Origin of the sequence: Listeria costaricensis (assembly GCF_900183385.1) — a bacterium.
GTDB lineage: Bacteria > Bacillota > Bacilli > Lactobacillales > Listeriaceae > Listeria > Listeria costaricensis.
Window position 1 is genome coordinate 1 of the sequence record NZ_FXUT01000024.1, and the last position, 57,671, is coordinate 57,671.

Here is a 57,671-nt window from a genome sequence, read left to right on the forward strand (position 1 = left end):
GCAGATGCAGTTGTTGTTCCAACCAGCCCGACAGTTGATAATGTGACTGGGAATAGCGCGGATGGCTATACGGTGGTAGGAACAGGAACGGCAGGCGATACAATTCTGATCAAAGATGCGGATGGTAATACGATTGGAACAGGCACAGTAGATGGAAATGGAAATTATACGGTAACCCTTCCAGCGGGTAGTGCGGTAGCGGAGGAAGCATTGAAAGCAATAGCNNGAAAATAGAAATGGTGATCAAAGTGCCCCAACGCCATTTGAGACTCCGGCCGACAGTGTGGTTCTTCCAACTAGTCCGACGGTCGATAGTGTGACTGGGAACAGTACAGATGGCTATGCCGTGACGGGAACAGGAGCGACAGGCGATACAATTTTGATTCAAAATGCTGATGGTTTAACAATTGGAACGGGAACGGTAGATGGAAACGGAAATTATACGGTGACGCTTCCAGCTGGCAGTGCGGTAGCGGAGGAAAACTTGAATGCGATTGCGGAAAATAGCAATGGTGATCAAAGCGTGCCGACTCCATTCACAACTCCGGCAGATCCTATCATTGAGCCAACTAAGCCGGATGCACCAACTGTTACGAGTGTCATGGGAAATAGCGCGGATGGCTATATGGTGAGAGGTGCATCAACATTTGGTAACACTGTTATTATCATGGATACCGACGAGAACACACTTGGAACTGCAACAGTTGAAGAGGACGGCAGTTACACAGTGACTCTTGACCCTGGCAGCGCTACTGCAGAAGAGACGCTGAATGCCATTGCTGAAAATGGGGAAGGTGTTCAAAGTGATCCAACGGCCTTTGTCACACCGCAAGATCCTACAGTCGAGCCGGAACAGCCAATAGCTCCAACAGTGGACTCTGTTACAGGAAATAGTATGAATGGTTATGTCGTATCAGGAACGGCGACACCAGACGATACGATTCTAATTCAAGATGCGGATGGGAATACGATCGGGATGGGAACAGCTGATGCAGATGGCAATTACACGGTAACTTTACCAGCTGGCAGTGCGGGAGCGCAAGAACCATTAGTGGCGATTGCAGAAAATAGCGATGGTGTCCAAAGCGCGCCAACGCCATTTACAACTCCGGCAGACCCGGTAACAACACCTACTCCATCGGGAACGGACAATAATGGCGGTAGCAATCCGACGACCACAACGCCAGTGGGGATGTCCAACGTAACCAGTTCTTCAACTTTGAATCAAGCTGGTTACAGTCAGTCATCAACATTGCCGAAAACAGGAGACACTGATTCTGATGCAATCCTTCTGAGTGGACTGTTGTTGAGTCTTATTGGAGGAGGCTGGCTAGCATTTAGACGAAAAGTGGCTAAGTGAATTTGAAATTAGATTAGAGAAACCGGTTTGTCTTTCGGATGTGAGTGCGCCTCTAAAGTTAGATTTTTTGGTCTAACTTTAGGGGCGCACTATATGTTTTAGACCCGCCGTTTTTTATACAATACTTTTACTTCTCTATTATGCTCCTTTCGTTATTTATTTTGGTGGCCATTTATTTGAACTGTATCAGCTGAATTTTGCGGAAAATGTATTTTTGCTGGCATGGGGAGTAACAGCCGTTCATCTGATTTTTAAATTTCATACATTTTATATGCATAATTATAGAGGTGGCAGATAAATTTATCCGCGGCCTCTTATTTACAAAGCTGAATTTTTCTTATATAATTAAGAAGGTTTATTAAGTGAATGAAATAATGAAGGGTCGGAGGCGAACAAAAATGACCAGTGACAGCAACCTGATTCGCGAAAGCAATCTAGGCAAACTAAAAATGTGGCTCTTTCAGAAAGGCGCTGCGTTAAAAGCGGAGATGGCAGAAGGCACGTCAATCAGTGTTGTGACGATTAATGCGCTTGTGAAGGAATTGGTGGCAGACCGGACGATTCTGGAGGCTGGGCAGGTTCAGCAAAAATTAGGCCGACCAGCGATCGAGTACCAATTTAATTATGATAAACAGCACTTTTGCTTGCTTTCCATGCAGGAAGAGGCCAATCAGTTAGTTATTGAGGCAAAAATGGTTAATTTGCAGCAAGAAGTAAAATTTGCGGAGAAATATGATTTTTCGATGCCAACTATGGGAAATTTTCAAGGCATTATCAAAGAACTGCTGGCACAACCGCTTGCTTTTGATAAAATTGGCCTGTCTTTCCCGGGGAAAATTCACCAGGATGTCGTGACTTCTAGCTGGTATGGCAAATTTGACGGGTGGAATTTTCGCGAATTGATGCAGGAAGTGACTGAAAAACCGCTAATTGTTCAAAATGATGCCCATTTGATGACGATTGGGTACTGCTTGAATCACCATGTCGGGCGGCAGGAGACGATTGTGGGAATTTTTTATCCGAAAAAAAGCATGCCAGGGATTACGATTTTTGCAGGAGGACACTTGGTGGAAGGGCATCTCGGACTTGCAGGAGAAGCCAAGTTTTTGCCGATGATGACGGGCCCCAATCAACCGGTCCAAAATGATGCGGCATTAGCCGGAAATCTGGCAGATATTGTGGCGCTCTATAATGTGATCATTGCGCCGCATGCCTTTGTTCTATCTTCTGAAAGTGTGGATCGACAGGTGATCGAGCAGGCAATCCAAGCAGATACTTATTTGAAGCAGCATCCGAACAAGCCGGCCTTTTATTTCGATCAAAGTTTTCAGGAGAGCGTGCAAAGTGGCTTGTTTTGGCTGGTGACGCAGAAGACGATTTTTGATCCGACTAATTTTTAAGAAAACAGGAGGCAACAACATGATTAAATTAGTGATTACAGATATGGATGGGACATTTTTAAATAGCAAAAGTGAGTTTAACCGTCCGCTTTATCAGAAAGTCAAGCAGTTGATGAAAGAAAAAGGTGTTCAGTTTGCCCCGTGCACTGGGAAACAATGTGAACGTGTAGAAGCGATTTTCGGCGAAGAGGATACGAAGGATTTATGGATTTTGGGCGATAGTGCAACAAGAATCAAACGAAATGGCGAATATGTGTATGAATCACTGCTTCCGAATGAATTGGGACAGAGAATTATTGCGAAATTAGAGGAAATTGCGAATGATTATACGATTATTGCCTGCACGCCGACAGCGGCTATTGTAAAAAATAGTACGCCGGACGAAATTGTGAACAAAGTGGTGCGTGGCTCGTATCAAAATGTGGGCTTTGTGGATGAGTATAAAGAAATCAAGGAAGATTTTGTGAAAATTACGATTTTTGATCTTCAAAAAAGATGTTTTGCAACGCGTGAAAAGCTGGCTGAATTTTTCGATGAGGCCTATATTGTGGCTTCGGAAGCGCAATGGATCGACATTTCTAATCATGGCGTGCATAAAGGGACGACGGTTCAGGAACTGCAAAAAATGCTGGGCGTCACGAAAGCAGAAACGATGGTATTCGGTGACGGCTTTAATGACATTGAACTGATGGAGCAGGGCGATTATAGTTTTGCGATGCGAAACGGTTTCGATGCATTAAAAGAAAAAGCACGTTATATTACGCGTTCCAATGATGAAGATGGTGTTTTGACAACGATTGAACAATTTTTAAGATAAACAGGAAAAAGGCTCGGATGACTCACTAGAAAAGTGAGCAGCCGAGCCTTTTTTAATTGTCTTCATCAGGTACATATTCCAGAATATCACCGGGTTGGCAGTCTAGCGCTTTGCAAATCGCCGCCAGTGTAGAAAAACGAATGGCTTTAGCTTTTCCATTTTTTAAGATGGACAAATTGGCCATGGTAATTCCCACTTTTTCAGTTAGCTCTGTTACACTCATTTTCCGTTTGGCAAGCATGACATCAATATGAATAATAATTTCCATTTTTTCTCACCTCAAACTGTTAAGTCGTTCTCAGATTTTATTTTGACGGCGCTGATAAAGAGCTTTTGAAGAACGGTCGTGAATACGGAAATGACCAGGCAAGCGAAAAATAGGACTAGTCCGATTGCTAAAAATCCGGGTGAATCGTCTTTATCAGCAAAAATATAAAAGAATGGCAGGATGGCTAGATAAATAATGGTATCAATCAGCGCGCAGTTTTTAATGATTTTAAGTGCGCGGATCGAAAGTGTAGAAAAAGCTTCATTACGATCGATGTAGCTTAACAGTTTCAAACCCTGATAGAGCGCTGTAAAAAACGGAATCGCTGACAGTGTGAGACCAGTTAAAATTGCCGTGGTGATTTTTCCGAATAATCCGCCCGCTTGATAAACAGCTCGATAGCCGACAGCCGGGAATCCTAATCCGATAATGGTCAAGATGAAAAGTCCGATTAGAATAATGACGATCTTTAGGAATAGCGTTTCTTTTTTCATAGGGAACACCTCGTTTAATTTGTTGTTAGGAATAGTATAAAACAAAATTTATCGTTTTGCAATAAAAATATATTGAAAAACATTTTGGCGATTGCTACGCATGACATAATAAGTTTGAGAAAAATTCACTAAATTGTCACATTAAAATGGAAAAAGGTACGCAAAAGTACTTGATTAAGGAATATAATAAATATTGCTCTAATATAGAAAGGAGTAATATTTATTGAAAAATACATCTAAGAAGTTGGGTATACCACTTATTGCGATATTAAAGGTTTTAAGTCCGCTGACTCCGTTGGCTGATACAACAGAAACGGTTTCGGAAAATAACGCTACTGAGACAAGCGGCTCTGGCCAAGGTGAGCAGACCGTTCAAAACCAAACAGAAGGCCAATCGACAGAAGGAAATTTGAAAGCGATCACCAAGACCTTCAATGACTGGTTTCCTGATGATAACTTGGCAAAAGCCGTTGCGAATGAGCTTAATAGGCAGCCATCTGATTCGGTTAGTCTGGATGAACTTGGGCAAATGGAAGAATTAGACTGCAGTGGCATGGGAATCAAAGATATGAGCGGTTTAGAGTACCTCTCGGGTCTTGTTTTTCTTAGCTGCTATAATAATGAGTTAACGACATTAGATGCAAGCAAAAATCAGAATTTGGAATTTATTGGTTGTGATAATAACCAGCTGACCGAATTAGATATTTCTCAAAATAAGAATATAAACACATTTTCCTGTGAAAATAACCAACTGACTGAACTAGATGTCAGTCAGAATCTGGAATTGGTTAATTTGTATTGCGGTGGGAATCAATTGACGACTATTCATTTCAATTCTGGACTAGGCGTTTTATACTGCGAAAATAATCAATTAACGGAATTAGATTTGAGTGCAATTGATAGTTTAGATGCTTTGGAATGTGGAGGCAATCAGTTAACGGAGTTAGATGTTAGCAAACATACACAGCTTGGTTACTTAGGTTGTGCAGGCAATCAATTGACTGATTTAGACTTGAGTCAAAATCTAAAGTTGGATACGCTGGATTGTTCGAATAATCAATTGACAGAACTAGATTTAAGCCAAAATCCAAGTCTATCTTCTCTTTTGGGTGGAGGCAATCAGTTAACTACCTTAGATTTAAGTCAAAACTCTAAAGTGGTGGAGTTGGACCTTCCATCCAATCAATTGACTACGTTGGATCTGAGTAATATTCAAAACTTGTCATGGCTAAACTTAGATAACAATAAGGTGCAAGATTTCTCCTTTATTCCAAGCAATGTAATAGTAGTTACGGCGATTGATCAAAAATTTACATTAGACCTGCAAAAAGGAACGGGCGGGAAGTTAACTGTGCCTGTTAGTACGGAGCTGAAAGATGAAGTGGGTGCTGCAATGATGATTACGCCAAGTGATAATGGCGTGTATGATCCGGCAACCAATACGATTACGTGGGAAAATTTGCCAGCTTCTGGCGAGGTCAGCTACAGTTTCATTTCAACTAGTGGTTTTTGCGGAGGCACGTTCACCATTCCTTATCAAGTGACGCAACCTATTTCGCTGACGGCTGATGATGAGATTACGTATAATCAAACGGACACGGTTTCTGAGGCGCAATTTTTACAAGATGTGCACGCGCAAACGGAGGCGGGCAATCAGTTGTCTAGTGATTTTGAAACGATTGTGGATTTCTCGACACCGGGGGATTATGAAGTGACCATTACAGCTTCTAATGGGACGGAAACGGTGGAAAAGAAAGTGGTCGTGCATGTTGCAGTGACTGAAGAGCAGCCCGTTACACCTGGAAATGATTCGACAGATGGAGAAACTAGTACGGATCAGGATGTTCAAAAAAATGCCAACACTTCTGCGGATCAAAATGTCGCTGTCAAAGTCAATCCAAGCAATGATGTGACACAAAAAATGGCTTTGCCTAAAACTGGCGATCAGGGGGCAAGTGGCTGGATGGTTTTTGGTAGTGCAGTGGCGGTTCTGGGCGTTTATTTGTTAAGAAGGAAGAAATAATTTGTCAAAAAATGTCGATTTAGTGTTTGCTGTTGATTTTTAATTTGTATAGTTAACGACTGTTAATTACAACCTGTTTGTGTATTTATATAATGGAGCGTACACAAAAAATTGATAAAAGGAGATTAACAAGTTGAACTATTTTACATTTGTAGATGTATGGAAAAACAAGTTGATTTTAACAGCTTTATTAATAATTGCGGTATTGGGCATTTTCTTCCCAACTTCCACCAGTGCTATGTGGGAGGGCGAGGCAGATCCTTCGTTTCATTTTGATGAAAATGGGGTGTTAATTTCTGCACCGATTAACGCCATTTTCCCAGATAAAGAAGTGGCGATGACCATAGCGGCCGCAGTCGGTGATGAAGTAGAGGATGTCATTTTACTTGATGAGCTTAAACGCATTAAATTCTTAAATCTAGAAGATCGCAATATCAAAAGTTTAGAGGGTATTCAGCATTTAACAGAGCTAGAAATATTAGTCTGCGGATCTAATAAGTTGACCAGTTTAGATGTTTCGCAGAATAAAAAGCTTGTGGAACTGCATTGTGATCGGAATGAAATCAGCAGCCTGCAATTGGATAATCCAAAATTAAAAGTTCTTTATGCCGACAGTAATCGCTTAAGTTATCTAGATACAGCTGGATTGCCGAAATTAATGGAGCTTAATGTTGGGATTAATGATTTAGTGAGTCTCGATCTGACAAAGAACCCAGAATTGGAAACCCTAAGCGGCTACATGAATAATGATCTTGAAGTGGTAGATCTGTCCCCTCTTGCAGAAGAAAAAGGAATTTCGCTCAATTTTTTCACGAAAACCTATCAAATGATCGATAATATGTTGATTTTTAGATAAAAAGAAGCGATAGGATGGCTTATTGCGCCGTTCTCTAAAAAACTACTTAACAAAAAAGAATCTGGCAATCCAACCGAGATGTTGGCCGCCAGATTCTTTTTTATTAGAGTAAATGGTGCTTATTTTCCTGAGCTGATCAGACCGTTCGAGAGAGGCGACCATTTCCAGTTTTCGACTTCTGGGATGTCTACGCCGTTTTCGCGAATATAGTCGTGATGATAGGCGACCGTGTCACACATTTTTTGGCTGAAATCAGCAGCTTTGTCACCATAAACGGCATTTGCGGCATCCTGTGCCAGGTGGAATCGGTCCATTTCACTCAGAACGCGCATGTCGAACGGTGTTGTGATGTCGCCGTTTTCGCGGTAGCCATGAATGAACAGATGGTGATTGTGACGGTTGAAGAAAATATCGCGAATCATGCCTTCATAACCGTGGAATGCGAAAATGACGGGCTTATCTGCTGTGAAATAAGCATCAAATTCTTCATCACTAAGGCCGCGCGGATCTACATCTGGATGGCGCAGTTTCAAAATGTCGACCACATTGATGAAGCGGATCTTCATTTCTGGGAACGCCTTGTTTAAGATGGTGACAGCTGCCAAGGCTTCCATATTCGGCTCCGTACCAGCTGCGGCGATAACAAGGTCGGGCTCTTCATTGCCGCATGTTGAGGCCCAATCGATGACTTTCAGCCCGTCACGAACAAGGATTTCTGCTTCTTCTGTGGAGAAGAATTGTGGACGCGGGTGCTTGGATGAAACGATCAGGTTGATGCGTTCTTCAGAGCGGAGTGCGTCATCCATAACCGCTAACAGGCTGTTGGTGTCTGCTGGCAGGTATTCGCGGATGAATTCCGGTTTCTTCTCTGCAAGGTGCGTCAAGATGCCGGGATCCTGATGGGTGTAACCGTTGTGATCTTGTTGGAAAACGGTGGACGTAGCAATCACATTCAGCGACGGATACTGCTTGCGCCAAGTTTGTTCTTTTGCTTTACGCAGCCATTTGAAGTGCTGGGTCAGCATGGAGTCCACGACGCGTAGGAACGATTCATAGCTGGCAAAGAAGCCGTGACGTCCGGTTAATACATAGCCCTCAAGGAAGCCTTCTGCCTGATGCTCTGAAAGTTGTCCATCGATGACGCGGCCGGCAGGCGATAACCATTCATCGCGAGGGAATTCGGCTGGTGCCAACCACTGACGGTCAGTCGCTTCAAAAACTTTTCCCATACGGTTTGATTTGGTTTCGTCAGGGCCGAAGATGCGGAAGTTTTCAGGATTGGCTTTGACGATATCCCGTGCAAAATTACCAAATTCAATCATATCCTGTGTGGTGAGCTGTTTTGTCGCTGTATCGACGGCATAATTTTTCCAATCGGGCAAATTGATCGGCTGCGGGTCGATGCCACCATTTGTGATCGGGTTCATCGCCATCCGTTTGTCGCCTTTTGGTGCCATTTCTTTGATTTCTGGTTTCAGCTTGCCGTCTTCTGTGAACAGTTCGGCGGGACGATAAGACTCAAGCCAATCAACAAGGGCATCCATATGTTCCAGGTGATGCTGGTCGACTGGGATTGGTACTTGGTGCGCCCGGAAACTGCCTTCGATTGGTTCGCCGTTCCATTCTTTTGGCCCCGTCCAGCCTTTTGGTGTGCGGAAAATGATCACCGGCCATGCTGGCATTACGGCTTCAGTGGCTGCTTTTTTGCGTGCATCATTTTGAATGTTCCGGATTTTCTCGATTGCTTCATCCAATTTAGCGGCCATGACCGGGTGCACCTTGGCAGGGTCTTCACCTTCAACAAAAATCGGATCCCAGCCGAGCCCGCGGAAGAATAGAGACAGCTCTTCGTCGGATTTGCGTGAAAGGATGGTCGGGTTGGAAATTTTAGCCCCATTCAGGTAAAGAATCGGCAACACGGCGCCATCGTTTACTGGGTTGATAAAGACGTTGGAGAACCAGCCGGCTGCTAGTGGACCGGTTTCAGCTTCACCGTCTCCGATAACCGTTGCTGCAATCACGTCCGGGTTGTCGAGAATGGCCCCTGTCGCGTGCGAAAGGGCATAGCCTAGTTCGCCGCCTTCGTGAATGGATCCGGGAGTTTCAGGTGCTGCGTGTGAAGCAATGCCGCCTGGGAAGGAAAATTGTTTGTAGAGCTTTTGCAGACCAGCTTCGTCCTCAGTGATGTCGGGATAGATTTCCGTGTAGCTTCCGTCCAGATAGGAATTGGAAACCATCACTTGACCGCCGTGTCCGGGCCCTTCAATGTAAAACATGTTGAGGTCGTATTTATTGATCGCACGGTTCAGGTGCGCGTAAATGAAGTTTTGACCGGAGATGGTGCCCCAGTGGCCGATCGGATGCACTTTGACGTCATCTTTTTCAAGCGGGCGGCGAAGCAGTGGATTTCCTTTCAGATAAAGCTGGCCGACAGAGATAAAATCAGCCGCGCGCCACCAAGCGTCTACTTTTTCAAGATACTCTGGAGATGAATAATCAGTCATACAAATCAGTCCTTTTACAAGTTTTTAGGAAAAACAGCCGTCCACTTTCGTTTGTGATATTTTGAGCATTTCGGCTGATAATTCCTTTGTTAATTTAATGATAAGCCACGCTGTGTAAAAAGAGTATCCTTTTTGAACGCCATTTTTTGTCAGATGAATGTTAAGCACGGGACTGTGGTGATTGAAAATTCTTGTAATTTCTGAGCCATTCATCTGGCTATTTCGGCTGATTGAGCACGATGGAAAGCTATTTAAATGGTTGAACGGCTAGTAACGTGTATTTTTGTGGTCATTTCTCATATGGATGGGAGAAGCTTTCTAAACCAACTAATAAACTTAATTCTTATGCTGTTTCAAAAGCACACGTTCGATTCCAATTAAAGGAATCGAACGTGTTTTTTTATAAACGAAATAGGGTCGTGCAAGTAAAGGCACTATGAATAATCAATAAAATCCCTTTTTCAGCAAAGGTTTTTTCATCTAGTATGCAGGCCCTCGATTTCGCTAGGTGTTTTAATAGAGTGCTTGACCATGTTTGTACGCGAAATCAATTTGTCACGGTAGCTTCTACGAGATCTTTTCTTCGATAAACGTTCAGAATAAGGCCCAGCAATGCAGAGTAAACTAGTAATAAGCTTCCTCCATAACTAATAAATGGCAGAGGGACAGGCATGATTGGGAGTATTCCAAGACCCATTAGAATGTTCCAACAAGTGGGGACAATAAATAATACAGCGCCTCCGATTACTAATATTCTGCCGAATAAATCCTTGGTTTTAAAGGCATTTAATGAAATTCGCAAAATAAATATAAAGAGGAGAAGACAGAGGATGATTCCGAATACCCAGCCAAGAGAATAGACGAGAAATGGGAATACAAAGTCTGTATGCGCTTCTGGAAGCTTTAAATCATTGTGGAGTCCATTGCCAAACCAACCGGCCTCTGAAAGAATATCTTTCAATGGTAGGAGCGTATCAGAGAGATAGCGATTAGGGAAATGAAGGATCATCGTGCTAATGAAAATAATACCTATAAGCAAGTTCCCCAAGGCCACTTTAATAGCAAATTGTTTATGAACATTAGAAAAAACATACATCACTAATACGCAAAAGAAGTATATAATACTGAACATAAATTGGGAGACCATCATGTAGAGAAGAACTGGAATCCAAAATAGAAGTAAGAGTAGTCCTTGTTTTTTCCACCCTTTAAACGCATTGGCTTTGGCCAAAATACCAGCCCATGCTAAGAAAAACAAAAATAGAGATATGGCCGGGCCATCAATTGTAATCCCCCCGAGAGAAAGCCATCTTTTTACTCCATCAAGCTCGATACCGACTGAAAAAGTTAGACCGAATAGGATTAAGCCGCCTCCATAAAAATACATCCACAAATTTTTCAGCTTTCTATAATCAAAGAATAGAAAACCTATAAGTGCAAGAATAGCAAGGACGATCCAGACTGCCTGTTGTTTTATAAAAGAAATACTGGGTGCTGAAAAACCACCAATCAGTGGAAGAAAACTCATACCGGCAAGAATGACAAATAAAGCAATAAGGAGCCAATCCATTCTTGGTTTATGAAGATGATTCATATTTTCCCCAACGACAGAAGGGTCGCCCATTTCCTGCATGGCCTTTTTATCCGCATCCTCTACAGATAACCCGCTCGCTTGAAAGGCTTGACTTAGCTCTTCCATGTGATCACTCAGTTCCTTTTTAATCATACCGCGCGCTTCCTTGGATTTTATTTTAGAGAGGACCTTGTTTAAATATTCCTCAAATTTAAAAGAACTCATAAGGAGACCTCCTCAATGAAATATTTCAGTGATGCGCGTTGTTTCGGGCCACTATGCTTCCACTCAGCGGCATATTTCTTCCCTTTTGCAGTTAGGGAATAGTATTTCCTGCCTTCCATCCATTTGGACGTAATGATTTTCTTGTTTTCAAGTAGATGTAAAAGGATATAAAGCTGACCTTCTTTGTTTTTAAAATCAAGCTCGTTTTTTCGAAGTAATTGGGTGGAAATATCATACCCATGCTTTGCTCCACCTTGCAGTGAATCTAATATATTTTCAAGGGTTTCTGCTTTCCAATAGTGAAGTTCTAGTTGAGATTGTTTCCTGCGAATGGTTTCTTTCACCTCATTTTTTTTCTCCTCGGAAAAAGAAAGAGCTGCAAAATCTTTTTTGATCGAATTTTTCAAGTCATAGAATGGATTGTCCATGGTTAAACCTCCTTTTTCATCTGTATCTTTAATAGTTCCCTTGCGTGCTTTAATCTGGTTTTCAATGTATTGCTATTTATCCCAGTTATTTTGCTGATATTTGCTAAGGAAAGCTCCTCGTAGTAATGCAAAAACACAACTTCTCTATATTTTTCTGGTAAATCCATAACGGCGCTCGTTAAACTACTTGCTATATTTTTTGAGATGAGTTCTTCTTCAATATGTTTTGATTTGGACGGGAGATAGTCCCCCACTTTATCGCTAAATTTGATTTTACGATAATGCCAGCTGCGCAAGTAATCCTTACAATGATTAATGGCGATTCGATATAGCCACGTTTTTATGGATGATTTATTATGAAACTGATCTAGCTTTTCATAGCACTTAATAAATATCTCTTGTGTTAAATCCTCAGCTATCGTTCGATTTTTTACATAGGAGAAAACAAGATGCAATATATCATCACCGTAATGATCCATTAATTGACCGATAATTTCCTCGTTGTTTTCTATACTATGAACATTTATTGCTATTTCTTCATTAGCCATCTAAGTTTCACCTCTTTCTCTATTTTAGACGAAGCAAGCGGTATTTTGGTTTGGAAAAGTATGAGAAATCTTTTTTTATTGGGATTGAATTTTAAAGATGTTTTTTTGTACGAATAAAAGGAGGAAGTCTTACAGTAGCTGAGGAGAGGACAACCTCATTTATTGTCTATTGAGAAGAAAAGCTTTGCCCAGTTTAATAGGACGAAACCAAGGTTTAGTCTTGAATGAATATAAGATTAGATGCACCGTTGTCTTAATTATAAAGCATTGTGAAGCATTTAACGTTTAATTAAAGCGAAATCAAAAATTTGAGATGGAATCTTTTTTACAATGCATAAAAAGGTGAATAATGCTTTGAGTTATGATCGCCTTAGATATATTTTAAAAAATGGGCAAAAAAGAATGAAAAAATGACGATTTGTGGCTTGATTTTATCGTTCGCAACAAGAATCGAGCATTTCATTATATTTTTGGATAGGTCGGTTTTTGCGTTTATGGCGAAAATTATGGTACTTAGATGAATAAAGTTTTAGGATGAACACGGTCCATAGCCTAAAAGCAGGAATATATGATCGGTTAAAATTACAAAATGCGAAATTCGCTTTAAAAAAAGGACGGCAACATATGACAATTGATAAGGAGCTTCAATACAAGGGAGAATATAATGAGCTTAAGCTTCATCAATACAATTAAAAAGGGAGATGACAAAATGAAAATGTTTAAAATGCTGCTATGTTTTGCGATAGGAGTGCTTGTAATCGCGATGCCATTAATGGTTCATGCGGCGGGTAAAAAGGGAGCTGAAGAAAAAAGGGTCTTTCAACAATGGTTTCCTGATGAATGTCTGGCAAAAGCAGTCGCTGATGAAATGGGTAAAAACTTAACAGATCAGGTCAGTCGTGAAGAATTAAGTCGTGTAACAAAGTTAGATTGTTTTGATTTAGGCATTCAAGATATGAGTGGGCTAAAATACTTGCGAGGCTTAGAGCATCTGAATATTACATTTAATTCTGTGTCTGACATGGATTTAACCCAATGTAAAAAATTAAAACGACTTGAGTGTGCTGAAAATAAGTTGACAAGATTGGATCTGAATCAATGTAAGAAATTAGAAGAAGTTTTTTGTAATAATAATCAACTGGCAAAACTGAATATAAAACAATGTAAAGAATTAAAAGAACTCCATTGCTACCGAAATAATTTGGCTAAGTTAAAGTTAAATAATTACAAGAAATTGAAATGCCTCAATTGTAACGATAATGAATTAGAGAAATTGGAGCTAAGTGGTTGCAGGAAGCTAGATCATCTTAGGTGTAACTCAAACAAATTGACTAAACTAGTTTTGAATAAATGTCATGATCTGACAAGTGTGAGTTGTTTTGGTAATAAATTGATAAAGTTAGATGTGAGTGATAGTGATGATTTATTTGAACTTGACTGTCATGCCAATCAACTGACCACGGTGAATTTGCCTAAAAATCCTAACAGAATTGATCATCTAGATGTATCTCATAATGCCATTCAAGATTTTTCATTTATTCCAGAAGAAGTCATTGATTTTAAGGGAGGTAAGCAGGATATCACGGTAGATCTGGGTAAGCGGGTCAACCAAGCAGGAGAACTGACCATTTCAGTAAGCCCGAACTTGAAAGATGTATTTGGGAATTCTGGGACGATGAAAATTTTACCGGATGACGGAGGAATATATGATGCTTCCACGAATACTATTGCATGGACAAATTTAGGTGACAAAGGAAACGTAAGCTATTCTTTCAGGGGCATTAGCAGTGATGGTGACTTTATACTCCCAGAGGAAGACGATACAGATGACATCTTGCTTGGGCATGATTACTGGAAGCACTTTGCAGATCCTAATGAGGTACGTGATTATAGTATAATTAGAAGTGGCGGCAAGATTACACTTCATTATCAGAAATAGGGTAAAAAATCGATTGATCATCAAATCTTGCGAGAGCCAAATAGTAACTCAACAGATATAGGCGCAAAAAGAAGGATTCCATTCACCAGGGGAGCAAAAAATCTGTTCGTTAAAACTAAAAATGACAGGGCTTTATAATAGTTATTCTAAGGTCTGTGCTTACGCTAGAATAGCTACTGTGCTCATACAGTAAATAACTTAGAGTGCTAGCTTTTGGCTTGGTTGTACTATACAAATAAATAAAAATGATAAGTCGATCTATTCTCTTTGAATAGGTCGATTTTTCAGCTTGAATAGATCTCTTTAATCTCGATGGCAGACAGATTTTTTAACTGCTGCTCAAAATTACAGTGAAAAACCCCATTCTACTGGCACTAGAATGGGGTGGGCTGGGAAACACGATGGCCTCCCGTTTTTTCCTCAAACCAAACGAAGCGTTAAGATCTCATAAGGCGAGAGGGCAATGCTTTCGGCTGGTGCAAGTTCTTGTTCGATTTCTTCCAGCAAATTGCAGCTGTACAACTGTCTGCATGGCGTCGTTAGGCGGATCGACGTGTGGGAGCCTGCGAATTCGTGAAGCCGGAGGATCGTTCCGCTGCCATCTTCTGCCTGCTTGACTGCATCGATCATGACGTTTTCGCCGGATAGCTGGATGGCGGATTCAAATGCAGCGGTTCCTTTTTGGACGAGTAGCGGGTCGTTGAGATGCCAGGCTGCTTTGGCTGTGCCGCCGTCAATGAAGTCGCCGGTATGTGGATAAAGGGAGTACGTGAAGCTGTGCAAGCCGCGATCGGCATCGGGATCGGGATAACCGGCCGCTTTTAGAAGGGAAAGTCGCATCACGCTGTCCTTTACATCGGAGCCATATTTGGAATCGTTTAGAAGACTGACGCCATATCCTTTTTCGCTTAAATCGATCCACTGGTGGCAAACTGTCTCGAAACGCGCATGGTCCCAGCTGGTGTTCCAGTGTGTCGGCCGCTTTACATTGCCGTATTGAATGTCATAGGTGGCTTCGCGGGCATGAACATCGATTGGGAAGGCGACCTTGAGCAATTTGTTGCGGTCCTGCCAATCCACCGTCGTTTCAAAGCGGATTTCTGCACTTTGATGATAAAAATGGGTTTTCTGACGAATCGTTGAGAAGCGGGTCTGCCATTCGGTGGCCAGTGTAAAGCGCAGTGGGCCATTATGAAGCACCTCAAAACGAGTTAAATCTGTCACTTCTGCCATTTTTTCCTGATAGAATAAATCAATATCCCAAGCGTCGTGCCAAAGTGGCTTGTCCTCAAATAATTGGAAAACATTGCCGCGTTGACCGGTTTTCAACACGGAACGCTGATTTTGCTTGTCGAATAGTTCGCTGATTTGACCGGCCTCGTTCCAAGCGACGCGATAAAACGGTGTTTCTAGTTGCCGCGCCTGAAAATGAAACGGTGTCGCTGCCTTGACTGCTGGCCGATCGGGCGCCTCCGCGACGCTGATGGATGTGGCAGCTAACGGCGCAACATCCGGCAAGTAGACCAGCCAGGAATCAGCATCCAATTGCTCGGCTGGAAGCGCCTCCCCGTCCGCGTTTTCAAATGCCAGTCTTTCTCCAAGACAAGAAATTTCCACATATCGAGCGCCCCCAAATGATGAACTATTCCAAACCGTCCACCGGTCGCGATCTGGCCGCAGGGAGCGTTCATAAAAGCTAGCCTCAAGAGCCCCCAGCTTCTGCTCAGCCTCCTGATATTCCAGCCGAGCGTCCATGTAGACCTCTTTGATCGACGAGCCCGGAATGATGTCATGGAACTGATTGCGCAGGACGATCTCCCAAATGGCAGCCAGTTCGGCATGCGGATAACGGTCGCCATGTTGCAGGGCGCGGCTTTGAAGCAGCCATTCGAGCCGCCGGAGCCGCAGTTCCAGCTTGCGATTGGCCTTTTTGACAGCCGCTTGACTCGTATAGGTGCCGCGATGGTATTCAAAATACAGTTCGCCGTCCCAAGTGTGCACATATTGATCCGTCTCGTCGACCGTCTGATGCAACTTTTTAAAGTAGGAGCTGGCGTGTTCCGCTTTGACAGTCGGCATGCCCGGCATCTCGTCGAAGCGGCGCCGCATTTCGAGCATTTCCCGGTTCACACCGCCGCCGCCATCCCCGTAACCGTAAGCCAGAAGAAGCGGGGACTCCAGCTGCTTGTCCTGATAGCGGTCCCACAGCCCGGTGAGCTCGCTGGCCGTCATTTTACCATTGTAAGTCGAAATGTGGCTGTTTTGATCGGGCGCCGTGATGAAGTGCGTCAAGATTTCCGTCCCGTCAATTCCGCGCCACATGAACGTATCGTGCGGCATGCGGTTATACTGATTCCAGCTGATTTTGGTCGTCATAAACGTATCCAACCCGACTTTTTTCATGATCTGCGGCAGGGCAAAACTGTAGCCAAAAACATCCGGCAGCCACAAGTAGGTCGACGGTTTGCCAAACTCCTCGCGCAGGAATTTTTGCCCGTAGAGGAACTGGCGCACAAGCGATTCGCCGCTCGGAATATTGCAGTCCGCTTCCAGCCACATGCCGCCCTCCGCTTCCCATTCGCCGCTTTCGATTCGCGCCTTGATCCGTTCGTAGATTTCCGGATAATCCCGCTTGATATAGGCATAAAGCTGCGGTTGCGTCTGCAAAAACTGATATTCCGGATAGTCTTCCATCAAGTGCAAGACGGTTGAAAAGGAGCGAGCGGCCTTTTCGCGAGTGTGCGCTAACCGCCACAGCCAGGCGACATCGATATGTGTGTGGCCGACAGCCGATACTTCAAACGTCTTGTTCGGCGGCAGTTTCGCGAGCTCCGTTTTTAAAAATTGACCGGCCGTCTCGATAGATGCGATACAAGCCGCATCTCCCGGCAGACTCCAGTCGATCATCTTGAAACTGCGGTTGGTCGCCTGCAAAAGCCGTTCGGCATCCAGACTGCCCTTTGCCAGCACCTGATGCGTCGTTAGTGCCGCTTTGGCCGTGAAATAGAGGTCGTCCACGCCGAGCAGCAAGTAGCCGATAAATGCCCGTTTGATTTCATGTGTCTGCTCGCGAGGCTGGCCGCCGCCTTCAAGACCCGACCACAGCCGGAATGTCAGCGTGACCGTTCTGCCGGCAAAATCGTCGGGAAACAGGACCTCCTTATGGTTCTGGTCGACACCTTGGTAGGGCGTGCCGTTAACGAACAGCAGGGACTCAAAGCCAAAATTATTGCCGTCGCCAGTCGTGCCGAAGTCGAAATAGCCGACTAGACGGGCGTTTTCTTTGATAGACGGGAAGGTGACGACGGTTTGCAGCCATAGGTAGCGGTCGCGGCCCGTCCAGCGCTCGCCTAGATGGATGTCGTTGTTTGAAAATGTGATGTCATGCGGATAAAGGCCGTTTTGTCCGTCGTCCTCGGCCGTTTGGAACCGCTCGATTGTATGTGCAGGCTGATGGCGGTATAGGTCGACCTCGTCCAGCCGCCGCCGTAATTTTTCTTCTGTTAAAAACATCTACCCAAAACTCCTTTCGTGAACGCTTTCAATATAGCACATCTTCCGCGCAAGTCAATTTGACGGGGAACGGGCATTGGGAGCGGCCCGGCTCGGCAAATGCGCCTTCTGGACGGGGTTTTCGCACTTGATATTGGACAAATTGCATAAAAATGGATTATTCATAGGAGTTTTGCGGACAGCGTTGAAATTGATGGAATCCCTTACTATACTTGATTTGAAAGCGAATACAGACGGGGGTTTGGAAATGGAGAAAAAACGGAGAACAGCGCATATCGTATCGCACTCACACTGGGATCGCGAATGGTATTTGCCGCTTGAAAGTTTGCGGTTTCGACTTGTAACGCTGATGGATGAGCTGGAGGACCTTTTTGAAAAAGACGCGGGTTTTCAGTATTTTCATATGGATGGACAAATGATCATGTTGGAAGATTATCTGGCGGTACGACCGGAGAAACGGGAGAAAGTGGTCGAGCTGGTCAAGGCGGGGAAACTACGGATTGGACCGTGGTACATGCTGCAAGATGCCTTTTTGACGAGCGGTGAGGCCAATGTCCGCAATCTGCAATACGGGTTGCAACTGGCGAGCCATTACGGAGAGCCGGAAAAAATCGGCTATTTCCCCGATACGTTCGGCTTATACGGCCAGGTGCCGCAGCTCATGAAGCAAGCGGGCTTTGAGACGATCTTTTTCGGACGGGGCGTTAATCCGACCGGCTTCAATAATCAGGTTTTCGACAGTGCCTTTTCGTCGCGGTTTTCGGAGCTGTATTGGCAGAGTCCAGATGGCTCAAGGCTGCCGGCGGTTCTATTCGCCAATTGGTATTCAAACGGCAATGAGATTCCGGTGGACAGCGAGGCGGCCCGCGTGTTTTGGGATAAGAAGTTGGCGGACAGCGAGCGGTTTGCGGCAACGGAACACCTGCTGTTTATGAACGGCTGCGACCACCAGCCCGTGCAGACGGATGTGGCGGCTGCACTTGAGACGGCTCGCGCACTCTATCCGGATATTGAATTTGTTCACAGCAATTTGACGGATTATGCGGAGGCTGTGCGGGATGCTGCTTCCGGCTTGGAGCTTCAGACGGTTCACGGTGAACTCACGAGTCAGAATTCGGACGGCTGGTCAACACTGGCCAATACGGCGTCGTCACGGATGTATTTGAAGCAGGCGAATCACCGCTTGCAGTGGCTTTTGACGCACATGGCCGAACCGCTTTCTGTGCTGGCGGCTGAACGGACGGGCGCGGCCTATCCGCACGACTATCTGGCGTACACGTGGAAGCTGCTCATGGAAAATGGCATTCATGACAGCATCACGGGTTGCAGTCTCGACAGTGTGCACAGTGAGATGGAGACGCGGTTCGTCAAAGTGGAGCAGGCGGCTTCTGCCATCATTGAACGGGCGGCAGGCAAGCTGACAGAACGCATTCAGCCGGAGCAGGACGGCATTCCGCTGACTGTTTTTGCGGCAAGCGGGACAAGTGGCGGTTCGCGGCTGGTGGAGACGGTCATCGAGACGGACCACATTTATTTTGATCAGATGGACTTTCGGGAGATTCCTGACGAGCTGGCGACGCGGCCGGAGCAGACTTTCAGATTGCGGCATGCGGACGGGGAAGAGGTACCTGTTCGTGTGGAGTCGCTGGGGATTCAGTTTGGCTATGATCTGCCGGACCGGAAATTCCGTCATTCCTACTTTGCGCGAAAATATCGCCTGACGTTTGTGGTCGAGAATCTGCCGCAGGTCGGGTATGCCACCTATTATGCGGAGCCGGCGCGTGTGGCGGAAACGCCGGATCAGATGGAGGCAGGGGCTCCTTTCACCCTTGAAAATGAATGGCTCCGGGTGACGGTTGCTGCGGACGGGCGCTATACGATTCTTGACAAGCGAACGGGCGAGCAAGTGGCGGAGCTTGGCGGCTACGAGGATGCGGGCGACATCGGGAATGAATACATGTTTAAGGAAACGGGTGACGAGAAGCGCATAAAAACGGCGGGGCTTCCGGCCGAAATCCGCTTCACGGTAAAAGATGCGGTCAGCCAGTCGATCGAGATTCGGCATCGTATCCGCGTTCCGCTTAGTGCTGACACGGCTTCCCTTGATGAGGAGAAACGCCGCCTTGTCTGGCATCCTGAGCGCGTATCCGGCAGAAGCGGTCTCCTAGTCGAGCAGGAGCTCATCACGACACTCACCCTGTCCGGTGGCCAAAAAGTGCTGAAAGTCGAGACGCATTTGGAGAATCAGGCGGAAGACCACCGGCTGCGAGTGCTGTTCCCAACTGGCGGCCCGACAGATGCCCATTCGGCAGACAGCGTGTTTGAAATCGTCCGGCGGCCCAATCAACCGAGCGACAGTTGGCAAAATCCGTCGAGTGACCAGCGGATGCAGAATTTCGTCCACTGCGGCCAGGTGGCAGTCATCGCGGAGGGCTTGCCGGAATACGAGGTGGCACGTGACGGTTCGGTGATCGAATTGACGCTGTTCCGGGCGGTTTCCGAGATTGGCGACTGGGGGGATTTCCCGGCGCCGGAAGCCCAAACAAAACGGGCGCTCACGTTCACATATTACGTCATGCTGGCGGATGCACCACCTGTCGAGGCGGCCCAGCAAATCCTCGCACCCGTCTACTTGATGCAGCACAGGCGGCCAAAGATTGCCTTGGAACTGCCGGGTCGATTGGAACGGGCTGACTGGGCGACAAGCGGGTCTCTGGTTTTCTCCAGCTTGAAGAAAAACCAGCAGAACGAAACAGTCGTGCGGTTCTACCAGCCAACTGACGAGACGGCGATGATCGAATTTGCCGCGCCGCATGCGAAATCAACTATTTTGGAACGGGAAAAAGGTGAGCGGAACACGGCATTTACGATTCGGCCGTTTGAAATTGTCACATTTATAAAGGAGCAAAATGATGGAAATTCCTACTAGTTTTGAAAAAATCTTTGCGCTGGTGCGGGAGAAGTTCCCCGATCAGCCGAAGCTTCAACGGATGTTTGAAAAATGCTTTGTCAACACCTACACGACGACGCTGCAAAAAACGGCAGACGGGTTGCCATTTGTCATCACAGGTGACATTCCGGCCATGTGGCTGCGGGATTCGAGCAGCCAGATTCGCCCCTATCTGATGGTGGCGGAAAATGATCCCGAGATGGCGGGCGTGATTGCCGGACTTGTCGAGCTACAAACGAAGTGCATCCTGCATGACCCTTATGCGAATGCGTTCAATAAGGAAGCAAGCGGCGCCGGTTTCAGCACGGATAAAACGGAGATGAGCCCACTCGTTTGGGAACGAAAATATGAGATCGATTCGCTGTGCTATCCGGTTCAGCTGGCCTATCTGCTTTGGAAATCAAGCGGGCACACGGATCAGTTCACGCCGGAATTCCAGCAGGCGCTGCACCAGATCCTCGACGTTTGGCATACGGAGCAGCGGCATGAAAATAGCCCGTATTCCTTTGAACGGGAAGGCGTTCGCCAATCGGACACGCTGAATCGGGACGGCAAGGGGACAGAGGTTGCATATACCGGCATGACGTGGAGCGGCTTTCGACCAAGTGATGACGCGTGTATTTACGGCTATCTAGTGCCTGCCAATATGTTTGCCGCGGTCGTGACAGACTATATGACAGAAATCGGTCAGAATTTCTATCCGGAAGATGAGGCGCTTCGACAAAAGGCGATTCGTTTGGGAAGTGAGATTAGGACGGGGATCGAGCTGTTCGGTAAAAGTAATCACCCATACCATGGTGAAATTTATGCCTACGAGGCGGATGGAACCGGGCGGCAGCTGTTCATGGATGATGCCAATGTGCCGAGTCTTCTTGCCGCGCCATATCTAGGCTTCTGCCCGCCAGATGATGCCACTTACCTCGCGACCCGTGAATTTCTTCTAAGCCGCTACAATCCGTACTTTGTGGAAGGAAGCATCCTTCGCGGCATCGGCAGCCCGCATACACCAGATCATTTTGTCTGGCCGATCGCCCTGTCGATTCAAGGACTCACAGCCACGTCGGCAAAAGAAAAACAACGCATCCTTGAAATGCTGCTTGCTTCAGATGGCGACACGGATTACATGCATGAAGGTGTGAATGCGAGCGATCCGACTGACTTCACAAGGGACTGGTTTGCATGGAGCAACGCCATGTTCAGCGAATTTATTTTAAGCATGTGCGGGAAGCGCGTCAAAGGCAGCCCGCTCGAATAAAACTGTTGGCGTTTGGCCGGTTTTTGACATGAAACTGGTCAAGCGCTCTATCCATTTTTTAGAAAGAAGGGAAAATCATGCAATGGGTCGATAAATTTTCAATCATCAGCGACTGGATCATTCGGATCGTCTGGACAAATATCATTTGGGTCGTGCTCACACTGATGGGGGGGATCGTTCTGGGCTTCATGCCGGCAACAGTCGCGCTGTTCACGGTGACGCGAAAATGGGCACGCGGCGATCTGGACGCACCCATCTGGCGGCTGGCGTTCCAAACTTACAAGCAGGTCTTCTGGTCGGCGAATCTGGCCGGGTTGATCTTCCTAGGCCTGACCGCCTTTTTGTATATGGATTTGCGGATCGTTTTCAGCTTGATGAACGGTATTCTCTCTACCATGCTCTATTTCTTCCTGATGTTTCTGCTTTTTGTGACGCTACTCTCCTGGCTGCAATATTTCGCCGTGTTTACGCATTTCAAAATGAAAGGGGCGCTTCAATATGTGGTGCAAGCCTTTCTATTTGTTTTTACCAGCCTGAAAACCACACTGCTTGTGCTTGTCGGACTGCTTTTGATCGGCTGGCTTTTCAGTAAGGTGCCCGCATTCATTCTGTTTGCATCTGGGACTTTTCCGGCCTATTGGATCATGAAGGTCGACCTGCCGCGCTTCAAAAAAATCGAACAGCAAATTTCCTCTTAATATTACCTACTGTTCTATGCGATAATCAAAGCAGGAAAAGGGGGAACAGGAGATGAAAAAAGGAAAGTCTCGAAAGCGCATCTTTAAGAAGATGATGCTCATTTTTTCGCTGACAAGTTTGTTTACGGTTTGCCTGTTACTGTTTTTTATTTATCGCTATTACAACAGTATCGAGCTGGAAAGCGAGATGCGCGACACGGCCAACATATCGAACGAACAATTGAAGGCGCTTTCTTCCAAAGAACAATCTTTGCTGAATCTGACACATGACATATACAAAAACAGCGATCTGATGCAGGACGTTCAAATCGCGATGACTAATGACTACAGCAGCTACATTGCGCAGAATATCGACAACTATTTTGAAAGTAAAGGGTTTTACACGGTGGACATGCAGACCTATTTCCAGTCGTATTTTTCGTATGATGAACACGTGATCGCACTGCAGATGATCTCGCAAGACGGCAAGTACAGCTATGCATTCCCGACGAATCACGGAAAATGGACGAAACTGACCGCTGATTATAAGAAAAATGAGCTGGAAGCCGTGGCGGCCAAGACGAAGGATTTCGGCCGAATTGGCGATACAATCTTAGTGCGTCAGAATGTCAACGATCCCGCGACGCTGGAACCGATTGGCTTTCTAGTGCTGTATGTGGACGCTAGTTTTTTGGATGATTTTATTAAGAAGGACTATCAGGATGGCATTTTTACAGTTGAAAATCGAAGCGGCACAACGCTGTACAGCAACCAGGCGATTGCCAAAACGGAGGATAATAGCAAAACGAGCGGTCCAGTTCGGATCGATCATAAGAAATACTATTTGTCACATAATGTCGACACGGTGACAGGGCTAAAGAGTACCGCCTATCTGAGCGCCCGTCACGAAGGGGAGGTTCCCTACGTCGAAATGATGCTTTTCGGCATTGGTTTTCTGCTGGTTGTGTTTTCGATTGGGATCAACTATGTGATTTCCAACCGCTATTCAAAACGCATTAACGCGATTATCGGCGGAATGGACCGCGTTGAAAAGGGGGAACTTGATGCCAAGCTGGAACTTGACCGCTACAATGATGAGCTGACAGAAATCAGCGAGCGGTTCAATCATATGACGGAAAATCTGGATGAATACATCAAGAAAGTATATGCGCTTGAGATTGAGGAGCAGAAGGCACAGCTGAAGGCACTCCAAGTACAGGTGCAGCCGCATTTTCTTTATAACTCACTTGAAGCCATCCGCATGAATGCCCGGATTGAAAATGCCAAAATTACAAGTAAAATGATTTACCAGCTGGCGACCCTGCTACGCTATACGGCGAATCATCGAGAGATTACGACACTTTCCGCCGAGCTTAATTACGTGGAACAGTATTTGCGATTTATGGAACTGCGCTATGAACAAACCATTGATTTTTCCGTGAAAGTCGAGAAAAAATGGCTCAACACGGCTTTTCCAAAATTTGGACTGCAGCCGCTGATCGAAAATTTCTTTAAATACGGGCGCTCGGAAACCCGGCAGCCAGAGATTGACGTGCAGATTGCAGAAGTAGGGGACGATTTGGAAGTCATCGTGCGGGACAACGGGCGAGGCATGTCGACTGGGAAGTTGCAGGAAGTCCGGCGAGCGGTTTTGGAGCATGCAGAAAATGGTCATATCGGACTGGCAAATTTGAATAAGCGATTGGAACTTTTATACGGCAGCTCGTACGGCATCACGATCGACAGTCAGGAACACCAGGGAACGGAAGTCCGCTTTAGAATACCGAAGAAGACGAGAGGGGAAGAAGAACATGCTTAAAATATTGCTTGTAGATGATGAACCATTGATTTTAAAAGGACTTGAACACATTATTCCGGATCTGCTTCCCACAGCCCAAATTATTGGCAAAGCCCCGAATGGCCGTTTTGCATTGGAAAATTATGCCGATATGCAGGTGGACGTACTGATCACCGATATCAAGATGCCAGAAATGGATGGACTCGAACTGATCGCCGAATGGCAGAAAGTCCAGCCGCAAACCAAAATGATCGTCCTTTCCGGCTTTGAAGAATTTCAATTTATCAAGCAGGGTCTGGCACTTGGCATTGAAAATTACCTACTGAAGCCGCTCAACGAAGAGGAATTAAAAGAAACGCTGACACAGATCGGCGAGAAGATCGAGAAGCAGCATGCCGGTTTTGAAGAAGAGGCCTATTTCATCCTGCGTGACAATACCGTGTGGCGCTGGCTGGAAGGGCGAATCGACGAAACGGAATGGCTGGAACGAATGGAGCTCTATCAGATGGCCTTTTTGGAGGAGACCGAAAGCGTACTGGCGCTCATAGAACGGACTGCCAACTTGTCGAGCGACAAATGGAAGAACCTGGAACGAAAGCTTCGGCAAAAGTATCCACTAATGCTGGTCAATCCGGAAGGCCAGATGCTTGTAGGTGTCCGCCGCAACACGCACCTGCCGACCGAACTTTTGGCCCTGTATGAGCAAATTGGCGAGACGCTCGACCATTCGGACTTTTACCTGTTCCTCAGCGAGCCGGTCACAAACGAAAAACATTTCCCAGCAGCCCTGCGACAAATTCAGCGCCTGCTACCTGAACGCCTAATCCAAAAGCCGGGCAGCCTGATCTCCCTGCAAAAAAGAACCAAACAAACCTGGCGGCCAAAGCGCAAACAGCACCAGATTGCCAAGCTGCTCTTGCTTGAAGACGACTCCGAAATGAAGGAGTGGATCCATGCCTTCTTTGCCGAGTGGCGCGACCATCTGCCGGAAAGTGACCCACATCAAATCCTGCACATCCTAAACGAGCTGGTCCTGATGATGGCCGAAAGCGACCCCAAGGAACTGGCCGAATCGATGCGCCTCCTAGCCGAACAAAAAACGATTCACGGCCTTGAGCAGGCGGTCCTGACGATCACCCTGCGCTACAACCAGCGGAAAAAGGAAGAAACCAGCGGGAGCAGTCCGATCATTCAGAAGGTCGTTTCTTATGTAGCGGAACATTTTGCCGAAGGAATGTCTCTGAAGACACTGGGAAACGACTTTCACATCAATGCGGTGTATTTGGGGCAGCTTTTCCAGAAAGAAAAAGGCGAGCACTTCACGGATTATCTGAATCGCTACCGGATTAATTTTGCCAAGGAGCAGCTGGTTCAGACGGAGGCTCCTCTCAAAGTTATTGCCGAACATTCCGGCTACACGGATATGGCCTATTTCTATCGGCAATTTAAAAAATATACGGGCAAAACGCCGAATCAATTTCGCAAGGCTTGGCAGAATTCACATACTTTCTAATATTTGTCTATAAATCTAAACATCCGCAACTATTCGAGCGCGGCCAAACACAGTAAACTTAAAGTGTTGAAAGTGCTTACAAAAAAGGGGTGGATGGATTGAAGAAGTTTTTACAAAAAGTAAATCGCAATAAGATCTGGCTATTCATGGCGCTTCCGGGGGTGATCTGGTTTCTGCTCTTTTCGTACCTTCCGATGTTCGGGATGGTTATCGCGTTTAAAGATTATCGAATCGACGGAAATGGTTTCTTTTCCAGCATTATGAATAGTGAATGGGTGGGGCTTGAGAATTTCAAATTCCTGTTCCAGACAGATGATGCGTTTATTATCACGCGGAACACCGTACTGTATAACCTCGTGTTTATCATTGTCGGTTTACTGCTTGGTGTGGCGCTTGCAATTGTTTTCAACAACATTTTGAACAAAAAAATGGCGAAATTTTATCAGACGGGCATGCTTTTCCCGTACTTCCTTTCGTGGGTTGTGGTCAGCTACTTCCTGTACAGCTTCCTGAGCGAGGATCACGGCCTGGTCAACAATCTACTAGTTTCATTCGGGCATGATCCAATCTCCTGGTATACAGACCCGCAGTACTGGCCGTACATCCTAATCGGCATGAACATTTGGAAAGGGCTGGGCTACGGCAGTATCGTCTATCTGGCTGCAATCGCCGGCATTGACCGGACGTATTACGAGGCCGCGATGATCGACGGCGCCAGCAAATGGCAGCAGATTCGTCACGTGACGATTCCCGCACTAACGCCGCTAATGGTCATCTTGACGATTTTGAATATCGGAAAAATTTTCAACTCGGATTTTGGTTTGTTCTATCAGCTTCCGCGCAACTCCGGACCGCTGTATCCCGTCACGGACGTTATCGACACCTACGTTTATCGAGGTCTGACATCGCTCGGGGATATTAGCATGAGTGCTGCAGCCGGCTTCTATCAGTCGCTTGTAGGCTTCATTCTGGTTCTTTTAACGAACTACATCGTGAAAAAAATCGATCCGGAATATGCACTATTTTAATTAAAAGGAGGCGGAAAACATGGCAGAACCTATTGAAATGGCAGAAGAGATCGCACAAGTCCGCGGCGATGTAAAACCGCCGAAGAAAATCAAAAATCAATCAAAGGATCGTGACATGCTAGGCTTCGGGCCAAAAATGAATGTCGCAATGAACATCCTACTCGGCTTTCTGGCTATCATCTGCATATTTCCATTTATTTATATCATTATCATCTCTTTTTCCAGTGAAGCATCGATCGCAACAGAAGGCTTTCGACTGATTCCAAAAGAGTGGAGCACAGAAGCCTATGAATATCTGTGGAAAATGAAAGGGCAACTGCTGCAATCATACGGCATCACCATTATTGTCACTGTACTTGGAACCGTGATGAGTGTCGCCATGATCTCGCTATATGCCTATGCGATTTCCCGACCGCAGTTTGCCTATCGTCGGCAGTTCACCTTTATCGCATTTTTCACCATGCTATTTAGCGGTGGTATGGTGCCAGCCTACATCGTAATGACACAATTCCTACATTTGCGCGATACGATTTGGGCACTAATCCTGCCGCTTGCAATGAATGCATTTTACATTATGATCATGCGGACCTTCTTCATCCGGTCGATCCCAGAGCCGATCCTTGAAGCCGCAAGAATTGAAGGAGCCGGCGAACTGCGTATATTCCTGCGCATCGTCCTCCCGCTTTCGCTGCCGGGGCTGGCAACGATCGCACTGTTTTCAACGCTCGGCTATTGGAATGACTGGTTCCAGGCATCACTTTACATCGATAATCCAAATCTCGTCCCGCTGCAGTCACTCTTGATGAAAATCGAGAACAATCTTGAATTCATGCGGCAAAACTCAGAGATCGCTTATTCAAGCGGGGCACTCAACTCGATTCCGCAGGACGGAGCAAAAATGGCAATGGTCGTCATTTCCACCTTACCGATTGCCATCACCTATCCGTTCTTCCAAAAATATTTTATCAGTGGACTAACGATTGGCGGAGTAAAAGAATAAAAAAACGGAGGGGTATTAATGAAAAAGAAGCTTGCTTTAGGCTTAGGTTTACTGGGAGTAGCACTAACTCTAGGCGCATGCGGCAGTGATGACAAAGCATCCAGCGATGAGGTGCCAACACTGAAATGGTACATGATCGGTACACCGCAAAAAGATACCGATAAAGTTATGAAAGAAGTCAACAAATACACAGAGAAAAAAATTGGCGTCAAAGTCGACATGGTGCAAGTGGACTGGGGTGACTATGGCAAACGGATGCAAACAGTTATCAATTCAGGCGAAGCGTTCGACATTTGTTACACGGCTGCAGGGGAGTATGTAACTTACGCGCAAAAGGGTGCGTTCCAGCCGCTTGACAAGTATCTGGATAAAGAAGGCAAGGAAATGAAAGAAGCGCTCAACCCGGTTCTTTGGGATGGCGCAACTGTTGACGGCGAAATTTATGGCGTACCGTCGAATAAAGAAATTGGCGAGCAGCAAGTCTATGTATTCAATGAGGACCTTGTGAAAAAATACAACATGGACGTCAGCAAAGTCAAAAGCTTTGAAGACCTCGAACCACTATTAAAAACGATTAAAGAAAATGAGCCAAGCATCACACCAATCGGCGGAAACAAAGACTTCAAACCGGCGTTCAACTATGACTTCCTAATCGATAATGCCGTTCCGCTTCCATTCAGTGTCAGCCAAACAGAAGAAAACGGCAAGATCGTGAATTTCTATGATCAAAAAGATTCGATGGAAACATTGCGGACGCTGCACAGTTACTATCAAGCGGGCTACATGGACAAAGACATTGCGACATCGACAGATCCGTGGTCTTATGATAAAGAAAACTGGTTCGTACGGATCGAAAAATACCAACCATGTGCAGAAAACGTATGGAACAAAAATACGGGCGGCAAATACACCGTTGTCACACAACCAATCAACGAAGTACCAATCATTAAAAACAGTTCAGTAACAGGCGCAATCCAAGCCGTTTCCGTTACAAGTAAGCATCCAGAAGAAGCCGTGAAATTCCTGAATCTGCTGAATACAGACGAATATCTGCGCAACTTGGTGGATAAAGGAATCGAAGGCACACACTATAAAGAGCTAGAAGATGGCAAAATTGAAGACCTGCCAGCACGTGTTGAAAATTACAGCATGCCGACTTATGCATTAGGCAACCACTTCATCTTGAAACTTTATGAAGACGAGCCGAATGACAAATGGGAACAATTCAAGCAGTTCAACAAAGAATCCGTCGCATCACCGGGACTTGGCTTCTACTTTGATCCAAAAGAGGTCAGAACCGAAATCGCCTCGATTACGAATGTATGTAATGAATTTGCCCCGGCACTGTTGACCGGAACCGTAGACCCTGACGAATACATGCCAAAATTCAAGAAAAAATTGGACGACGCAGGCATGGACAAAGTCATGAAAGAAATGCAGGATCAGTATGACGCTTATCTTGCGAAGAAAACGAAATAGGTAAGAGATAGAGAGTCGGACATAAAGAAGTTTCGACCAGATAACTAAAAAATAAGAGAGCTGAAAATCAAGCGATAGAACCGTTTTAAAAAGCGGATATTGCTGGATTCTTGGCTCTTTTTAATTATGTCTCAGTCTTTTTTGTTCAAATATGAGGCTTCTTAGTTAAGCATCAAGTCTTTTTGCTATTTTAAAAGAAAAGGAGGTTGCTTGTGATGAAAAAAATATGGTTACTTGGTTTTATTATATTTGGCTTTTTGAGTCTGCAAAATCTGATAAGTACTCCAGTGCAGGCGGATGAGGTAGGAGATTTATATCCTTTACCTGCTCCAATTATTGAAGTATTTCCAGATGAAGCATTAGCAGAGAATATGGTGACAATTCTTCATAAAACTTCGGTAAATGATGTAATCACTCAAGAGGATCTAGATGCTGTCGATACGTTGGTATTTAGTAATACGGGTATTACAAATGAATCGATGGGCTTACTCAGCAGAGCTGAATTTAACAATGTTACGATGGTATATCTACATGACTGGGGCTCTGGATTCAATACATTTCCAGATGTTCCAACAATCCCACATTTACAACAACTTATTTTTGATGAAAATATGAATCGACTGCCGCGTCAATCCGGTTTATTGGATTATCAAAACTATCCTGAATTACAGATTATTAATACCAATATGAATGAACTAGCTACGGAAGTACCAGATTTTTCAAACACACCTGCTTTAAGCCAGTTACTTCTTGAAGCTGGAAATCTTACTTCTATTCCTGATTTTTCTCATATCCCTCAACTCATTTATTTAGATTTGGGTGGAAATCATCTTTCGGAGGTGCCAGATTTTAAAAACCTTCCTATGCTGGATGAATTATACTTAGGCGGGAACAATTTAACAAAAATTCCTGATTTTAGTAATACGTCATTGCTTGAGTTACTGGATATTAGTGACAATGAAATCGATACTTTACCAGATTTTAGTCAGCTTCCCGATTTGCGGAATTTATATGTTCAAGGAAACATTTTAACCGAGCTTCCTGATTTTTCGAACACTCCAGCTCTTCAAATTTTAAAAGCTGGATACAATAATATTGCTTATGTACCAAACTTTGATTTACCTGCACTTATAGAGTTAGATTTAACAGATAACAATCTTACAGGGACGATGACAGATTTAACAAAATTACCGAGCATTTACGAGGTGATTTTGGATTATAATGCTTTATTGGAATTCCCACAGTCTGTTTTACCAGAAATTTCTTGCGATAATCAGCATGGAACTATACCATCTCAAGTAATTGCGCAAGGAGATCAGGCCATTGTTGACTTGCCGGTTTATTTTCAATTAGAATCTATAGGAAAACTCTTTGGTAATTTGGCGTTACAGCCATTAAGCGGGGGGCCTGCAATCACTGTTGAAGCAGATGATGTCAATCAAAAATTAATCCTTGATACAAAAACACTGGCACCGGGGAATTATAAGTACGATATCGTCTTTAATTATGAGCCTGCTCCAATAGGTGGAGAATATTCATATGATTTCTCATTTACTGTTGAATGATTAATCGAAAAGCGAAGAACCAACCATNNATGGTTGGTTCTTCGCTTTTTTCATTCATTTCACCTTCACAAATTTAAAACTATAAGGCGAGCCAAACGAGTGCTTGACGATGCCGGTTACGTTTGGGTTTTGTAGGACGGCTGTCTGGTGCTGGTAAAGTGGGACAATCGCGGCATCTTCGTCGAGCAGGACTTTTTCTGAGTCAACGAAGGCCTGATAGCGTGCCGCTGGATCGGTGGCCAGTGTCGTGTCGGTCGATTTTACCAGTTCGTCATATTTCGCACTATTGTAGCTCATGCTGTTATTGTAGTAATCGGACAGGAAGAGGCTGCTGTACGTCCACGGGTCTTTAAAGTCGGGCATCCAGGCGCCGAGGGACATGTCATAGTTGCTTTCACGGGTGAACTCGGTCGCTGTTTTGGCCGGGATGGTCTTGACGTTGATGGTGAGACCGGGCAGAGTCGTCTCCCACTCATTTTTCAAGAAGGCGAAGAGCGTTTTGGTCACATCCTGATCATCGCCAAGTAGCTCAAGGGTGATGTTGTCCGTACCCAGTTCTTGTTTCGCCTGATCAAAGTATTTTTGCGCTTCTTTTTTATCATAAACTAAATGGTCGCCACTGTCAGAACGGAAATCAGCGCCAGTTTCTGGATTTTGGGCAAAGTCCTTAGGAATCCAGCCGTTTGCCGGGAAGGAACCGTCGCCGAGAATCTCTTTGGTCAGTGTTTCTTTATTGATCGACAGGTTGATGGCATGGCGCAGCGCATTGTTCGCAAGCGGGGTCTCTTTGCCGTCTCGTTTTTGATTCAGACGCAGGTAGCTGATCATCGAATCCTTTTCTGTCTGGAAATCATCGCGATCCTTATACTGCTTGGCATATTCGCCGGAAAGTGGAGCGCGGTCAGCGGCCTTTGTTTCAAATAGGTTGACGCCGGCATTGATGTCTTTGGAAACGTCCACTTTGATTTGGTCGACATGGACATTGTCCTTATCCCAGTAATGATCGTTTTTCGCATAGGTCCAAGTTTTGCCAGTGCCGCCTTTCCATTCCTTCATCACAAATGGTCCGTTATACAGCGTGTGTTCTGCGTCGGTTCCGTATTTATCGCCCTGTTTTTTCACGAAAGCTTCTTTTTGCGGAAAGAAAGTTTCAAAAGAAAGCAGTGAAATGAAATAAGGAACCGGTTTTTTTAGGTCAATTTTAAGCGTCTCTTTGTCGAGCGCAGTCACGCCGAGATCTGTTGTCGGAAGCTTGCCGTCATTGATTTCCTCAGCATTTTTGATGGAATCCTTGAAAAGTGCTGAATAGCCGGGTGCGGTTTTAGGATCGACTGCGCGGCGCCACGCATAGACGAAATCATCCGCAGTGACCTGCGAACCGTCCGACCACTTGGCTTCTGGACGCAGATGAATCGTATAGGTTTTTTGGTCGTCGCTGATTTCTGGCATTTCTTTTGCAACGGCGGGAACGAATTCATCTTTTTCATTTAGTCCATATAAGCCTTCAAAAACTTGATTTTGTGCTGTAAAACTGGCAAAGTCTTCCTCTGCCGTTGTATTTAGTGTTAAAAGTTCACTAGTTTCAAGAAAATTTACTTGTTTTGCTTTATTTTTACTGGCATCTTGATCGCTATTATTGCCGCATGCTGCCAGAACCATTGAAAGTAGTAGTGTTGTTAATAGAAAAAAGCCCCATTTTTTTGCTTGCTGCATTGCGAATCCTCCCTTTTTTAGCAATCTTAGAGTTAATTATAAGTATTCCGACAAGATAAGTCAACATTATAGTTTCGGGTGTGAAGAAAGTATTTTTAGTGAATTTTTTAAATACTATTGACTAGTTAAACGTTTAATGATAATATTCATAAGTGAAGAATGCGCTTTCTTTTTTGCAGTGTTTTAATTAAACGTTTAACTTAATAAAGATTGCAAATGAGAAGCCCATAATAAATAGGATACCACCTTCTGCGTTTGACAGAATATCTTTTGAAAATAGGAGCGATTAGGATGGAAAACAAAGCTTTGAAACCGTTTTTAATAAAGCGAATGACAACAAAGTCGCTGGTTTTGATTCCCATTGCGGTCGGCATCAATTTGATCGGAGGGACGTTGTGCTCGACGCTGAAGCTGCCTCTTTTTTTAGATATGATCGGGACGATTTTAATTGCTTGTTTGTCAGGTCCCTGGACGGCGGCACTTTGCGGTCTGATTACCAATCTGTTTTTAGCGATCGTGGCGAATCCGGTTTACCTGCCGTATGCAATTGTAAGCGTTCTATGTGGACTGGTTACAGGCTATCTGGTTAAATTCGGCCTGTTCAAGAACTGGTGGGGAGCGGTCATCATTTGGCTGGCTTGCACATTGACGAATACGATTGTAGCATCCTTGATCACCATTTTTGTCTATGGCGGGGCAACGGGCATCAATACCAGTTCGCTCGCCACGGTGGCTTTAATAGCTGCTACAAGGGAAATTGTTCTTTCAGTATTTTCCGTATCAATGATTGAAAATTTATTTGACAAAGGCATTGTGTTTTTAATTGCTTATTCTCTGTACAAAAAAATTCCCAAACGATTTATTTCACAATATGCGCCACTTGATTCAAATGAAGTTTGATAAGGTGACGGTGGTACTTATCCCTCTAAAATCGAACCTTGAATATTGGTGAAAGGAATGAGCGTGCAAATGGAGAGGGTTGCTAAAGGAATCATTAATTTGAATCCGCTTACGAAATTATTGGCTGTTCTAGTTTTAGGTGTTATCTCGCTGATGTTTCCAAGTCCATGGTTGGGTTTTGGCATTTTACTAGCTTTAATGATTATGGCGATGATTGTGAAACTTTCGGCTGTATTTTATAAATTGATATTCGGTTTTGGGATTCCGCTGACTTTGATGCTTGTTTTTATTCAAGGATTCTACAGCACCAAGAACAAGACGGTTCTTCTGGATTTGGGATTTGCTCAATTGGGGCTGGAAGGAACCATGTATGCGCTCAAATTAGTCAGCGCCTTGTTAGTCTTTGTAGCGGCGTTTTTTCTTATGAACCAAACGACTAAAACATCGAAATTGGTTGCCGCACTTATTGAAAGCGGATTAAATGCGAAAATCGGCTATCTGGTGCTGGCCAGTTTAAACGTGGTGCCTCAAATGAACCGCAGAATGAAGAGTATCAAAGAAGCACAAGAATCTCGCGGAGTTAGTCTTGCGGGAAATATTATTCACCGGTTTAAGACTTTTCTTCCACTGATCGGGCCAGTCATTTTGAGTTCGCTTATCGATGCGCAAGAACGTGGAATGGCGCTAGAGACAAGAGGGTTCGGCCTCAAAGATGTAAAAGTGACTTCGTTGACACAGGTAGAGACGACCATGCTGGATTATGCTATCCGAATCATTTTACTCGGGGCTTTTATCGGGGTAGCGTTATTTGCTTTATTTGGCACTTAGTGTCCGCAAGCTTGTTGCAGTCTAACTTTTTGTAGGGAGGAAGGTGAAGCTTTGGAAAAGGTGTTGGAAGTACGAAACCTATCATATCGATATAACCAAAGTGATAAAGCGAGTTTAACGGATGTTAGTTTTCATGTAGAGAAAGGCGAATTTTTCAGTATTATTGGACCTAGCTCTGCCGGGAAAACGACTCTTTGCAATGCGCTTGTAGGGCTTATTCCACATTTCTTTGTGGGCGCAAAAACAGGGCAGGTGTTGGTGCAGGGAATGGATGTGGACGAAGCTGATACAGGGCACTTATCCACTGCTGTCGGTCTGGTTTTTCAAAATCCGTTTAATCAACTTTCATATACAACGGAAACGGTAGCTGAGGAGCTGGCTTATGGTTTGGGGAATCGAGGCGTTTCGCGGGAGGAAATGCTCGTGAAGATTGCAGATGTAGCCCAGAAAGTACATATAGAGGCGCTGCTGGAGAAAAATTCATTGGATCTCTCGGGCGGGCAGGTGCAGCGCGTGGCATTCGGTTCGACATACATACTTGATCCGCAGATATTGATTTTGGATGAATGTACAGCTCAGCTCGATCCGATGGGTAGCGATGAACTGATGCAGGTGGTCAAAAAACTGAATGCGCAGGGGATTAGTGTCATTATGGTGGATCACTCTATGGAGCGGGTGGCTGAATATGCAGACCGGGTGATGATTATGAATGAGGGAAGAGTGTGCGGAATTGGGACGCCTAGGGAAATATTCACACAAGAAAATGCAGACCGCTACCAAATTGAACTACCTGATTTTGTGAAACTTAGCTATGCTTTGAAGGAAAAAGGTTACTGGAAGGGTGAGATTGCTTTAACAGAATCTGAGGCGCTCAAAATGGTGAGGGAGTTGGAATTTTATGATTGTTGAAATGCGGGACGTGCGCTATGAATATCCGTCCGGTGAAGAGGCTTTATGCGGGATCAGCTTTTCTTTGGAGACGACAGAGCCTGTTGCCATTATCGGGCAAAATGGGGCGGGGAAGACTACCACCGTTAAGCATTTGAACGGCTTATTGAAGCCAACGTCTGGAGAAATATTCATCGAAGGCATCCCCATTCAATCTCGGCAAACAGCAGAATGGGCTAAAACGGTCGGCTATGTGTTTCAAAATCCGGACAACCAACTTTTTCTAGAGACGGTGAAAAAAGAATTTGAGTTTGGTCCCAAGCAAATTAAGATGTCTAAAAAAGAAATGGCCGATCGAATGGACTGGGTGGCTGAATTAGTGGGATTAAGTGAGCAGCTTTCTGTGCACCCTTTTGACCTGTCGGCGGTTGAAAAGAAGTTTTGTACGATCGGCTCCGTGCTGATGATGAAGCCCAAAATCGTCATTTTTGATGAACCGACGTGTGGGCAGGATGTGGAAGGAAACAAGCGTTTAAAAAGGATTATTCGCGAATTGGAGCAGCAAAACATTCTTTGCATAACCATTTCACATGATATGAAGTTTGTCGCAGAGAATTTTAAAAGAATGATTGTTTTGAGGAAAGGAAGTGTGATTTTAGATGGCACAAGAGAAGAAGTATTTAAAGAAACTGAGAAATTGAGTAGCAGCTATGTGTCGGCACCACCCATTACAAGGTTAGGACAAGCGTTAGGCTTTGATCAGTTAGTGTTTGATGCTGATGAATTTATCAAAAGATTTGAGGTGGAGAGAAAATAAGGCTGATGCAGCGGCAAGCCTGGGGAGTTAGATCAGCAGCTGGAAAATGGAAATCAAAGTCTTGCGAAAATATATAACAAGGAGAGAAATATAATGGCAAATACTGAAAAGCAAGGTCAAGTCATTGGCGTGCCCGTTCCAGAAGAAGGGTCCGCAGAATTTGAAAAAATGAATAAGATGGCTAAAAAAGCGATTCCTTTAATTTTATTGATTTTTACTTTTGGTATTTTGGAACAGCAGGCATTTGGCATGATTTTTGTAAACATTGGGGATCAGCTTGGTTCCGCTAGTTTGGCTTCCTTGATTACGTCGATTCCGGGAATCATCTTGGGGATTGTCTGTGTCATCTATGGTTCACTAGGCGACTTTGTGTCACTCAAGAAAATGACCGTTCTAGGCGTTGTGATTTTTGTGGTCGGCTCTGTCATCGGCTTTCTTTTTGGACCGATGAACATCTGGGTGGTCATCATCGCGCGGGTTCTGCAAGCTGCCGGTGGACAAGTGGCCGGGTCGGTTTTCCTCGTACTGGTTTCTAAATATATTGCAAAAGAAAATCGAGTGATCTATTATGGAATATTTGTTGCAGTCTTCCGTTTTTCGGCAGCGCTGGGTGTCGTTGCTGCCGGCTATGTGGCGCAGATCGACTGGCGGTGGCTATTTGCAGCTCCGATCGTCTCCGTATTCTTCCTGCCATCACTGATCAAAAATCTTCCAGATGTCAAAGTGGAAGGGGCAAATATTGACTGGGCTGGTTTCGCATTGATTGGGGCATTCGCCGGTGCTGTCACAATGTTCTTTACGGATATGAATGCTTTCTGGGCCATTTCTTCTGTGATCACACTTATCCTGTTCATTGTTTATATCAATAAAGCTAAAAATCCTTTTATCACACCAGAGTTCTTTAAAAATCCTGCCTTTATTGCCACAATGTCAGTTATTTTTATCGGTTACTTCTTCAGCTACACATTAAATGCCGGCGTAAATGCAATCGGACTAAATGTGTTCCATATGAATTCAGCAGAGGTCTCCAATCTATTGGTTTGGTCGATTCTATTAGCAGCTGTACTCGGCTTTGTCTGCGGTCCGGTTGTTAAGCGGATTGGTCGCTCTGCGGCTATCATCATGGCCTTAGCCTTTATGGGACTGGGACTTGTAGCGATAGCCTTTGCGATTCCTTATGGAGCTGTAGCGGCACTAGGAATTGCGCCATGCATCTACTATTTTGGGACTTCTTTCTTCTACTCACCGATTGTAGATACCGCAACACTTACAGTTCCACCAGAAGAATCCGGACGCGTGCTCGGTGCCAATGATTTGGTGCAGGCGATTACGGGCTCTGTCGGGGTAGCAGTATTCGGTAGCATGTTCTCTTCGGGTGCTTTGTCTGGCGGAAGTATTACAGGTGTAGATGCAGGAGCCGCTTCCACCTATTCCAACGTATTCTTAATTGGCGGAGCAATCGTTCTATCTGCACTTATCATCTTTATTTTCACCAAGAAAATGATTTACAGATATGCCAACTCCATTAAACGATAAATTATAGAAGAACACCCTAGTGATTTTCGGCATAATGACAGGATGGGAAAATCACTAGGGCATGCATTGCACTATTCGGACGCAATTGGTTGAAAATTTTAGTCATAAAAAAGAAATTGGAGGTAAATAATCATGAAAAAAGTAATTTTAGACTGTGATCCCGGGCACGATGATGCTATGGCATTGCTAATGGCGATTGCTTCTGAGAAAATTGATTTACTAGCGGTCACCACATCGGCTGGCAATCAAAAACCTGAAAAAACGTTTGCCAATGCGCGAAAGTTACTTGCACTGGCGAAAAAAGAAGAGATACCTGTGGCGATGGGGGCCAGTAAGCCACTTCGTCGAGAGCTAATTATAGCGGAAGAGGTGCACGGGGAAACGGGGCTGGACGGTGCGGAATTGCCGGAACCTTCTGTAGCCGCTCGACAAATTTCAGCCAATGATTTAATCGCGGATATTTTGCGGAATTCAGAAGAAAAAGTGACATTGATTGCCACTGGTCCATTGACAAACATCGCCATTTTCCTTCTGTCGCATCCAGAGCTGAAGGAGAAAATTGAGCAGATTTCCTTCATGGGAGGCGCCTGCTTTGGTGGGAATTATTCACCGCACGCAGAGTTCAACATCTATGTCGACCCGGAAGCTGCGGATATTGTCGTTAAATCGGGCGTGTCGGTCGCCATGTTTGGACTGGACGTGACACTAAAAGCGCAATTATTTGAACGCGACATTCAAGAAATTCGGGAAATCGGCAATCAAGTTGCGGTGACGATGGCGGATTTGCTAGACTTTTTCCATCTGACAACGACGGTTCCATTTTGGGCGGATGAAAATCATGTGGAAGGCATTCACATGCATGATCCCTGTGCCGTTGCATATGTGATTGACCCAACACTTTTTAAAGTCTATCCAATGAATGTACAAGTGGAAACGGGCGAAAATTTATCGCTAGGGAGCACAGTTGTCGACTATGATAATGTGCTGGGCAGAGAAAAAAATGTTTCAGTAGGATTCGAGGTGGATTTACCAAGATTTAGAGAATTAGTTATGGACACAATGAAATATTTCAATGATTGAGGAGTTAGTGGGAAGATGAATCATTGAATATAAATGAGAGGGAAGAATTATGAATAAAGTGACCATACTAGGTAGCATAAATTTAGATACCACACTAAGAATGAATCAATTACCAAAGCCGGGCGAAACGGTGCATTCCTATGAGGCCTTTAGTAATGGCGGCGGAAAAGGAGCCAATCAAGCCATTGCGGCACGTAGGAATCGTGCGGAGACATCCTTTATCGGCGCGGTGGGAAATGATGAAGCGGGAAAACTGCTCGTCGATTTATTGAGCCAAGATGGTGTGGATATTTCAGGGATTCGCATTCTGGAAAAAGAAAAAACGGGTTCAGCGATCGTAATGGTAGATGATCAGGCTGAAAATAGTATAGTCATTCATTCAGGTGCTAATCATCAAATTGTGATTGAAAAGACGGAGCAGATCGTCCGTTTTCTTGAAAAGAGTGATTTTCTCATTTCGCAATTTGAAATTAATTTAGAGGCCATTACGAAGGCGTTTGAACTGGCAAAGGGGCTGGGTGTGAAGACGATTTTAAATCCCGCCCCTGCCATGAAAAATATCCCGGAGACACTTCTGCTCAATACAGACATCTTCATTCCCAATAAAAGTGAGGCGGAAATGATTACAGGAATTGACATCAAGGGTGAACAGGAACTCTATCAAGCGAGTAAAAAAATACAAGACTTGGGTGCCGAGTTAGTGATCATAACCTTAGGCAACAAAGGCTCCTACTTTTTAAAAGGGACAAAAACTGGCCGGGTGCCCGCTCGAGTTGTCAAACCAGTCGACACAACTGCTGCGGGGGATACCTTTATTGGGGCCCTTGCAGCTGTATTAAAAAAAGACTATTCCAACTTAAAAGAGGCCATTGAATATGCTACCTGTGCATCGGCCCTTGCCGTTCAACGATTTGGTGCCCAATCATCCATCCCTTACGCTGATGAAGTTACGCAATCGATGTAGGAAAATGCCTACTTCTATAAGAAATTCTAGTAAACTGGATGGATTTTTGCGCGCTTTTCACCAAATTAGGCGTATAGGAGGGAGAAATAATTCTTCGGGTCCTGTAGAGGAGCAACTTCTAGCCTGCAAACAATCATTGGCGCGGCTATCCCATTTTTGCTAGAATGGTAGTATCACAGCAATTCGTGCGGAGGGGTAAAAGTGGGAGCTACGATAAAAGATGTCGCCAAACGGGCCGGCGTTTCCATTGCGACAGTTTCGATGGTCGTGAATAATAAAGCGGGACATATCACACAAAAAACCAAGCAGAAAGTGTTCGATGCGATTCAGGACTTGGATTATAAGCCCAATTATACGGCGCGCAGTCTCGTTTCTTCTGAGAGTCATACGATTGGTCTCTTGGTTCCGGACATCACGAATCCTTTCTTTGCCGAGCTGGCCAAGGAACTGGAAAATAGTCTCAATCAGGCGGGCTATATCACCTTTCTTTGCAACTCCTGCGAAGAGCCCGAGCGAGAAATGCGCTATGTGGAGGAGCTGATTTCCCGTTCTGTGGACGGCTTGATCATCTGCGGCCTGACCAGCCTGGAGACCACCATGTTTGATGAATTGAAACTGCGCGGCATCCCGTTTCTAATCCTCGACAACCGGTACGCGCTTTCCGACTATTCCATCCACGTCGACGATCTGGCCGGCGGAAAAATAGCCGCTAAGCATCTCCTTACAAACGGCCATACCAAGACGGCTTTCATTGGCAGCCAGGCCGAGTTTGCCAATATTGGCGAGCGGTACCGCGGCTACAAGGAGACCATCGAAAAAGCAGGCGGCACGGTGACCGGTTTCCGAACAGATTTGACCCGTAAAGGTGGCCAACTGATCGCGCAGCAGGTGTTTGAAGCCGATGTGACCGCCGTATTTTGCAGTAATGACATGATTGCGGTCGGGCTTTATGACCAGGCCGTGTCGAGCGGCATCCGCATCCCGGACGACCTGTCGATCATCGGCTATGATGATATTACGTTTGCCGACATTGTCCAACCGAAACTGACCACGATTCGCCAGCCAATCCCGCAAATCGCAGCGAAAACCGTGGAACATTTGCGAGAAATGATTCAGGAAAAAAGTTATTCATTTAAAGAAGAAGTCCTGCCCGTTTCACTCATTGAGCGGGATAGTGTGAAGAAGCGATAGGCGTCCCGAGCGCCTGTCGTTTTTTAGGTTGCCGCATACAAATTGGCTAGGATATAATAGAAAATAGAGAGAAAGAGGAGGAGCCAACATGCAGACAATTACGAGCGACTGGAATCATTTACTTGCAGGCGAGCAGCAAAAACCTTATTTTCAAGAATTAATGGATTTTGTTCATAAAGAATACGCGGAAAAAGACATTTATCCCCCAGAGGACAAAGTGTATAATGCGCTTAATACGACGAGCTTTGCCGATACAAAAGTAGTCATTCTTGGTCAGGATCCCTATCATGGGCCAAATCAGGCGCACGGTTTGAGTTTTTCCGTTGCTTCAGCGGATGCCAAATTTCCCCCGTCTTTACGGAATATCTTTAAAGAATTAGAGAGCGACGTCGGTGTTGTACGGACCGAGCGGGATTTGACGGACTGGGCGGAACAAGGCGTACTGCTACTCAATACCGTGTTGACAGTTGAAGCCAAAAAGGCCGCCTCCCATCAGAAAAAAGGCTGGGAGAACTTTACGAATGAAGTGATCGAGCAGCTGAATAAAAAAGAGGAACAGGTGATTTTTGTTTTATGGGGCGGTCATGCACAGAAAAAAGAAGCACTGATCACAAATCCCAAACATAAAATCATCAAAAGTGTGCATCCAAGTCCGCTGTCAGCCTATAATGGCTTCTTTGGCAGCAAGCCGTTCAGTCAGATCAATCGGTATTTGGCGGAAGCAGGTTTGCAGGAAATTATATGGGGTTGAAAAGAATACATTAATCCCTAAAAGTCTGCAACTGTTCAAAATGATTCGGCGGCGTCCCGCACCAAGAAGCAGCCTCCTTAAACTGTCAGGTTGGCAACCCGCCTTCCTTTCTGAGGATTGTTGTGGAATGCTGTATTTGAAACCTAAATAAAAAAGCGCGCCCCTCCATGCTAAAAGGGCAATTTCTCTGTGGACGGCCTGCGCTAGAAATATTCATGGGAAATTAAACCGGATTTCAAATTTGAGGATAAGTTTGAAGAAAAAAAGTCAATAAAATAATTATTACTCATTAAAACTGCTAATTGGTAATGAAAATCGCCAAATAGTAGTTTTTTTGTATATTTTAAAGGGTAATGTAATCAAACTGAAAATTAAACTTTTGAGTAAGATGGCATTTGACTGATAAACACGTATTTCAGGTGTTGTGAGGGTGAAGGTTGAATTTTCTGTAATTTTAAAACATGTTAACATTGCAGAGATTTGCGTGCAATGAGTGCGTAATAAGTATAAGATTATTTTTACATTTAGTTTGCATCCTGTTCATAGTTTTTTCAAACTTTACTGCTAGACTGAATGTAGAATGTGAAAGGAGTTTCAAGGTGAAAATAAAATCGAAGAGGAAAGTACTTATATCCATCATCATTATGATTCTCATCATTGCGATTGCCGGGGGGCTAGGCTATTATTTCTATCAGAAAAAACAAGAAACATCCGATCCTACTGATTATATGATCGACACGAATCTTGTTGATGAGCAGACGAAAATCGAGAAGCAACTAACTGAAGATAGCCAGGACAGCACATTTGAGGATCCATATGTCAAACTAAACCCATATGGAACGAGTCCATTATCAGCACTTATATTATTTGATACGGATGAAAAGACCAAGATTTCCGTTGAAGTTGAAGGGAAATCAAGCGATACGACCATCCGCTCTGAAGTGAATGATACCTATACAACCCATCATGAAGTACCCGTTTTGGGGCTTTATGCAGATACAGCAAATACAGTAAAAATCATTGCAGTGACACAAGACGGCGATGTGAGTGAAAAAACAGTGACGATTCAAACAGATAAATTGCCGGATGACATGCCGGACATTGAGGTTGTGGAAAGTGACGCCCAGAAAATGGAACAGACGGGCAATCAGCTGACCTTTATGACGCCAAGCACAAAATATGCCTATGGTGTAGATTCAAACGGTGACGTGCGCTGGTATTCAACGAAGTATAACAGTCATGTTTTTAAAGAATTGGAAAATGGACATCTGCTTTATTTGACGAAATATGATAATGACGATGATACATATTCGCTACTTCTTGAAACCGACTACTTGGGAAAAATTTATCATGCGTATTCGATGACAAGCGATCCGGAGAGTGAGGTGGCAGGGTCATCATCCAAATCGGCCATTCACCATGATGCGATTGAGCTTCCGTCCGGGAATCTGCTGCTGACAATTAACGATGGCAGTAAATACATGGAAGACACCATGATTGAAATCGACCGGCAAACAGGTGAGATTGTCAAAACGATCGACTTGAAGGACATTTTGCCGAAAAGCTTCTATCGAGATTATAAAGCGCGGTCTGACGGGAAAGTCGACTGGTTCCACCAAAATGCAATCTGGTACGACGAAAGTGATGACAGCATTGTGATTTCCAGTCGTAATCAGGATACCATTATGAAACTTGACTATGAGACGACGGATATTAAATGGATTCTGTCTGACAAAGAAGGCTGGCCGGATTCCTATCAGAAATATCTGCTTGAGCCAACCGGAGATGATTTCAAATATCCAGCTGGTCAGCATGCGGTAGAAATTTTACCAGATCAGGACAACAATTCGGATACGATCGATATTCTGCTCTATGATAATAATATTGTGGTATCGCGCGGTGACGAAGAGGAATCGGGTAAATACAGTGAAGCCGTTCAATATCGAATCAATGAGAAAGACAAAACCGTGGAAGAAGTGTTCTCGTTCGGTAAGGATTTAGGCGAGGATTACTGGACGGAAATTGTCGGCAGTGCACGTTACATGGAAACGACCGGGAACTATCTGGTCGACTTTGGGCATCGCCATGACGGCACGGAAAGTAGCGTCTTTGAAGTGGACAAGGATGGAAACATTGTCTTTGAAATGAATCTGACGAACTTCCCGGAATCTGCTTGGGCGTATCGAGCTGAACGACTCAGCCTGTATCCTTCCAGCTACACCTATCAAATGACACAAGATGAATAATAATGAAAGCAGGCAGCGACTGCAGTGCGCCTCCAAAGTTCGATTTTTTGGAGCGCGCTGCAGACTTTTAAAGAAAGCCTGCTTTTTTTGATGGCTTGATTATCCGCCCGCTATATAAAATACAGATAATTCCTGAAAGACGAATAGAGAGGCAGTAATTCAACAATGTATTCTAGTTCACGTTTTAGTCACAATTAAAATAAAAATTTTTCATTTTTTAAGACAAGTCTAGACCTAAGTGATAAAATTTGTTTGTGGTCCTGTGGCTGTTTTTTATTCAGTCAGCCATCGAGCCCTCTTCGCAAGTGATCTTTTTAACACTCCACGATTTTTATCCTACTTAAAATCACGCACTCATCTATTTTTAGAAAAATCGCATACAATTGATTGATTTTTCAAATAAATCATTTTTGTAAAAGCCGTTCACGTTGCTGGTGTGCGACTTCTTCAAGTAATCCAATCAATCAGAAAGGGGAGTCGGACAATGAAGAAAATTGTTTGTTTTTTTGTGGTGGCTATCATTATTTTAGCCAATATTCAAATCAGTCCGAAAAAAGGGATCGAATCTCTAGCGGCTCAGGCGGCGGATTTGCCGATTGTCATTAATCAGGGAGGAAGAGATGCATTTAATATCCCGGCTGATAGTCATGCAGCTATTGAAACCATGCCAAAAGGGTTTGTACAAAATGATCTTTATAAGCCTAATTTAGAGAAGCGGGAATTAAATTCCTTCAGTGTGCCGATCTACAGTACGGTTAAAGAGGCGTTTCCACTAAATGATGGAACCTATTTGCTGGTGCTAGAGGTGGATAATATCAAGGCTCCCTCCAAACCGTACCGGATTGCCACAAATTTTGTTGTGAAAACAGACCAAAACGGACGCATTCTTAAAAGTAAATCGATTCCTAAAGGCACAGAGGGACTGGCGGTTGATTTTACCAGAACCTCCGGAGATTTTGGTGCGTATTCAAGGTACTACACGGGGAAAAAAGTGGCGTCTAACCAAGTGATGCTTTACTATTCGGGACAGAAGCCGGGAGAGTCAGCCAGTAAAAACAGGGGGATTCTAGTGGATGCTTCACTGAATATGACCTATTATGAAATCTCCAAAGAGCGCTTTTCTCCGCAGCAATTTGTGGAGCAGGTCGACTATTTGCCGACTTCCAAAGAGATTGTTCAAGCCGGCTTTATTTATGAGGGGACAAAAAATAAAGACAGTATTGAAGTGTTTACCATTGGCGATGCAGCAAAGTATGAAAAGCAGCGTTCCCTTGATGTCCCTACTTTTGCAGCCATTTCGCCGGGTGCAAAAAGTCCTGATTGGCAGCAGCTGTTGGGACGTGCTTCTCTGTACGACAATGCGACTGGCAGAATCGCCGGCATCCTGCGAACCTACAATCCGCTTTCTAGTGGGGTTGAAAATGGCTATGCGGTGATGTTGTGGGATGAAAACGGCCGCATATTGAAAACAGCCACACTCGCGTATAAAAATTCAGAGCCGATCGTGCAGAAACGCCTTTCAAATGGCAATGAGTATTACTATCTTGAAAATGATCCGCAAGCAGGGCAAGCATTTCTGAAAAAATTAGACATGACGAGTGGTGACGTGACCATTTGCCAAACCTTTCCTTTTGGGACGAATATTCAAATCATTCCGCAGGCCGGGGCGGATCATGCGTATACGTTCTATGGCTCGATTGCGTCGGCAGAAGGAATATTTGCCGGGTATGGGAAGGCGCGTACAGAAGGTGCCATTACCGGGATGCTGAATCAGGATTTTTCTTTGAAGAATGCGAGTATAACCAATGTGAATGGCAGCATTGACCAGACGATCAGCATTCCGAAAGCAGATGGAATGATTTTTGTAGGCGGGTCTACAACGGCGACAGATTTTAGCCCCATGCCTGCAGATGGCTGGCAAAATCAGGCGGCACTAAGCGCAGGTCGATTGGGGAATGCCTATTTTGGCTCGATGCAGGTGGTCAATGATTATGCACCGGCGATTCGTGTAGGGGGACCGGCTGTCATCAACAAAGATACTGTGACGGATTGGGATGCGGCTTTATTAAAAGATGTGGAAGTAACGGATGTATTTGATTTGGCAACGAATAGAGGCAATCATAGTCAGGAATGGCTCAATGGTCGCATCAATCGCAATCCGTTAAATGATCAGCTGGCCTATGACTGGGCTGCACTCGGCTTGAATAAGGAGAAGATCGGTCCCAACCGGGTCACCTATTTTATTACAGATGCCTCCATGCAGACAACAGCTAGTTCTAAGATTGTTAACGTGATAAACGATTCCACACAAACAGATGCCGAAAACAAATTGGCGATGGATGGGCATCCTTTTGATATTGATCTTGCGAGTGCGCCCAATCTAACGGAGGAAATGAGCAAAGATGCAGATCACGGCAAGCTGCTTGCTTGGGATATGGCTAACGGGACATTCTTCAAAGCGGCCGATATTCAGACGGATCAGGCGGAGTTGCGCGCTATTCAGCAGGCAAAACAGGGCGGGGCCTTTCCGCTTACTTTCAGGGTCACGAAAGAGGGAAGAAGCGTTACGAAGAGCATTTTGGTCTATGTGACAGATGAGCATACGGTTGTCGATGAAGAGCACGACAAGATTCTTTTTGCAGGGGATTTCTCCCTCAATTATCGAGAAGCCTTTACCTTTAGCTCGGCAGATGTGAAAACATATTCAAAAGCAGCCGCCTATCAATACAGCAAGGGGGAGCAGCTTCCGACTGAAAAGATCAGCGGAGACCCAACGCCAATCAATCGAATGCGTGCAGCTGGAAAAGTCAAGGTTACAATCACTTTAGCGGATGAAACGGCGCCGCTTACTACCCAAGTAACTGCGACGATTATCAATGACCGGACTGTTGATCCAGACGGCGGGGATCGTGAGCCGGATGATAAGGATAATCTGAATCCCAGACCGGCGAACATGGCGCTGACATATGCTAGTACGATCGATTTTGGCAGTGATGCTCTGGATAAACATGCCTATAATGCAAAAGATGTGTATTTTGGTCAAAGTAAAATGAAGCCGTGTGTGCAAATGGCGGATCATACAGATAAACAGGCGGGTTGGAAGATTATGGTCAAACAGCCGGCTCAGTTTAAGGGAGCAGATCAGAGCGAGCTAAGAGGGGCCAAATTGAAATTTGATGCTGACAGCAAGTCGCCACTTACGCGTACTGATAACCACGCCGCCTCTCCTGTACAACGGTCATTTGAGATCACCCAGTTCAATTGTAATTATGAAGTGATGACTGCATCGGCAGGACAAGGAAGTGGCATCTGGTCAACAAATTTTGAACAGGTAACATTACTGGTTCCAAGTGGAATATCCAAAAATCAAACGTATCAGACCTCATTAATTTGGACGTTGGCAAATGTTCCAGAATAAATGAACTGACAAACTCAAGGCGAGAAGGATCGACAACATTAGAAAGGTCATTTGAAGGACGATGAAATAGTCATTTTACGCGGGGATAACGGATGAGGAAGTTTCTATGGTTAATCTATGGAGGCTTGTCCGCTTATCCCCGCTATGCAATTGGTTGAGAAATACCAGCCGATGAAGGAGAAATACATGTCTCTATATGGAGTAGTTGAGTAGCAGTGGAAAATTCTTATATTTAGTTTCTATAAAGAGTTATTTTTTTGAGATGAATAGAAAAACATACATATAACGACAATAAATGACTAAAATGGCAGTCGTTTTCTCTGGGTTTGTTCAAAAATTAGACTTTTTTACAGGGCGAATAGTGGGACGAAGGTTTAAATCTAGTACTTTGAAATCTACTGAATAAACAATGGAACCTTTTTAGTAGCAATGGTTTTGGTAAAATGTGTCAAAAAAAAGAACATGGTTGCAGACGATAGATATTTATGGGTCTCCCCCTCCTCATTTAGTGGTGTCCTTAGTAAAATTAATTATTAGGAATACATATTTAGAAATAAATTAGGAGGATTAAGGTGAAAAAAACTGTTACCATACTAGTTTTGTTTTTTCTAATAGCACTTAGTATGTCTTCGTTTGCGGAAGAAGGGATTCCAAGCAATGAGCAAACTGTAAACGGTGAAGAAGTGTCTAACCAAACGCTTCAAAGTGTACCGGACGGGCAGACCTATCTACAGATTTTTCCTGACCAGGTGTTAGCGAAGCATGTTGCCGAAGCTGCAGGGAAAGAAGTGACAGATATTGTGACACAAGAGGATTTAAATAAAGTGACCTCTTTATCAATAACTTCTATGGTGGTAACAAATCTCGAAGGAATGGAATATCTTACCAACCTGACCTCTTTTTCATGTGTAAACTCAGGTATATCAGATCTGACACCACTTAGTTCATTGACGCAATTAAAGAGACTAATGTTGAGAAGCGGAAAAAAGATTTCAGATATAACCCCTCTTGCCAATTTAACGAATCTTGAATACATAGACCTTGGTAATTGTCAGGTTTCGGATATTTCAGCGCTGAAAAATTTGACGCATTTAACGACGCTCACATTGGATGATAATAAGATTACAGATGTCTCTCCCTTAAGCAATCTCGCCAATTATCAACCTAATATGAAAATAGACGTATCTAGGAATCAGATTTCGGATGTCTCTCCACTATCAGGTTTTAACAGCAAAAACTTAACATTGAATCAACAGCAAATTACATCTACAGAGTTTACTGCAACTTCTGAAGACACGATTAAGGTGCCGTGTCCGATCGGTTTAGATGGTCAGCCAATCTCGCCGCGGTACACGTCACCAGCGGGCGCTGTTGTCCAAAAAGATACAGATGGAAAAAGCTATGTTGTTTGGCCGAAAAGTATGTTTACACCAACAGATACAAGTAATCAGATTTTTGTATATATGGAATTTGGTGATCCTAGTCAGTATGCTTTTAATGGTGCCTATCGCGTGTTTGCTGATTGTACGCCGCCTACATTAACAGCGGATAATGAAATTACCTATCCTGTAGACAGTACGGTTTCATCGGAACAATTTTTGCAAGATGTGCATGCAACAACCGATGAAGGGTGCACGCTGGAAACCGATGTCTCGACAGCAGTGAAATGGGATACGGTAGGGGATTATACCGTATCCATTCGTTCTAGCAGCCCATATTCGAATATGAACGCCGAGACTAAGGTCACCGTCCATATAGTAGAAAAGGGGCCAACGCTTACATGTGATGACGAAATAACTTATGTACAAGGAACCACGCAGAGCAGTGAGCAATTTTTGCAGGACATCCATGCGGAAACGGATCCCAATGCCACATTAACGAGTGATTTTGATTCCGTTGTTCAAATGGACGCCCCGGGCGACTATACGGTGGAAGTCAAAGCTGTTTCAGATACCGGGGAACAAACAAAAGAGGTGAAGGTTCATGTGGTTCCTTACACTTTAGATATGGAGCAATCGCCGGAAGATATCACGTTCAAAACCTCTGAGCTGCAGTCAAAAGAGACGCTGATTACACGTGATGAAACCAGCCCCTATACGATCACCATTCGTGATACGCGAGCAGCAGACGCTCATTGGCAGTTGAAGATGAGCATTACAGAGCCACTCACTTCTGAAACGAGCGGTGAGACGCTGAATAATGCGCTTGTCTATCGTGATAAGAATGGGCAGGATACGGTGCTGCAACCCAATCAGGCTGTATTAGTTGGAAGTGACAAGACCGCCACACGTACAGGGGATGTCTTCAAGATTGAATGGGGATCAAACGAAGGAATTTTGCTCAAAGCTAATTTGAGTGGGGCGAAAGCAGAAACCTATTCGACGACGTTCCACTGGCAGTTGGAAGATGCACCTTGAGCAGATGAATAAAATTAAATTGTAGAACCTATGATCAGGTAGTAGCGCCATTTTTAAAATGGCTGTTGCCTGGTGGTAGGTTTTTTTCGTGGTGTTCCAAATGGTTTTCGATTTTTAATGCTGGGAGAATTGGCTGGTTTCGTTTATAATAGAAAGATGGAACGAATGTTCGTGATGGATTGATGAAGGAGCGTAAGTTATGAAAAAGATTCAGATTTCGGTTCGGCGACTGGCAGAATTTGTTTTTCAATCAGGGAGCATCGATAGTCGTCTTGTTACGCCTGACCGTGCGCTTCTGGGGGCTAAAATTCATCGACAGCTGCAAAAGCTTGAAGGGGATGACTACGAGGCCGAGGTGTCACTTAAGATTGAGCTTGAACGGGACGGGTTGCAGTTCGTGATTGATGGCCGGGCAGATGGAATCGTCGATGGGAATAAAATTGATGAAATCAAAAGCACGATGCGGCCGTATGGGGAGATCGAAGGGGACGGCTATGAGGTGCACTGGGCGCAGGCAGTCATCTATGCGTATATTTATGCGGATCAGGAGGACCGGGACGCCATGGACGTGCAGCTGCGCTATTATCACATCACAGAAGAGATGGTTACGACTTTTGAGCGGCATTATACGTACGAGGAATTGCAGGGCTATTTTGATTCTCTGCTTGATAAATATCTGGTTTTTGCCCAGTTTATGACGAATTGGCAGGAGCGGCGCGATCAGTCGCTGAATGAATTGACATTTCCCTATGATGGCTATCGAAAAGGGCAGCGGGAGCTCTCGATTGCTGTCTATCGGACGGTGGAACAGGGCAGCCGGCTTTTTGCGGAGGCGCCAACTGGGATTGGGAAAACCATGTCGACACTTTTTCCAGCCTTTAAAGCAATGGGAGAAGCAAAAACAGATAAAATTTTCTATCTGACGGCCAAAACGATCACGCGCCAAGTGGCTGAAGATGCTTTGGAAGAATTGAGGCGTCGCGGCTTACGAGCCAAAACGGTAACGCTTGTTGCCAAGGATAAAATCTGCTTTTTGAATGAGCGACGTTGTGATCCAGATCATTGTCCTTTTGCCAATGGCTACTACGACCGCTTGAACGAGGCGCTTTTTGACCTGCTTCAAAATGAAGATGCCCTCACGCGGGAGACGATTGAGCATTATGCCAAAAAACATGTGATTTGTCCGTTTGAATTGTCGCTTGATGCGGCGCTTTTTTGTGATGTCATCACGTGCGATTATAATTATCTTTTTGATCCGACGGTCTATTTGCGCCGTTTCTTTAGCGATCAAAGCGGGGACTATACGTTTTTAGTGGACGAGGCGCACAATCTGGTCGACCGGGCGAAGAAAATGTATTCGGCGGACTTATCTTTGCGGCAACTGGAGGAGCTTCATGCGGAGATTGCAGGGCCGGGCAAAAAGCTCGACAAGGCGCTTGCCAAATTGGTGCAGGATATGAAAGCGGTCGGCGAAAAATGTGAACCGGGTGCGGGTAGCTACAGTCAGGCGGAACCGTTCGACAGTGTGGAAAAGGATCTGGAAGTTTTTGCGGCTGCGGTGAAGGAATGGCTGTTGGTAAATCCTGAGGCGCCGGGGCAGGAGATGGTGCTGCGGACATTTTTTGCAGCGAATCATTTTTTGAAAATCAGTGAGCTCTACAGTGATAAATTTGTGACGCTGGTGGCGCAGGGAGACGATACGGTTTTACGGCTGATTTGTCTCGACCCATCTGAGCTTTTGGAGGAAAAATTAAAGCTTGGCAAGGCGCAGGTGCTTTTCTCGGCAACTTTTTCACCAATGGACTATTATGCCGGACTGCTTGGCGGTGCGGACGATGAGGAGACCAGCCGGATGATGTTTCCTTCGCCGTTTCATCCCGACCGTTTGAAAATCATTGTGGATAGCCATATTAGTACGCGCTATCATGCCCGCAAGCACAGCAATCTGGAACTGGCGGAGACGCTCGCTGCCTTTGCGGATTCAAAGCAGGGCAATTATCTATTCTTTTTTCCGTCCTATCGATACATGGAGGACGTTTATTATCAGTTTCGAGAGCTTCGGCCGGACGTGAAAACAATTCTTCAAGCGCCGGACCTAAGTGAAGCAGAACGAGAGGCGTTTTTGGCGGAATTTCAGCCGGATAATGAGGGGACGTTTGTCGGGTTTGGCATTCTAGGCGGTCTTTTTTCGGAGGGGGTCGATCTAAAAGGTGATCGGCTGATCGGTGTGGCGGTGATTGGTGTTGGTCTGGCGCAGCCTTCTGATGAACAGGAACTCGTGAAAGCTTACTATGACGAACTGAACAGTCAGGGCTTCCACTATGCGTACCAAATTCCCGGCATGAATAAAGTATTGCAGGCTGGCGGTCGTGTGATTCGCGGGGAAGCAGACCATGGCGCGCTGCTTTTAATTGATGATCGCTATACAGAGCGGCGTTATCAGGAGCTTTTTCCACGGCACTGGCAGCATTTTTCCGTGGTTCGTAGCCGGACACAGCTCAAAGAACAGCTTGCCTCCTTTTGGGAAAGTTTAGTACACTGATAGAGAGGATGTTGGAGGAGGAGAAGCATGTATAAATTGATTGCGATTGATATTGACGGAACCTTGCTGAATGATGCCCATGAGCTGGTCGTTCCGGTCATTGAACGAATTAAAGAGGCGAAACGGGCTGGGGCAAAGGTGGTACTCTGCTCTGGACGGCCGCTGGTTGGGTTGCGGCATAGTTTGGAACAGCTAGGTCTGCTGGATGCGGAAGATTATGCAATCACAATGAACGGCGCAATCGTTTTGAAAACAAAATCAGGTGAAATTGTGGCTGATTCGGCTCTTGATAAGGCGGCACTCCAAGATATTTTTGCTTTCTGTGCGCCACTCGGAGCCCATCTGACCTATCTGGACGCTACCAAAATGTACGTACCGCACGAAGAAATTTCCATTTTGACCTGCAAAGATTCCCTGCTACTGCAAACGCCGCTCTATTATCAGCCGGTCGACAAGGCACCAGACGATATCAGGGTGGCCAAGGCGATGCTGCTGGATGAGCCGGAAAAAATTGATGAAGTGGTGGCTGCTTTGACAGAGGAACTGCATGAGAAATACTATATCGTGCGCAGTGTCCCGTACAATCTGGAATTCTTGCACAAAGGTATAAGCAAAGGTACGGCGCTCAAACAGCTGGCCGATTCGCTTGGGATTCCCCGCGAGGAAGTGATGGCAATTGGTGATGCGGAAAATGACATCTCCATGCTGGAATATGCCGGAATGCCGGTTGTAATGGGCAATGCGGCTGAACATATCAAGCAGCTGGGCAAATTTATCACCAAGACGAACAATGAAGCCGGAGTGGCCCATGCGCTGGAAGAACTGGTGCTTAATTAAGACGATAGATACAGCTTTAGAAAATGACAAATAGGGATGTGGCGCAAATGATTTTTGATCAAATGTTATGGGAGAAATATATCAAAGGCTTTTATGTGCATGATTGTGCGTTCGGAGCTGATCGGAACAGTTGTGGTCTGCTTTTAGTTGAGAAGACGGAAGATGAATTTGATCCAGTGGAGGTGCGCTTTTTACACATTGAGCTGGGGGAGGAGCCTCGAGTGGTGGCGCGGCAGTTTATGCAAAGCGGAGATGAGGAGCCTCGAGTGGTGCGGCAGTTTATGCAAAGCGGAGATCTGGCAGGGACACTGCAGGACGAATTTGTTTGCACGGATATGCAGCGGGCAATTAGCTACAAGGTGGCTGCCGGGGAGGTAGCTGATGAACAAATTGGTCTTGCACTTCCCGGGACGGATCTTTTGGCCGTTAGTCGGAAGCTTATTCGTGTTGGTAACCGGCTCTATGCTGTGGGCAGTCCGTTTCGGGTCTACCAGCGCACCCATTTTCAAAAGTGGGAAGATCTTTCCAAAAATATACCGATTCCGGAAGACTTTATTGCGAGAAACTGGCGGGCAATGATCAGCAGTGCTTTTCATGATTTGGACGGCTTTTCTGAAACGGATATGTATGCTGTTGGCGATGGCGGAGGGGTTTATCATTTTGATGGGAATGAGTGGGAAAGATGTGTGTTTCCCACTGATGGCTCGCTTCAGACGGTTTGCTGCGCGTCGGATGGCTATGTGTATGTGACGGAGACGGTTCAGTGGGCAAATGTACGAATTTGGAAGGGATGCAAAGATATTTGGGAACTTTTAACAGAGGATATCGGTTTGAGCGGCGGTCCAGTCATAGATAGTGCATGGTTTGATGGACGTCTCTGGTATGCGAATGGTTTGACATTAAATGTACTTGAAGAGGGTAGGATGGTAGATGCTTTTCACGCCAAGCGTCATCCGCTCCCGCTGGATATTGAGCTTGCTTGTCGGGGAAGGATGGACGTTTCGCCAGATGGCTCAGCGATGATAATCAGTGGTCGGGACGGAACAGCTTTATATGATGGGGAAAAGTGGCTACTGCTTTTCAGTTCATTAGAATTTTAAGTAAGAAAAGAAGCAAAAAGTGAGTGAGGACCATTTTGATAATGGTGGAGTCGCTACTTTTTGCTTCTTTTTATTTGTTAATTCTTTTTAGTTTTTGCTCGAGACCAACTAGCTACGCCTAACAATAGTGGAAGGGAAACTGATCGGCATGCTGGGTACTGAAAAGGAAGGCCGGCCCATTTTAACCCTAAAATGTGATCCGCAAAAAAGTGAAAATCTGCGCGCGGTAAATCCGCATATTCTGCCGGGGTACTATATGGATAAAAAGACCTATATATCGGTGCTGTTGGCGGAAGAAAAGGACCGGCCGTTGATAATCGAATTGATTGATCATGCTTACGAGCAGGCGTTTCAGACGTTGCCAAAGTACAAACAGCGCGCAATCCGTGAAAGAAAAGCTTGACTTTGAGCTAACTCCAAGTGCTAAAGTAAAGAAAAAATAGGCAAAGGATGACTTAAATGACGAAAACACTTTACTTAATGCGGCACGGGCAGACGGTTTTCAATGCGCGGCACAAAATTCAGGGCTGGTGCGATTCACCGCTCACAGAGCTTGGCATTGCCCAGGCAGAGCAGGTTGCTGAATATTTTCAAAAGGAGCAGATTACTTTCGATCATGCGTATTCTTCTACGGCGGAGCGGGCGTGTGATACTTTGGAGATTGTGACGCAGAATGCCATGCCGTACAAGCGGTTGAAAGGACTGCGGGAATGGCATTTTGGCGTGTTTGAAGGAGAAAGTGAAGATTTGAATCCGCCGAATGAGCCGGGAGCTACTTCTTATGGAGATGCTTTTGTGAAATTTGGCGGGGAAGGTAGTTTGGAAGTGCAGGCTCGACTAGATGCGACGCTTAGAGAAATTATGGAACAGGCTGACCACGAGCAGGTTTTGGCAGTCGGTCACGGTGGTGCCATGTATATGTTTATTCAGAAATGGGAGGATTTTGCACGAGTGAGGCAAATTCGCTTTTCCAACTGCTGTATTTTAAAATTTACCTATGAAGCAGGCGAGTTTCAATTTGTCGAAGCAATCAATCATGATTTTTCGACGTTGGGGAAATAGGCACTTTACAAGATTTGGGCATGTAGGTATAATGGAATAGAAAAGAGAGCCATGTTGGTCCATGACTCTCTCCTCTTGCAGAAGAACCGTTGAAAAGACGGCGATCATAGGTTTTGAAATAGCCCCAGGTTGCGCAAAGCTTGGTAGGGGCTATTTTTTGTTTTTCGAATGAAGCTCAAGTAATACAACAATGAGACCAATCAAGGAAATCAACAGACTTCGGAAGCGGATCATCAGTTGTATAGCTTCTGCGACTTGCACAAGGCCAGTCCTTTCTGTAGAGCGGATTTTCTATTTGCATAGACATCCCTCCCTTCATCAGGGATTTGGCCGCCCTCTATTCACTTTGCCTTCCACATGGGTTTATTATAACATGAATAGAGAGCCTTTATACCCATAACTTTCAGTCCGAATAATGAATTTTATAGTCTGATATAGGTAAATAGACGTATAAAGAAAATTTCTAGCGGCTTTTCCGAAAACGAAGCGGTGTTTGGCCGTATTTTTGCTTGAACACCTTGTAAAAATTACTTGGATCATGATAGCCAATCTCGTAAGCAATATCAGCAATTGGCCGGTCCGTTTCTTCTAATAGTTTTTTTGCGACGGTCAGCCGCTTCTCGTTGACGAGCTCAAAAAAGCCTTTGCCAAGTTCTTGCTTAATTTTAGCGGATAAGTAATTTTTATTATATTTGAACTCTTTTGCAAGATCGGTGAGTGTGATGTGCTGATAATGCTGGTCAATATAACTGATGATTTCTATCATTTCGCGATCCATTTCCTGCGTGCCTTCCCAGGCGAGTTTTTCCAACTCTCGACTAATTTCATAACTAAAGATGGAAAAATAATGCTTGATAATTTCATGTTTAAAATGATTTTGGTTGAAATATTCGACTATCATGTTTCGTAGCAGTGCCAGCACGCTCTCATTGCTGGATAGATCAATCAGCAGAAAATTGCTGTAGACGGCTTTTTCACGAATGGCGTGCAACAGGAAATCACTGAAAATGGCGTGCGACTGAAAGGAATCGTATAAAATATCTGTTGAAAGAAAGTTTTCGTGGACGAGGATATTGATCAGAATATCCTGTTCCCCAATATAATCGATTTGCTGGACCACATCCTTATCCATGACGATGATGTGGTCCTTTTTGAGTTGAATTTTTTCACCGTTGATTGTTTGCGTGCAGCTGCCGGTGTACATATAGTTGATTTCGACAAAATCATGGGTATGAGCCGGCGTATAAGAAAAACGCTGCTGCTTATTGATGAAAATATTGCCGTCCAGAAAGAAAGCCTCCTTGGGGATACGCGGCACCTTTTGGAGGGTGTAAGGAAGGTTCAGCTCGTTGATATTCATTTTTTCTGTCAGCTGGATTTGCTCGATTTCTGTGTGCTTGAATAAAAAGGCGTCTAGTTCGGATAAATTCATGGGACACACTCCTAAAATTTTACTAAAACTGAATAAATACCATTTTTTCAAGAATAAATACCATTTTAACTAGAATATATTTAGATTATACTGTTTTTGTAAGCGGTTAACAACTAATGGGAAAGGATGAGGAAAGTGAGCAACTGGATTTGGTTCCCGGGCGATTTTGAAATTTATCAACTGATGAAGCAGAATTTCAGCCGGGAAGAGCGTGGCTTTGATTGGCCGGCTTACTGGCATGCGACCAGCTGGAATCACAATGTCCGTTTCAGCAGAACGTACGATTTGGCAGAATCGGAGACATTCTGTGTTTCGGCGAAAGGAAAGGGGTATGTGGCGGTCAAACGGCTTTTGACTGACGGCACGGAGCAGGTCGACAAGTTTCCTTTCGAGACGGAAATCGCTTGTCCGGCAGGGGCAGTGACGATTGAAGTGATTGTCGGCCATTTGGAAGGACTGCCTAGTATTTTTGTTAGTGGGGAAATAATTTTCTCGGATGGTTCCTGGCTCAGCTCCAACTATGTGGAACATGGGCAGCCGGTAGGAACCAGTGCGTTATTTACTTCCAGTGAGGCGAACCCGATGGAATTTCCTTACACGCATGAAACGCGACAGCCAGTTGATGTGGAGTATCTGGAAGATGGGCTGCTGCTTGACTTCGGTTATGATATTACGGCAGCGACAGTGCTTGAGTTCAAGGATCAGTTTGAACCGGTGACGCTGTGTTACGGGGAGA

Annotated in this window: 43 protein-coding genes and 1 pseudogene (1 of these 44 running past the window's edge); 34 read left to right on the plus strand and 10 right to left on the minus strand. The window is 44.9% G+C overall.

Annotation, left to right across the window (positions count from 1 at the left end; all coding sequences use genetic code 11):
• From CS921_RS13655 to CS921_RS13670, 4 genes are all read left to right on the plus strand, one after another.
• The coding region (locus CS921_RS13655; protein WP_162921782.1) for an Ig-like domain-containing protein at nt 1-234 on the plus strand (234 nt) is incomplete at its 5' end.
• A gap of 49 nt (nt 235-283) precedes the next feature.
• Nucleotides 284-1,360 (plus strand): Ig-like domain-containing protein, encoded by a 1,077-nt coding sequence (locus CS921_RS13660; protein WP_121497048.1) that lies wholly within the window; start codon nt 284-286, stop codon nt 1,358-1,360.
• A gap of 362 nt (nt 1,361-1,722) precedes the next feature.
• On the plus strand, nt 1,723-2,760 hold the full coding sequence (locus CS921_RS13665; protein ID WP_162921783.1) for an ROK family protein: 1,038 nt from the start codon (nt 1,723-1,725) through the stop codon (nt 2,758-2,760).
• A gap of 19 nt (nt 2,761-2,779) precedes the next feature.
• Nucleotides 2,780-3,577 (plus strand): HAD family hydrolase, encoded by a 798-nt coding sequence (locus CS921_RS13670; RefSeq protein ID WP_099224834.1) that lies wholly within the window; start codon nt 2,780-2,782, stop codon nt 3,575-3,577.
• Nucleotides 3,578-3,629: 52 nt separating this feature from the next.
• On the opposite strand, the gene CS921_RS13675 is transcribed toward CS921_RS13670, so the two are convergent.
• Both CS921_RS13675 and CS921_RS13680 read right to left on the minus strand, forming a co-directional pair.
• The gene (locus tag CS921_RS13675) at nt 3,630-3,845 is read right to left on the minus strand and encodes a helix-turn-helix domain-containing protein (RefSeq protein WP_099224836.1); all 216 of its coding nucleotides are present in this window, start codon (nt 3,843-3,845) and stop codon (nt 3,630-3,632) included.
• An 11-nt stretch (nt 3,846-3,856) separates the two neighbouring features.
• Nucleotides 3,857-4,339, minus strand: coding sequence for a DUF2975 domain-containing protein (locus CS921_RS13680; protein WP_099224838.1), 483 nt, complete (start codon nt 4,337-4,339; stop codon nt 3,857-3,859).
• Between the two features lie 223 nt (nt 4,340-4,562).
• Here CS921_RS13680 and CS921_RS13685 point away from each other — a divergent pair, with 223 nt between their 5' ends.
• Both CS921_RS13685 and CS921_RS13690 read left to right on the plus strand, forming a co-directional pair.
• Entirely contained in the window at nt 4,563-6,362 is a 1,800-nt protein-coding gene (locus CS921_RS13685; protein ID WP_099224840.1) for a LapB repeat-containing protein, read from the plus strand.
• 133 nt (nt 6,363-6,495) lie between these two features.
• On the plus strand, nt 6,496-7,218 hold the full coding sequence (locus CS921_RS13690) for a leucine-rich repeat domain-containing protein (RefSeq protein ID WP_099224842.1): 723 nt from the start codon (nt 6,496-6,498) through the stop codon (nt 7,216-7,218).
• A 119-nt stretch (nt 7,219-7,337) separates the two neighbouring features.
• Here the strand turns inward: CS921_RS13690 and CS921_RS13695 are convergent, their stop codons facing one another.
• The 4 genes from CS921_RS13695 to CS921_RS13710 form a co-directional block, all read right to left on the minus strand.
• Nucleotides 7,338-9,722, minus strand: coding sequence for a phosphoketolase family protein (locus CS921_RS13695; protein ID WP_099224844.1), 2,385 nt, complete (start codon nt 9,720-9,722; stop codon nt 7,338-7,340).
• Nucleotides 9,723-10,269: 547 nt separating this feature from the next.
• Complete coding sequence (locus CS921_RS13700) at nt 10,270-11,520, minus strand: FtsW/RodA/SpoVE family cell cycle protein (protein ID WP_099224846.1); 1,251 nt, start codon at nt 11,518-11,520, stop codon at nt 10,270-10,272.
• Nucleotides 11,517-11,948, minus strand: coding sequence for a PadR family transcriptional regulator (locus CS921_RS13705; RefSeq protein ID WP_099224848.1), 432 nt, complete (start codon nt 11,946-11,948; stop codon nt 11,517-11,519). Before CS921_RS13705 ends, CS921_RS13700 begins: the two co-directional genes overlap by 4 nt.
• 2 nt (nt 11,949-11,950) lie before the next feature.
• A complete protein-coding gene (locus CS921_RS13710; protein ID WP_099224850.1) occupies nt 11,951-12,496 on the minus strand; it encodes a sigma-70 family RNA polymerase sigma factor in 546 nt (181 codons plus the stop codon).
• A gap of 709 nt (nt 12,497-13,205) precedes the next feature.
• On the opposite strand from CS921_RS13710, the gene CS921_RS13715 reads away from it, so the two are divergent.
• Entirely contained in the window at nt 13,206-14,435 is a 1,230-nt protein-coding gene (locus tag CS921_RS13715; protein WP_162921784.1) for a leucine-rich repeat domain-containing protein, read from the plus strand.
• Between the two features lie 420 nt (nt 14,436-14,855).
• On the opposite strand, the gene CS921_RS13720 is transcribed toward CS921_RS13715, so the two are convergent.
• Nucleotides 14,856-17,948, minus strand: coding sequence for an alpha-mannosidase (locus tag CS921_RS13720; protein ID WP_099224854.1), 3,093 nt, complete (start codon nt 17,946-17,948; stop codon nt 14,856-14,858).
• 247 nt (nt 17,949-18,195) lie between these two features.
• Between CS921_RS13720 and CS921_RS13725 the strand changes: the two genes are divergently transcribed.
• From CS921_RS13725 to CS921_RS13765, 9 genes are all read left to right on the plus strand, one after another.
• Nucleotides 18,196-20,877: an alpha-mannosidase gene (locus tag CS921_RS13725; RefSeq protein WP_099224922.1), complete on the plus strand. Its 2,682-nt coding sequence runs from the start codon at nt 18,196-18,198 to the stop codon at nt 20,875-20,877.
• Nucleotides 20,861-22,153, plus strand: coding sequence for a glycoside hydrolase family 125 protein (locus CS921_RS13730; RefSeq protein WP_420843759.1), 1,293 nt, complete (start codon nt 20,861-20,863; stop codon nt 22,151-22,153). Before CS921_RS13725 ends, CS921_RS13730 begins: the two co-directional genes overlap by 17 nt.
• Before the next feature lie 77 nt (nt 22,154-22,230).
• Entirely contained in the window at nt 22,231-22,851 is a 621-nt protein-coding gene (locus tag CS921_RS13735) for a YesL family protein (RefSeq protein ID WP_099224858.1), read from the plus strand.
• Between the two features lie 52 nt (nt 22,852-22,903).
• On the plus strand, nt 22,904-24,649 hold the full coding sequence (locus CS921_RS13740; protein ID WP_099224860.1) for a sensor histidine kinase: 1,746 nt from the start codon (nt 22,904-22,906) through the stop codon (nt 24,647-24,649).
• On the plus strand, nt 24,642-26,141 hold the full coding sequence (locus CS921_RS13745) for a response regulator transcription factor (RefSeq protein ID WP_099224862.1): 1,500 nt from the start codon (nt 24,642-24,644) through the stop codon (nt 26,139-26,141). Before CS921_RS13740 ends, CS921_RS13745 begins: the two co-directional genes overlap by 8 nt.
• Before the next feature lie 146 nt (nt 26,142-26,287).
• Nucleotides 26,288-27,169: an ABC transporter permease gene (locus tag CS921_RS13750; RefSeq protein ID WP_420843760.1), complete on the plus strand. Its 882-nt coding sequence runs from the start codon at nt 26,288-26,290 to the stop codon at nt 27,167-27,169.
• A gap of 19 nt (nt 27,170-27,188) precedes the next feature.
• The gene (locus tag CS921_RS13755) at nt 27,189-28,169 is read left to right on the plus strand and encodes a carbohydrate ABC transporter permease (protein WP_099224866.1); all 981 of its coding nucleotides are present in this window, start codon (nt 27,189-27,191) and stop codon (nt 28,167-28,169) included.
• Between the two features lie 18 nt (nt 28,170-28,187).
• Complete coding sequence (locus CS921_RS13760) at nt 28,188-29,648, plus strand: ABC transporter substrate-binding protein (RefSeq protein WP_099224868.1); 1,461 nt, start codon at nt 28,188-28,190, stop codon at nt 29,646-29,648.
• A 215-nt stretch (nt 29,649-29,863) separates the two neighbouring features.
• Nucleotides 29,864-31,213, plus strand: coding sequence for a leucine-rich repeat domain-containing protein (locus CS921_RS13765; RefSeq protein ID WP_099224870.1), 1,350 nt, complete (start codon nt 29,864-29,866; stop codon nt 31,211-31,213).
• A gap of 54 nt (nt 31,214-31,267) precedes the next feature.
• On the opposite strand, the gene CS921_RS13770 is transcribed toward CS921_RS13765, so the two are convergent.
• Nucleotides 31,268-32,926: a peptide ABC transporter substrate-binding protein gene (locus CS921_RS13770; RefSeq protein WP_099224872.1), complete on the minus strand. Its 1,659-nt coding sequence runs from the start codon at nt 32,924-32,926 to the stop codon at nt 31,268-31,270.
• 291 nt (nt 32,927-33,217) lie between these two features.
• Here CS921_RS13770 and CS921_RS13775 point away from each other — a divergent pair, with 291 nt between their 5' ends.
• The 17 genes and pseudogenes from CS921_RS13775 to CS921_RS13860 all read left to right on the plus strand — a co-directional run bounded on the left by CS921_RS13775 (nt 33,218) and on the right by CS921_RS13860 (nt 55,503).
• Nucleotides 33,218-33,826 carry an ECF transporter S component gene (locus CS921_RS13775; RefSeq protein WP_099224874.1) on the plus strand — a complete coding sequence of 203 codons (609 nt, stop codon included), beginning with the start codon at nt 33,218-33,220 and terminating at the stop codon, nt 33,824-33,826.
• A 69-nt stretch (nt 33,827-33,895) separates the two neighbouring features.
• The gene (locus CS921_RS13780) at nt 33,896-34,654 is read left to right on the plus strand and encodes an energy-coupling factor transporter transmembrane component T (RefSeq protein WP_205527793.1); all 759 of its coding nucleotides are present in this window, start codon (nt 33,896-33,898) and stop codon (nt 34,652-34,654) included.
• Between the two features lie 60 nt (nt 34,655-34,714).
• Nucleotides 34,715-35,563, plus strand: a complete 849-nt coding sequence (locus CS921_RS13785) for an energy-coupling factor ABC transporter ATP-binding protein (RefSeq protein ID WP_240422376.1) — start codon at nt 34,715-34,717, stop codon at nt 35,561-35,563.
• Nucleotides 35,553-36,359, plus strand: a complete 807-nt coding sequence (locus tag CS921_RS13790; RefSeq protein WP_099224880.1) for an energy-coupling factor ABC transporter ATP-binding protein — start codon at nt 35,553-35,555, stop codon at nt 36,357-36,359. The genes CS921_RS13785 and CS921_RS13790 overlap by 11 nt, the downstream gene beginning before the upstream one ends.
• 93 nt (nt 36,360-36,452) lie before the next feature.
• Nucleotides 36,453-37,895: an MFS transporter gene (locus CS921_RS13795; RefSeq protein ID WP_099224882.1), complete on the plus strand. Its 1,443-nt coding sequence runs from the start codon at nt 36,453-36,455 to the stop codon at nt 37,893-37,895.
• Between the two features lie 132 nt (nt 37,896-38,027).
• On the plus strand, nt 38,028-38,975 hold the full coding sequence (locus CS921_RS13800; protein WP_240422374.1) for a nucleoside hydrolase: 948 nt from the start codon (nt 38,028-38,030) through the stop codon (nt 38,973-38,975).
• Nucleotides 38,976-39,024: 49 nt separating this feature from the next.
• The gene (gene rbsK / locus CS921_RS13805; RefSeq protein ID WP_099224886.1) at nt 39,025-39,939 is read left to right on the plus strand and encodes a ribokinase; all 915 of its coding nucleotides are present in this window, start codon (nt 39,025-39,027) and stop codon (nt 39,937-39,939) included.
• Between the two features lie 201 nt (nt 39,940-40,140).
• Nucleotides 40,141-41,130 carry a LacI family DNA-binding transcriptional regulator gene (locus CS921_RS13810; protein WP_099224888.1) on the plus strand — a complete coding sequence of 330 codons (990 nt, stop codon included), beginning with the start codon at nt 40,141-40,143 and terminating at the stop codon, nt 41,128-41,130.
• Nucleotides 41,131-41,218: 88 nt separating this feature from the next.
• Entirely contained in the window at nt 41,219-41,881 is a 663-nt protein-coding gene (locus tag CS921_RS13815; RefSeq protein WP_099224890.1) for a uracil-DNA glycosylase, read from the plus strand.
• A gap of 599 nt (nt 41,882-42,480) precedes the next feature.
• Nucleotides 42,481-44,127 (plus strand): aryl-sulfate sulfotransferase, encoded by a 1,647-nt coding sequence (locus CS921_RS13825; protein ID WP_240422375.1) that lies wholly within the window; start codon nt 42,481-42,483, stop codon nt 44,125-44,127.
• A gap of 484 nt (nt 44,128-44,611) precedes the next feature.
• Complete coding sequence (locus CS921_RS13830) at nt 44,612-47,545, plus strand: WxL domain-containing protein (protein ID WP_099224896.1); 2,934 nt, start codon at nt 44,612-44,614, stop codon at nt 47,543-47,545.
• Nucleotides 47,546-48,117: 572 nt separating this feature from the next.
• Nucleotides 48,118-49,962 (plus strand): LapB repeat-containing protein, encoded by a 1,845-nt coding sequence (locus CS921_RS13835; protein ID WP_099224898.1) that lies wholly within the window; start codon nt 48,118-48,120, stop codon nt 49,960-49,962.
• Nucleotides 49,963-50,161: 199 nt separating this feature from the next.
• Nucleotides 50,162-52,504 (plus strand): ATP-dependent DNA helicase, encoded by a 2,343-nt coding sequence (locus tag CS921_RS13840; RefSeq protein ID WP_099224901.1) that lies wholly within the window; start codon nt 50,162-50,164, stop codon nt 52,502-52,504.
• 27 nt (nt 52,505-52,531) lie between these two features.
• A complete protein-coding gene (yidA, locus tag CS921_RS13845; protein WP_099224903.1) occupies nt 52,532-53,341 on the plus strand; it encodes a sugar-phosphatase in 810 nt (269 codons plus the stop codon).
• Between the two features lie 47 nt (nt 53,342-53,388).
• Nucleotides 53,389-54,441, plus strand: coding sequence for a hypothetical protein (locus CS921_RS13850; protein WP_099224904.1), 1,053 nt, complete (start codon nt 53,389-53,391; stop codon nt 54,439-54,441).
• Nucleotides 54,442-54,577: 136 nt separating this feature from the next.
• Nucleotides 54,578-54,844, plus strand: a pseudogene (locus tag CS921_RS13855) (MmcQ/YjbR family DNA-binding protein); the annotation flags it as partial.
• Nucleotides 54,845-54,900: 56 nt separating this feature from the next.
• Entirely contained in the window at nt 54,901-55,503 is a 603-nt protein-coding gene (locus CS921_RS13860) for a histidine phosphatase family protein (RefSeq protein ID WP_099224908.1), read from the plus strand.
• Between the two features lie 150 nt (nt 55,504-55,653).
• On the opposite strand, the gene CS921_RS15885 is transcribed toward CS921_RS13860, so the two are convergent.
• Both CS921_RS15885 and CS921_RS13870 read right to left on the minus strand, forming a co-directional pair.
• On the minus strand, nt 55,654-55,764 hold the full coding sequence (locus tag CS921_RS15885; RefSeq protein WP_162921785.1) for a putative holin-like toxin: 111 nt from the start codon (nt 55,762-55,764) through the stop codon (nt 55,654-55,656).
• Between the two features lie 202 nt (nt 55,765-55,966).
• A complete protein-coding gene (locus CS921_RS13870) occupies nt 55,967-56,935 on the minus strand; it encodes an AraC family transcriptional regulator (RefSeq protein ID WP_099224912.1) in 969 nt (322 codons plus the stop codon).
• A 135-nt stretch (nt 56,936-57,070) separates the two neighbouring features.
• Between CS921_RS13870 and CS921_RS13875 the strand changes: the two genes are divergently transcribed.
• On the plus strand, nt 57,071-57,671 hold the start of the coding sequence (locus CS921_RS13875; protein WP_162921786.1) for an alpha-L-rhamnosidase-related protein. It continues 1,421 nt past the right edge of the window; only the first 601 of its 2,022 coding nucleotides appear in the window; the start codon lies at nt 57,071-57,073; the stop codon falls past the right edge of the window.

Bases quoted from the DNA above. Each gene is read 5' to 3' on its own strand.
- CS921_RS13700 (WP_099224846.1), bottom strand. From the start codon at position 11,520: ATGAGTTCTTTTAAATTTGAGGAATATTTAAACAAGGTCCTCTCTAAA.
- CS921_RS13850 (WP_099224904.1), top strand. From the start codon at position 53,389: ATGATTTTTGATCAAATGTTATGGGAGAAATATATCAAAGGCTTTTAT.
- CS921_RS13680 (WP_099224838.1), bottom strand. From the start codon at position 4,339: ATGAAAAAAGAAACGCTATTCCTAAAGATCGTCATTATTCTAATCGGA.
- CS921_RS13770 (WP_099224872.1), bottom strand. From the start codon at position 32,926: ATGCAGCAAGCAAAAAAATGGGGCTTTTTTCTATTAACAACACTACTA.
- CS921_RS13725 (WP_099224922.1), top strand. From the start codon at position 18,196: ATGGAGAAAAAACGGAGAACAGCGCATATCGTATCGCACTCACACTGG.
- CS921_RS13765 (WP_099224870.1), top strand. From the start codon at position 29,864: ATGAAAAAAATATGGTTACTTGGTTTTATTATATTTGGCTTTTTGAGT.
- CS921_RS13830 (WP_099224896.1), top strand. From the start codon at position 44,612: ATGAAGAAAATTGTTTGTTTTTTTGTGGTGGCTATCATTATTTTAGCC.
- CS921_RS13675 (WP_099224836.1), bottom strand. From the start codon at position 3,845: ATGGAAATTATTATTCATATTGATGTCATGCTTGCCAAACGGAAAATG.
- CS921_RS13670 (WP_099224834.1), top strand. From the start codon at position 2,780: ATGATTAAATTAGTGATTACAGATATGGATGGGACATTTTTAAATAGC.
- CS921_RS13715 (WP_162921784.1), top strand. From the start codon at position 13,206: ATGAAAATGTTTAAAATGCTGCTATGTTTTGCGATAGGAGTGCTTGTA.
- CS921_RS13790 (WP_099224880.1), top strand. From the start codon at position 35,553: ATGATTGTTGAAATGCGGGACGTGCGCTATGAATATCCGTCCGGTGAA.
- CS921_RS13860 (WP_099224908.1), top strand. From the start codon at position 54,901: ATGACGAAAACACTTTACTTAATGCGGCACGGGCAGACGGTTTTCAAT.
- yidA (WP_099224903.1), top strand. From the start codon at position 52,532: ATGTATAAATTGATTGCGATTGATATTGACGGAACCTTGCTGAATGAT.
- CS921_RS13745 (WP_099224862.1), top strand. From the start codon at position 24,642: ATGCTTAAAATATTGCTTGTAGATGATGAACCATTGATTTTAAAAGGA.
- CS921_RS13755 (WP_099224866.1), top strand. From the start codon at position 27,189: ATGGCAGAACCTATTGAAATGGCAGAAGAGATCGCACAAGTCCGCGGC.
- CS921_RS13740 (WP_099224860.1), top strand. From the start codon at position 22,904: ATGAAAAAAGGAAAGTCTCGAAAGCGCATCTTTAAGAAGATGATGCTC.
- CS921_RS13695 (WP_099224844.1), bottom strand. From the start codon at position 9,722: ATGACTGATTATTCATCTCCAGAGTATCTTGAAAAAGTAGACGCTTGG.
- CS921_RS13760 (WP_099224868.1), top strand. From the start codon at position 28,188: ATGAAAAAGAAGCTTGCTTTAGGCTTAGGTTTACTGGGAGTAGCACTA.
- CS921_RS13840 (WP_099224901.1), top strand. From the start codon at position 50,162: ATGAAAAAGATTCAGATTTCGGTTCGGCGACTGGCAGAATTTGTTTTT.
- CS921_RS13800 (WP_240422374.1), top strand. From the start codon at position 38,028: ATGAAAAAAGTAATTTTAGACTGTGATCCCGGGCACGATGATGCTATG.
- CS921_RS13795 (WP_099224882.1), top strand. From the start codon at position 36,453: ATGGCAAATACTGAAAAGCAAGGTCAAGTCATTGGCGTGCCCGTTCCA.
- CS921_RS13735 (WP_099224858.1), top strand. From the start codon at position 22,231: ATGCAATGGGTCGATAAATTTTCAATCATCAGCGACTGGATCATTCGG.
- CS921_RS13710 (WP_099224850.1), bottom strand. From the start codon at position 12,496: ATGGCTAATGAAGAAATAGCAATAAATGTTCATAGTATAGAAAACAAC.
- CS921_RS13720 (WP_099224854.1), bottom strand. From the start codon at position 17,948: ATGTTTTTAACAGAAGAAAAATTACGGCGGCGGCTGGACGAGGTCGAC.
- CS921_RS13815 (WP_099224890.1), top strand. From the start codon at position 41,219: ATGCAGACAATTACGAGCGACTGGAATCATTTACTTGCAGGCGAGCAG.
- CS921_RS13870 (WP_099224912.1), bottom strand. From the start codon at position 56,935: ATGAATTTATCCGAACTAGACGCCTTTTTATTCAAGCACACAGAAATC.
- rbsK (WP_099224886.1), top strand. From the start codon at position 39,025: ATGAATAAAGTGACCATACTAGGTAGCATAAATTTAGATACCACACTA.
- CS921_RS13775 (WP_099224874.1), top strand. From the start codon at position 33,218: ATGGAAAACAAAGCTTTGAAACCGTTTTTAATAAAGCGAATGACAACA.
- CS921_RS13750 (WP_420843760.1), top strand. From the start codon at position 26,288: ATGGCGCTTCCGGGGGTGATCTGGTTTCTGCTCTTTTCGTACCTTCCG.
- CS921_RS13730 (WP_420843759.1), top strand. From the start codon at position 20,861: ATGGAAATTCCTACTAGTTTTGAAAAAATCTTTGCGCTGGTGCGGGAG.
- CS921_RS13780 (WP_205527793.1), top strand. From the start codon at position 33,896: ATGGAGAGGGTTGCTAAAGGAATCATTAATTTGAATCCGCTTACGAAA.
- CS921_RS13705 (WP_099224848.1), bottom strand. From the start codon at position 11,948: ATGGACAATCCATTCTATGACTTGAAAAATTCGATCAAAAAAGATTTT.